Consider the following 57,671-nt stretch of genomic DNA (forward strand, 5'->3'; position numbering starts at 1 on the left):
GATTCACGGCACGTTCATTCTGGGGCTGCCGGGCGAGACGCAGGAAACGATCGAAAAGACGATCGAGTACGCGAAGGAAATCAACCCGCACACGATCCAGGTGTCGCTCGCCGCGCCGTATCCGGGCACGCGGCTCTACGATCAGGCGGTGGAAAACGGCTGGCTGCAGGAAAACAAGGTGATCAACCTGGTGAGCAAGGAAGGGGTGCAGCTGGCGGCGATCGGTTATCCGCACCTGTCGCGTGAGGAGATCTATCACCACGTCGAGAGCTTTTACAAGCGCTTCTATTTCCGGCCGTCGAAGATCTGGGAAATCGTGCGCGAGATGCTGATGAGCTGGGACATGATGATGCGGCGTCTGCGCGAAGGCGTGGAGTTCTTCCGGTTCCTGCGCGCGCACGAAGCGTGATGACGGCGGCGCAAGCGATGGACACGCGGTGCTTGATCTGTCCCGGACACCGCAGCCGCTTCAGCAGGATGCTCCGATGATCAAGCGTGCAGGGTGGCTCGCGTGCCTGATGAGCGCGTTGCTCGTGATCGGCTGGATCGGTTACGAACAAGGGCCGCAGCGCAGCCTGCATCTGTTTGCCGTCACCCTCGCAGGGATCAGTGGCACCGGTGCCGTGCTGGGCATGCTCTATACCTTGCTGGCAGGCGCCCTCGTCACGCGGTTCTTTGCGCGTGCGCCGGCCGAGCCCGCCAGCTTTCCGCCTGTCACTGTCGTCAAGCCGCTCCACGGTGCGGAGCGAACGCTGTTTTGCAATCTGTCGAGCTTCTGTGAGCAGACCTATCCGGGGCCGGTGCAATTCCTGTTCGGCGTACACGATCCCGCAGACCCGGCCTTGCACACCGTCGAGGCATTGCGACACCGCTATCCCGAGGCGCATATCACCGTGGTCGCCGATACGCGGCTCTACGGACCGAATCGCAAGATGAGCAACATCATCAACATGCTGCCCGAAGCGCAGCATGATGTACTGGTGTTCGCAGACAGCGACGTGAGCGTCGGCCCGAACTATTTGCGTCATCTGGTTGGCGAACTGGAAAAGCCCGGTGTCGGGCTCGTCACGTGCGCGTATCGCGGCCAGCCCGATCCCGGATTCTGGCCGCGCCTTTCGGAGGCCACGACCAACTACCAGTTTCTGCCGGGGGTGGTGACCGGGCTCACCTTCGGTCTCGCGCGTCCCTGTTTCGGACCGACGATTGCGATGCGCCGCGCCACGCTCGACAGGATTGGCGGCTTTGGCCGCTTCGTGCATCACCTGGCCGAGGATCACGCGATCGGCGAAGCAGTGCGCAAAATCGGCGAGGAGGTGGTCGTCCCGCCGTTCACCATTGCACACGCATGCGTCGAGGTGGGCCTGGGCGAGCTGATGGCGCACGAATTGCGCTGGAGCCGAACCATCCGCACGATCGACCCGGTGGGCCACCTCGGCTCGGCGCTCATGCACCCGCTGCCGTTCGCGCTGCTGACGGTGATCTTCGCCGGTGCCGCCACGTGGTCATGGGCACTTGCTTTCGCCGCGCTGCTCGCACGGCTGACACTTAAAATGCAGTCGGATCGTGCTTTACGGCAAGCGCATCGGGACCTGTTGTTGCTGGCGTTCTGGGATATCGTGTCGTTTGCGGTCTTCGTGGCGAGCTTCTTCTCGACACGGGTGATCTGGCGCGGCTTCAGTTTCGAGGTGGATGGCAACGGCTTGCTGTCCCCGGTACAGGACGAGTAACGGGCCATGCAGATTTTTTCCCAAAGCGGCGGCGAGGCGCTACAGCGCCGACTCCGCAGGGTGCCGGCATGAACCGGCATCTGGGGCGTGTCGCGGCGCTGCTCGGCCTCGTGGCGTCGCTGTGGCTGGTGTTTCACGACAATCCGGGCGCGGTTCTGGGGTTGATGCGCGCTGCAGGCGCGGGTTTGCTGCTGGCGGGCGTCGTGCACGTGCTGCCCATGTTCGCCAACGCGCGCGACTGGCAGACGCTGATCCGTGGCGCGAACCGCCCGAGCCTGCTGGCAATGCTGCAGATCGTCTGGGTTCGCGAGTCGGTGAACTGCATGCTGCCGGTGGCGCGCATCGGCGGCGAGGTGGTGTCGTTTCGCCTGCTGCGGCGGCGCGGCGTGCGTGCGTCGACGGCGGTGGCGAGCCTCGTGGCCGACATCCAGCTCACGCTGATCAGCCAGTTGATGTTCACGATGGTCGGCATAGGCTTTCTGTTTGCGCACGCGCAATCCGGCACGTTACGGCTAGCGTCTGACCTCGCGTGGGGCATTGTCGCGCTGACGCCGCTGCTGGTGCTGTTTTCGCTGGTGCAGCACGCCAGTCCTTTCGAGCGCCTCACGCGCATGCTCAATCACGCGACCAGCGGCAAGCTGGCGGCGCTCGTTGGACAGTCCGCGCAGATCGATCAGGCCATCAAACTGATCTGGCGCCGCCGTGGCGTGGTGCTGCGCTACCTGTTCTTCTGGCAACCGGTGCAATGTCTCGCGACGGCCCTCGAAATCTGGGTGGCGCTGTATTTCCTCGGCACGCAGGTGAGCTTTACCGAGGCCGTGGTGATCGAGTCGCTGATTCAGGCGGTGAGCAGCGCGGCGTTTTTTGTACCGGGCGGCCTGGGCGTGCAGGAGGGCGGTTTCGTGTTGATCGGCGGTGCGCTGGGACTCGATCCGGCCACCTGTCTCGCGCTGGCGGGCGCGCGCCGGATTCGCGACCTGCTGATCTTCATACCTGGCCTGTTTGCCTGGCAGATCGCCGAGACGGCGGGCAAACCGCGCAGCGGCTGGGTCAGCGCGCTGGCCGGCAACGGACGGGACGCGGACAAGTCCTGAACGTGTGCACCGCGCCAGCGCGTGATCTCAACCTACCGGCGTTTCACCTTCGCCCGGCTTCTTGCCGGGCTTGTCCGCGGGCGACTGCTTGCGCGATTCGTCATGCCGTTCGGGCATTTTGCTTTTCTCATTGTCACTGTGACGGGTGGGATCCGGATGTTCGAGATCCGGGGGCGTGGTCTGTGGCGTTTTGCTCATCACGTACTCCTTGAGTGAGGATCTACCTTCAGTAGCAATGGACGGTCCCGACCGGGCGCAGCCATCCGCCCCGCTCAACCAGACGTCGCCACCCGAAGCCGACAAAACTGCGCAGCTTCGGCGTCGGCCGGCGCTCCTCGGCGAATAGCAGAGACATGGCGCGGACCGGCGACTGATAGCCGGGCAGCCCCTGAACGAGGCGCGCGGCTGCGAAATCGTCGTGACCACGTGGATCCTGAGCTGGCTTAGGCCCACTTGAACTGCCGTGGCCTGTCTAAAGCTGAAGGAGCGCCGCGAGGCTGGCCACCGCGACAACAAGTCCAATGGCGCGGCTTGTGCAGCAGCACGCGTCGTCTATGCTGAAGGAACGCGTGTGTGACCGCGGCATGACGAATCGCCATGCATGCGCTCACGCAGACGTCCGATCTCGTTGGGTTCGCCGGCATGCAGAGCCCACGGAACAGCCAGGCAGGTGTCATGCACATTCATTTCCCGCAAGAAAGCCCGGAATACTGCGGCCGGGATCTCGTCGTCGCCTTCACGGCCATCGTGGATGACGAGCATGTCCAGTGCGCCATCACCGCGGAGGCGCTCGAAGATCACTTCGGCGCGGTCTCGCTGCGGGAAAGCGACCTGATCAGCGCGTTCGATTCGCACCGGCATGCGATCGAACAGGCGGCCCGCGAAATGCTCGCCGAAGTGGGCGCCAGACCGGTGCTGCTGCATAGCGGCTATTTTCGCTTCACCGAATGACCGCGGGCGGCGTGGCAAGCTCGCGCCGCCGGCAATTTGAACGCAGTGCCGTCCTCACCTTTCAGGGGCTGTCATTCAAATGAAATACAAGGACTATTACGCAACCCTCGGGGTGGAGCGGGCCGCGACCCAGGACGATATCAAGCGCTCGTATCGCAAGCTGGCTCGCAAATATCATCCGGATGTCAGCAAACAGGCCGACGCCGAAGAGCGCTTCAAAGATCTCGGCGCGGCGTACGAGGTGCTGAAGGACCCGGAAAAACGCGCTGCCTACGACAGGCTGGGCAGCGAATGGCAAAGCGGTCAGGACTTCCAGCCTCCGCCTGACTGGGACGCAGGCTTCGAATTCCGCGGAGCGGGCGACGGCGGCTTCGGGCAGGGAGCAGGCCACGAGGCGGGCGCTGAGGCCAACCTCGACGATTTCTTCGAAGCGATGTTCGGCCGCGCCCGCGGCGGCCACGCCCGGCACGGCGCGTCGGCCAGCATGGGCGGTCAGGACCATCACGCGAAGGTGCTGATCGACCTGGAGGAGGCCTACCGCGGCGCGCAACGCGCCATCTCGCTGCAGATGCCCACAGTCGACGAACAGGGCCACGTCGCGCTGCAAACCCGCACCTTGAACGTGACCATTCCGAAGGGCGTCAAGGCCGGGCAGCACTTGCGGCTTGCCGGACAAGGCGGCCCGGGCGTCGGTGGCGGACCGGCCGGCGACCTGTTTCTGGAGATCGCGTTTCGCGAGCATCCGCGCTTTCGCCTCGACGGGCGCGACGTTTCGATCGACTTGCCGGTCGCGCCGTGGGAAGCCGCGCTGGGTGCACCGGTCGCCGTGCCGACACCGGACGGCCTGGTCGAGATGACCGTGCCCAAAGGCTCGGCGGGTGGCCGGCGCTTACGCCTCAAAGGCAAAGGCATTCCGGGCAGCGGCGGCAACGCGCCGGCCGGCGATCTCTATGTGGTCTTGAACATCGTCTTGCCCGCTGCCGACACGCCGGGTGCCGAAGCCGCCTACAAGGCGCTGCGGCAGGCGTGCAACTTCGATCCGCGTGCGCATTTTTATGGATGATCGCTCATCATGAAAGAGTCCGTGACGACCTATCTGGAAGGCCAGATTGTCAATGACGAAGTCGAATTCACGCTGGTCGAGCTATGCCGGGCGAGCGGTGCGTCGGAGCAGGAGGTCACCCTGTGGGTCGCCGAGGGCGCGTTCGATCCGCGCGGCGCGAATCCCGACGAGTGGCGCTTTGGCGGCGCGTCGCTGCGGCGCGTGCGGACCGCGCGGCGGCTCGCGCATGATCTCGAGATCAATCCGCCCGGCATTGCGCTGGTGCTCGATCTGCTCGACCAGATCGACGCCTTGCGGGCGAATCCGCGGCGCTCCCGTACTGGATGACTTACAAACGGGCGCGAACTTGCGCGCCATGCGCGTGACCGGGGCCCGGCCAGCAACGGCCCGACGAGGACTGCACCTCAGCCGGCCGGCGGGCCGTGGCTATTCATGCGCCCGCCTTGCACCGTCGAACAATCCGCAATTGCGGCCTTTCTCCCGTTCTTTTCCGCCGATTAGAAGCACTCGATCCCCCTAATAATCCATCCTCGCTGTGTAAGGTGGCGCAAGTCAGAACACGTCCCTGCGCGCGATAAGAAAACCCGGGAGAAAGAATGACAGGCAGCATGCTTCGCGCGGTGGCGGGGGTGATCACGCTAGCCGCCGGCATCCCCGCGCAGGCCGCGCTCGGCGGCGCGCCGAGCTGGCCGGCGAGTCGTGCCAGTGCGGCCACGCGGCTGGTGCAGCACACCAGTTCAGCGGCGGTGGCCTATACGGTCAATGAAACCACGCTTCTATCCGGCACTGTCGTGCGCGAATACATTGCGCAGGGTGGCAGCGTGTTCGCCGTGGTCTGGCAAGGCCCGCAGATGGCGCCGCTCAGCACGCTGCTGGGCAGCTATTTCCCGGCGTATCTGCAGGGCGTGAGCGCGGCACGCGCGACCCAGGGCGGCGGCCACGGGCCCGCCACGGTGCTGCAGACGGGGCTGATCGTGCAGTCCGGCGGACACATGGGCCACTTCAGCGGCCGGGCCTGGTTGCCCGGGGCACTCCCACAAGGTACGAGTCCCGACGACCTGCAATGATCATGATCAAGATGACAAAAAAATTCGCGTGGGCGTTGCTTGCGGCCATTCTGTGCGGTTTCGCCGCGTGCGGCGGTGGCGGCGGCAGTTCGTCGTCCACTTCGACAAGCGGAAATTCGAGCAACGCCCCGTCCAACCCGCCGACCAACGGCCCAGCGGCCACGAACGGCACGATCAGTCCGTCGAATCCGGGTGCGGTGCCGACCGCGCTCGCCGCCAATGCGGTGTCGATCAGCGTGTCGCACACGTCCTTTAACCGGTTCAACCTGCCGATGGTCAGCGTGACCCTCTGCACGGCCGGCAGCGGCGCGGCTGCGAACTGCACGACGATCGACAACGTGCTGCTCGATACCGAGTCGTTCGGCTTGCGCCTGTTCGCCTCGGCCATTCCTGCGACGACGCTGGATACGCTCAACCCGCAGACCCAGACATCGAGCGGGGCCACCATCGCCGAATGCGCGCTGTTCGGCAGCGGCTACTCGTGGGGCACCGTGCGCAACGCCGATCTCAGGCTAGGCGGCGAAGTGGCGCAGAACGTGCCCATTCAGGTGATGTCCGACCCGCTGCTCAACGCTTCCGCACCCGGCGACTGCCAGCAACAGCCGCCGTTTGCGGTGCCGACGGATCTGGGCGCGAATGGCATTCTCGGACTCGGCGTGGCGCCGCAAGACTGCGGCAGCCAGTGCGTGACGAATAGCCCGGCGGGGTTCTACTACGCGTGCACAAGTTCGAACTGCAGCGTGACGAACCAGGCGATCACCCAGCAGGTGAGCAACCCCGTGCAATTCTTCGGGGCGGACAGTAACGGCATCGTGGTGGAGATGCAGCCGCTCGACGCGAGCGGCGCGCAATCGGCAAGCGGTACGCTCGTATTCGGTATCGATACGCAGCCCAACAACACGCTCGCCGGCAGCGGCGCCACCGTGCTGACGACCAGCTCCTGGGGCGACTTCAACGCGAACTACAACGGCACCGCTTACGCCGGCACGGCGTTCTTCGATTCGGGCTCGAACGTGCTGTTCTTCCAGGATGCGAGCATTGGCGTGAACAGCCGCAAGGACTATGTTCCGGGCACGACGCTGGCGCGCTCGGTTTCGATTGCCGGCAACAATCTCACGACGGCCACCATCAACTTCAATGTGGCCAATGCGAACACGTTGCTCAGTTCCGGCAACTACGCGTTCAACGATATCGCCTCGTATATGTCCGGCACCTTCGATATGGGCTTGCCGTTCTTCTTCGGGCGCCACGTCTACTACGGCATGGCGGGTGCGAGCTCGCCAGGCGGCGGCACCGGTCCGTACGTCGCTTTCACTTCCAGCTGAGCGCCTCGCGCGCGTCTTTCGCTTCTACAGGTTCGGCAGATTCCCGCTGCATGCCCGCAAGGGCGCAGCGGGCATGGCGGCTGGACGACCGGTAGGGAGGCGGCGTGCGTGCGGCCCGTTCGATCGCCCGGCTCGATGATGCGAATTGGCATTTTTGTTTAGAATCCGTCGGTCGACAGTAAGCCGGGTTTTGCCAGGGCTGCAGAGACAGAACGAAGTTCAGCCATCGGCGATGGCTTTCCCGGAGCGGTATCGTGTGGCAATTCCCGACAGCTATTCCACCGTCGCTGTGCGCGTGGACCGTGTTCATGAGCGTGCTGATCACGCAACTCGGCATGCCGTTGCCGGCCGCGCCCATGCTGATTCTGGCCGGCACCATGGCCGCCATGGGGCAAGTCTCCTATGCAGGCGTGTTCACGGCCGCGATCTGCGCGACGCTGCTCGCCGACGCGCTCTGGTTCACCGTGGGACGGCTGCGCGGCCGGCGCATGCTCAATTCGCTGGTGCGCTATTCGCTGTCCTTCGACGCCACGGTGCGGGTCGCGCGTCACTTCTTCGAACGCTTCGGCGCGCCGCTTCTCACGGTATCCAAATTCATCCCTGGACTGGGTCTCATCGCGGCGCCGTTGCTCGGCACGACCTCTATCGATCCGCGCATTTTCCTGCTCTGGGATGTGCTCGGTGCATCGCTATGGGCCGGTGCGTGGCTCGTCGGCGGTGCGGCCTTGCATGATGAAATCGCCCAACTGATGCTGCTGGTTCGACACAATCACGGCACGGTGTTCGATATTTTCGGGGTGCTGGGCGCGGCCTTTCTTGCGTACCGGTGGATTCGCCGCGTGCAGTTTCGCCGCTGGCTCGCCAAGGTGCGCATTTCGCCCGAGCAACTGGACGAACTGATGAAGTCGGACGCGCCGCCGCTGATCTTCGATGCACGTCCCAAGGAGGTGCGCGAGAAGGAGGCCTACCGGATTCCCGGCGCCCGCGCGCTGGATCTGGAGTCGCCGGATCAGCTCGAGCCCGCCTTGCTGGCGCGTCCGATCGTCGTCTACTGCGTGTGTCCCAACGAAGCCACCGCCAAGCGCATCGTGACGCAGTTGCATCGCAAGAATATTCATCACGTGCACGCGCTCAAGGGCGGTCTCGATGCCTGGGAGAAGCGCGGTTATCCCGTCGAGCCGCTCTCGGCCGATTTCCATGCGCGAGGAGACGAGGACCACGATTTCGATGCGGTGCTCGACAACGAATACACCGTGCGGGCGCGTTTGACGAAGTGACAATGTGACGAAGTGACGAAGTGATGTAAGCCGCACGCAAGGCTGAGTGGCCGGACACCTGATTTCTGTCCGGGTGCTATGCTTTTTGTCCGGTAATTCACTCGACAGGAACCGTCATGCAGCAACGCAAAATCGGCACATCGGATCTTCAGGTCGCACCGCTCGTGTTCGGCGGCAATGTGTTCGGCTGGACCGCCGACGAACGCACTTCGTTCTCCATTCTCGATGCGTTTGTCGAGCACGGCCTGAATTTCATCGATACCGCTGACGTGTATTCCGCGTGGGTCGACGGCCATCAGGGCGGCGAGTCGGAAACCATCATCGGCAAGTGGTTCAAGCAAAGCGGCAAGCGCGAGAAGATTGTGCTCGCAACCAAAGTAGGTATGTTGAGCACGCGCGCCGGTTTGTCGGCCGCGAACATCCAGGCCGCCGTCGACGATTCGCTGCGTCGCTTGCAGACGGATTACATCGACGTCTATTTCTCGCATCTCGACGACGAAAAGACCCAGTTCGACGAAACGCTCGGCGCCTATCAGAAGCTCATCAAGGCAGGCAAGGTGCGTGTGATCGGCGCGTCGAACTATAGCGGTGCGCGCTTGCAAGCCGCCATGGCGATCGCGAAGGACGAGGACTTGCCGGCCTATCAGATCGTCCAGCCCGAATACAACCTGTACGACCGCGCAGGGTATGAGAACGACATCGAACCGGTTGTCACGGCAAACGGGCTTGCTGTGGTGACGTATTTCAGTCTCGCCAGCGGTTTTCTGAGCGGCAAGTACCGTTCGAAGGAAGATACGACGAACGCCGCGCGCGGCTCGCGCGTCGAAAAGTATCTGAACCCGCGCGGTTTCCGGATTATCGATGCACTGGTCGACGTGGCGAAACGCAACCACACCACGCCGGCCGCCGTCGCGCTGGCATGGGTCATCGCGCGTCCGGGCGTGACCGCGCCGATTGCCAGCGCCACCTCGGTGGAGCAACTGGAAAGTCTCGCGGCCGCGACGCGTCTGACGCTGTCGGCCGAGGACCTGAAGACACTCGATGTGGCTAGCGCGCCGGCAAAGTAAGCGGGCAGTTGGTAACGCGCAATGAGACCTGTCTCATGCGAAACGACCCAGGCGCCCTGCGATCGGCAGGGCGTTTTTTTTAGTGCAGTGACTTTGGTCGTCGCGAGAAATATTCAGTAATAGAGACGCGCGCGTCCCGCAGCGCGGCGCAATGGCAGCAGATTATTCGCGCATTAGCAATGATCGAAATGTCGCAGTAAAGCGCCACTGAGGAAGCGCAAATGTGGTCCTGTCGCCCCATCTGTGTGCACGGTACTCAAAAAGGGATACAGAACTCACGCGGTCGCGGGAGTACAGTTTTATTGAGCCGCGAATACCGGCACTTGTTGATCGACAACGCGATTTGTCGCCCTATCATATGCGCCAGTTTGACGCACCGCCGAGCCCCTGGCGACGGGCGGGAGACCAACCTCTGGAGCAATGATGTACGCAGACAGTATCGACAAATTCGCAAAGACCGGTGCACATAAAGTGTCGGCTATTGTGCGCTCGCCCCTCGCTTTTCTGATTGGCGCGGCCATGGCTGGAGCCTATATCGGCTTCGGCGATATCCTGATGTTCTCAGTCGGCTCGCACGTCGATCCAGCTTACGTTCACCTGATCATGGGCGCTGTGTTTGCGTGCGCGCTCACCATCGTCGTGTTCGCCGGCTCGGACCTGTTCACGGGCACGGCGATGTATATGCCGCTCGCGGTGCTGCGCGGCGAGACGGGTGTTGGCGGCATGGTGCTGGTGTGGATCGTCTGCTGGATCGGCAATCTGATCGGCGCCGTGGTACTGGCTGCGCTCCTGCATGCGGCCGGCGGTGGCGTGCTGCTGACCGACGGTTCGGAAGTGTTCTTCAAGGCGGTGACGGCGAAGATGTCGGCGCCGGGTCTGGCGCTCTTCGCGAAGGGCCTGCTGTGTAACTGGCTCGTGTGCCTCGCCATCTGGATGGCGGCACGCACCAGCAACGACGGCGCAAAGCTGGGCCTGATTTTCTGGCCGGTGTTTGCTTTCGTTGCATGCGGCTTCGAGCACAGTGTCGCGAACATGTTCGTGTTCGCACTCGCGCTGCTTGGCGAGCATCCTGAGAATGTCACGCTGGCTGGCGCGATCCACAACGAAGTTTTCGTGACCCTCGGCAACCTCGCCGGCGGCGGAATCTTCATGGCTCTCGGCTACTGGCTGCAGGAAGGCGGCATGGGCCATCCGTCGAAATCGCGTCTGCCGGCTACGGCTGGCAATGCAGGCACGAACTGATTAGCAGGTTAGGGCAGGTTCGATTGGCACGCGCCTGATACGTCAGGCGCGTGCGCAGTTCAGGCACTCACGGTGCGAAGCAGCGTGCGAAACAGGATGCGAAGCAGGACCTTCAGCCTGGCATCGACACGCTCAGATGGGCGCCCACGGCGCAACCGGTCAGCACGATCAGAAGAACCAGCGCGGTGACCGCGCTAAACCGGTAGTCGCGTCGGTGCAGGAACACCCCAAGCATCAGCGCAAGCCGCAGCACCGGCAGCAGAATAAACAGCCCAATCCCCACTGTGACGATAGACGAGCCCGACAGCGTCAGGCCGCAATAGATGTGCGCGTGTGGCTGGCCGAGCGTCAGCAGCAGACCGGTCGCAATCGTTAGTGATGCGATCCATGTCCCACCCTTGAGCAGTGCAGCGAGCAGGCGTTCGAGCGAAGCGCATGTTGCCGGGATCCCGCCGCTCATGCCTGGCCGCCGAACGGGTGGAGGTGAAACGCCTCGAACAGCATCTGCGCAGCGAGCGCCACCAGCACCACGACAAACAACACCCGCAGCCTCTCGTTGGACACCCGCATCAGCACGCGCGCTCCCAGCACCGCACCGGCGACGGAGCCCAGCGCAACCGGCCCGGCAATTGCACTGACGATATCGCCGCGCAGGAAATACGCGCCTGCGCTGGCCGCGGCCGTCACGCCGATCATGAAGTTGGAGGTCGCCGACGAGACCTTGATCGGAAGGCGCAGTGCCGTATCCATGGCGGGAATCTTCAGTACACCGCTACCGATTCCCAGCAGCGCCGAGACGAGCCCCGCGCCGTACATCAGCAGCATGGCCGCCGGCACTCGCTGCACCTGATAGGCGATCTCGCGGCCCGAGGCGTGGTCCGGATAGCTCGAATCGAGTCCGAGCGACGCGCTCCATCCGCCGGCACCGGCTGCGCGTAGCGCTGTGCCCGGGTCCGCGCGGCGCGCAAGCATTTGCCGCGCCGATACCAGCAGGATCAGCGCAAACAGCAGAAAGAGGGCGGACACCGGCAGCAGGCCGACCAGCAACACGCCGCACAGTGCGCCCAGCGTGGTAGCCGTTTCCAGTACGACCGCCAGCTTTACATGGGTGGTGCGGCCGCGCAGGAACGGCGCCGCGCCGCCGCATGAGCACGCGATCACGGAGACGATACTGGCGCCGATCGCGACGTGGATGTCGAGGTGCCCGAACATGGTCAGGATGGGCACGATAAAGATGCCGCTGGCCATGCCGAGCATGCCGCCCAGCGCGCTTGCGCCAAGCGAGACCGCGAAGAGCCAGAAGGTAAAGCCCACATCCATTGCTGCTGTCCTCGCTAGTCGAACGATCCGCGCGTGGCCGCGCGTCAGGTGCCTTTCATTGCGCGCATTCCGCCGCGCTGGCGGTCAGGATTTCGGGCGCCGGGCGAGGCGCGTCACGAACTGGATCTGATCGCCACGGTAGTAAAGCTTTTCGTAATCGACCGGTTGATGCCCGGCGCAATACGAGGTGCGTTCGATCAGGAAAATCGGGCTACCGGGTTCGACGCCGAGCGCCTCTGCCACCGTTTCGTTTGCGCAGGTGGCTTCGAGCCGGTATTCGGCTTCGACGAGCGGCATGTCGTATTTCTGCTCGAGCAGCGAGAAGATTGGTTCGGTTTCCAGATCGTTGTTGATGATCTTTTCGCCAATCGCTTTGGGTAACCAGGTTTCGTCGAATGACAGCGGCATGCCGTCCGCCAGCCGCACCCGCTGGATGCGCACCACCGGCGTGCCCGCCGGAACCGCGAGCTGGCGCGCGACGGCATCGGTGGCATGCAGCACTTGCTTGTCGACGAGGCGTGCGCTCGGATGACGTCCGAGCGCCTGCATGTCTTCGACGAAACCGCTTAGCTCGGTGAGTTCCTGGGTGATCTTCGGTTGGGTGACGAAGGTCCCTTTGCCGCGGCGAATTTCGATCAGCCCGCGCTCGATCAGGTTGCGCACCGTCTTATGAAGCGTGGTGCGGCTCACGCCGAAGCGTTCGAGCAGCGCGTCTTCATTGGGCAACTGGCTGCCGGGCGGATACGTGCCGTCGGCGATGCTGGCCGCAAGCACTGCTTCGACCTGAGCGTAGAGCGGAATACGGCTGTCGAGATCAATGTCCATAGACGACATAGTGACATCATGACGTCACTATGTCAATGCGGTACACTCGGCCTTTCAGCCTTCAGCCTTGCGGTCCCCAGGACAGGAGCGCGTGCCGTCAGAGCAGCGCGCCGAATCCTTCCTGCACGGCCTGCACGTCCACCGGCCGCACCACCCGCGCGACTTCGGCGCCATCCTTCAGGAAGATCAGGGTTGGCCACAGTTTCACCCGGAACGAACGGCCAAGCGGCCGGCCGGGGCCATCTTCGATCTTCAGGTGACGCACGCCGGGATGCGCTTCGAACGCCTCGCGAATCAGCGGTTGCGCGCCCTGGCAATAGCCGCACCAGTCGGTGCCGAAGTTGAGGACCGTCGCACCGGCGAGCGCATCGACCTCCGTACGCGAAGGCGAAGTGGTCGAATAGGGAACGTCTCGAGAGGCCATTTTTGCTCCGTTGAACGCGGGCGGCTCAGCATGAATTACCTGCCGCCCGTCAGGGAATCGGGTCGTGCAGCAAACCTGAATGTATCGGAAAGCGTCGCGCGTCGCAGAGCGCGAACGCCGTGCGTGCAAGGCGGCTTTGAATCAAACTTTGGCGCGTTCGAACAGCCGTTCTGCATGCGAGAATCGCGTTACGTTCCCTCGTTCGCACAATGTGGCCGAAGTAGTGGCGTCACTTCGTATCCGTCGGCCCAACAAAAATCTGAACAGCCGTGTTGAGGAGATTGGGTTAATGAAGCTGGACCGCTCAACGGCAGACGCATTGCGTGCCAGTTTGACCACGACCTTCCTGGTCGGCGGCGGGGAGATGGGCGCGCTGATCCGCGCTTACGACTGGTCTTCCACCGCGCTCGGTGCGCCGCAGAACTGGCCACCTGGGCTGAAGACCGCGATCCGCATCATGCTGACCTCTCGCCAGCCCATCTGGATCGGCTGGGGCGACGAACTGCTGTTCTTCTACAACGACGCGTACCAATCGATCGTCGGCGGCAAACATCCGGGCGCGCTTGGCCAGCCCACGGCCGTCGTGTGGCATGAAATCTGGAACGAGATCAGTCCGCTGCTCGATACGGCGATGACCGGCGCGGAAGGGATCTTCGTCGAACAGAAGTTCCTCATCATGGAGCGCAACGGTTTTCCTGAGGAGACCTACTACACCTTCTCGTACAGCCCGGTGCCGGACGACGACGGCGCGGCCGGCGGCATCATCTGCGCCAACAGCGACGATACGGCGCGCGTGATCGGCGAACGTCAGCTGGCCTTGCTGCGCGAACTGGCTGCGTCCACCGCGGACGCGCGTTCCTGGCGGGACGTATGCGAGCTCAGCGCGCTGGCGCTGCAAGGCAATCCGCGCGATCTGCCGTTCGCGTTGCTGTATGCCGTGGAACCGGGCGGCGCGAGCGTCTCGCTGGCGGCGGCAAGCGGGATCGCGGCGGGCCATCCGGCTGCGCCCGCATCGATCAGCACTGCGGAGGATGTCACGCCCTGGCCCATCGCCAGAGTGCTCAGTTCGCAAAGCCCGGTGTTCCTGAACGAGCTCGCGGACCGCTTCGACGTGGCGCTGCCGAGCGGCGCATGGAGCCTCGAACCCAGCCAGGCGGTCTTGCTGCCCGTGACGCCCGGCGGTGAGACAGGGCGCGCGTGCGTGCTGATCGTCGCGCTCAATCCGTGCCGTCTGTTCGACGAGGGCTATGGCGCCTTTTTGAAGCTCGTCGCCGGCCAGATCGGTGCGGCGATCGGCTATGCCCAGGCCTATGAGGAGGAGCGCCGGCGTGCCGAAGCGCTAGCCGAAATCGACCGGGCCAAGACCACCTTCTTCTCGAACATCAGCCACGAGTTCCGCACGCCGCTCACGCTGATGCTCGGCCCGCTCGAAGAATTGCTCGCGCGGCCGGCGCCCCTGCACGACGCAAGCGGCGCGGCGAGCCACGCGGACGATCGCCACCTGATCGAGATCACCCATCGCAACGGGCTGCGTCTGCTGAAGCTCGTGAATGCGTTGCTCGATTTTTCGCGCATGGAAGCGGGGCGCTTTCAGATCAATCCGCAACTGACCGACATCGGAGCCTTCACAGCTGAGCTCGTTTCGCTGTTTCGGTCGGCGATCGACGCGGTCGGGTTACAACTGGTGCTCGACTGTCCGTCCCAGCCGCTGATGACGCTGATCGACCGCGAGATGTGGGAACGGGTCGTGATGAACCTGCTGTCGAACGCGTTCAAGTTCACCTTCACGGGCACGATCGCCGTGACGGTGCGGCAGAGCGCGGAGGGCGGCGTCGAGATGCGTGTGGCGGACAGCGGGATCGGCGTTCCGCCGGACGAATTGCCGCGTCTTTTCGAACGTTTTCACCGGGTGGCAGGCGCGGCGGGCCGCTCGGTCGAAGGCAGTGGCATTGGCCTTGCGATGGTGCAGGAACTGGTCAAGCTGCACGGCGGCACGATACGCGCGGACAGCGAGGTGGGGGTGGGCAGCCGCTTCACCGTCGTGCTGCCGCGCCTGCCGGGCGCGGCAACCGACACCCTGACGGACGCGCCGGCCGCGACCAGTCTGCATGCGCGCAGCTATGTCGAGGCCGCACGGCGGTGGATTCCGGTGACTCCCGGGCAGCAGCCGACCGACGCGACGCTCGTCGACGCCGGGCTGGAAGCCGCCGCGTCCGCGCCGCTGGTCGACGACGCATCGTCTGAGAGCCTGTCTGGCGGCCGTGTCACCGGACGCGTGCTGGTGGTCGACGACAACGCCGACTTGCGCGAATACATGCAGCGCATCCTCGCGCAGGCAGGCCACGCAGTCAGTCTCGCGGTCGACGGCGAAGCGGCCCTGCAAGCCGCCCGCGCCAATCCGCCTGATCTGATCGTTTCGGACGTGATGATGCCGCGGCTCGACGGCTTCGGACTGCTGCGCGAACTGCGCGGCGATGAAGTGCTGCGCGACACGCCGGTGCTGCTGCTATCGGCCCGCGCCGGCGAAGAGGCGCGCGTGGGCGGTCTCGAGTCCGGTGCCGACGACTATCTGACCAAGCCGTTTTCCGCCCGCGAACTGCTCGCCCGTGTGGCGGGCAACCTGCAGCTCTCACGGCTGCGGCGCGACACCGAACGCAGCCTGCGCGAAGAGTCGCGCACGCTCGAGATCCTCAACCGCGTCGGTACGGCGGTCGCGGCGGAACTCGATCTGAGCCGCGCGGTGCAGGTCGTGACCGACGCGGCTACCGAACTCACCGGCGCCGCGTTCGGTTCGTTTTTCTACAACGTGCACGACGAAACGCGCGGCAGCTACATGCTTTACTCACTGTCCGGCGCGCCGAAAGAGACATTCGCCAGTCTGCCGATGCCGCGCAACACGGCGGTGTTCGGACCCACCTTTCAGGGCGAGGGCATCGTGCGGCTCGACGACGTCACCGTGGACCCGCGCTACGGTCTGAGCGCGCCGTTTCACGGCATGCCGGCGGGACATCCGCCGGTGCGCAGCTATCTGGCGGCGCCCGTGATTTCGCGTACCGGTGAAGTGCTGGGCGGACTGTTCTTCGGGCATCCCGCGACGGGGGTTTTCACGGCCCGCGCGGAACGGATCGTGAGCGGCATCGCGGCGCAGGCTGCGATCGCGATCGACAATGCGCGTCTTTATCAGGCTGCGCAAACCGAAATTGCCGAACGTGCGAAGGCCGAGCGCGCGCTGCTCGATCTGAACGAGACGCTGGAGCTGCGTGTGAGCGAAGCGCTCGCCGATCGCGACCGGCTGTGGGAACTGAGCGAAGATCTGCTGGCGATCGCGTCCTTCGACGGCACGCTGCTGCGCATCAGTCCGTCGTGGTATCGCACCTTGGGTTATCCGTTGCAGTGGCTGCTATCGCACTCGTTTCTCGAACTGATCCATCCTGACGAGGTCGCCGGCGTCAATGACCGGCTCGAACGATTGCGCCGCACGGGTGTGCCGGTGCGCTACGAGAACCGCCTGAAGCGCAGCGACGGCACGTGGCGCTGGATAGCGTGGACCTTGTCGCTGGATCCCGCGACGGAGCTGTTTCACGGCGTGGGGCGCGACGTCACCACCGACCGCGAAACCACCGAAGCATTGCGCAACACCGAAGAAGCATTGCGCATGGCGCAGAAGATGGAGTCGATCGGCAAGCTGACGGGCGGCGTGGCGCACGATTTCAACAATCTGCTGCAGGTGATCGGCGGCAATCTGCAACTGCTCGCGAGGGACGTGGCGGGCGTCGAGAAGGCCGAACAACGGGTGCGCAATGCGCTTGCGGGCGTAGCGCGCGGCGCGAACCTCGCCGCGCAATTGCTGGCGTTCGGCCGGCGCCAGCCGCTTGCGCCGAAGGTCGTCAATCTGGGGCGCTTCATTCGCGGGCTCGACGATATGTTCCGCCGCGCGCTCGGTGACGGCATCGAGATCGAAACCGTCGTCTCGGGCGGCCTGTGGAATACGCTGGTTGATCCGTTCCAGGTCGAAAACGCGCTGCTCAACCTCGCCATCAACGCGCGCGACGCCATGAAGGGCCACGGCAAGCTGACGATGGAAGCCGGCAACGCGTCGCTCGACGACGCCTACGCGCAGCGCAATGCCGAGGTCACCCCGGGTCAATACGTGATGCTGGCGCTGACCGACACCGGCGGGGGCATGTTGCCCGAGGTGCGTGAGCGCGCCTTCGAGCCGTTCTTCACGACCAAGCCGGAAGGTCAGGGCACCGGTCTCGGACTGAGCATGGTGTACGGCTTCGTGAAGCAGTCGGGCGGGCATGTGAAGATCTATAGCGAGCCGGGTCACGGCACGACGGTGCGAATCTATCTGCCGCGCGTGCGCGAAGAAGAGGATCGCGAAACGCAGGTGGATGCCGGTCCGGCGAGAGGCGGAGCGGAGACCGTGCTGGTGGTGGAGGACGACGAAGACGTGCGCGCCACGGTCGTCGAGATGCTCACCGCGCTCGGCTACAGCGTGCTGAAGGCGAAGGACGCGCAAAGCGCGCTCGCCATTGTCGAAAGCGGTGTGCCGATTCATCTGCTGTTTACCGACGTCGTGATGCCCGGTCCGCTGCGCAGCACCGAGCTCGCGCGCAAGGCGCGCGAGCGGCTGCCGTCGATTGCGGTGCTGTTCACCTCCGGCTATACGGACAACGCCATCGTGCATGCGGGGCGTCTGGACGAGGGTATCGAACTGCTCAGCAAGCCATACACGTACGAGGCGCTCGCACGCAAGGTGCGGCATGTCTTGCGCCATCAGTTTGCGCAGACCTCCGGTGAGGCGCAGTTGCAGACAAAGGGCCCTGTTCCCGCTGTTCCCACTGTTCCCTTCCGCGGCGAAGGCGCAAGGAGCGCCGACGCCGCCGTGAGCCGCCTGCGGATCCTCTATGTCGAAGACGACGAACTGGTGCGCAGCAGTACCGCCGAACTGCTGCGCAGCTTTGGCATCCATGTCGTCGAAGCCGACGGCGAACTCGAGGCGATGCGCGTGCTGCGGGAGGCGCCCGTCGACGTGCTGCTGACCGACGTGGGCCTCGCGGGCCGCTCGGGCGTCGATCTGGCGATCGATGCGCGGCGCGATCATCCGCACTTGCGGGTGATCTTTCTGACCGGCTATGAGCTCGAACTGACGCCTGCGCAGCAGACGGCGTTGCCGGACGCAGTGCCCCTGCGCAAGCCATATGAGCCGCGCGCACTGGTCGATGCGTTGACCCGTTGCATCAGGTGATGATGACGGGGCGGGCGCCTGTGTCATCACGCCTGCCATGGCTAGCCCGCGTCCGCTCGCTTGGGAAACAGGATGCCTTCGCTGATACGGGTACCCGGCTTCACAGCGTCGCCCCACCGCACCTCCCATCCCGGCGCTGGCGCCATGCCGAGCAGCGCGCGCAGCGCCTGCATCTTGCCGGGCATCACGGGCGAGAGCAGATTCGCCACGGCCGATAGCGCTTCGAGCACCGTATAGAGCACCGTGTCGAGCCGCCCAGACGCGTCAGGATCTTTGGCGAGCGTCCACGGCGCGCTGTTCGCCACATACACGTTGAGCTGCGAGACGAACTCCATCACGGATTCGGCCGCGCGGCCAAGCTTCATCTCGTCGACGAGCGCCAGCACGAGCGCAGGCAGCTGGGCGGCCCGCGCGATGAGGGCTTGCTCACGCGCTTCGTAGTCGTGTGGAGCGGGCACGATGCCGCCGCGATATTTCGTCACCATCGCCAGGGTACGTGCCGCCAGGTTGCCCAGATCGTCCGCGAGGTCGCGATTCAGGCGTTGTTCGATCACCGCATGGCTGATGATGCCGTCGAAGCCGAAGCTGACCTCGCGGATCAGCGTATAGCGCAGCGCGTCGACGCCATAGGTCTGCGCGGCCTCGAGCGGATCGACGCCGTTGCCGAGCGACTTGCTCATCTTGCGGCCGTCGGCGCCGAGCAGATGCCCCGACACATGCAAGCGCTGGTACGGCGCAATCCCCAGCGCGTGCGTCATGCTCAGCCAGAAGAGCGTGTGGGTGCGCAAGATGTCCTTGCCGATCACGTGGCGCACCGCCGGCCAGAAGTGCCGATAGGCCGGATCATCCGGATAACCGAGCGGCGAAACATAGCTCAGCAGGGCGTCGAACCAGACGTAGGTGACGTGGCCCGCGTCCCACGGAATCGGGATGCCCCATGACAGCCGGTCCGCGGGCCGCGAGATGCTCAGGTCGCCGATCGGCTCTTCCAGCAGTTTCAGGATTTCGTTGCGGTACTGGACGGGCTGGATCAGCCCGGGCGTGTCCAGCACGAGCTCGCGCATCCATTGCCGATGCGCTTCCATACGGAAAAAGTAATTCGGCTCGCGCCGCAAGACGGGCGGCTCCTTGTCTTCGGCAAGCTTGCCGTCGACCAGCTCCTTCTCGGTGACGAAGCGCTCCTGGCCCACCGAGTAAAGCCCTTCATAGTCGGACAGATAGATTTCGCCCGCCTCGAAGAGCCGCGTAAGACAGTCGGACACGACGCGCGCATGAGCCGGCGCCGTGGTACGCACGAACCGGTCCGGCTCGACCGACAGGCGCCGCCACGCGTCCTCGAAAGTCCTGGCATGCCGTTCGGCAAACGCAGCCGGCGCCTCGCCTGCCTGTTGCGCGGCCCTGGCAATTTTTTCGCCGTGCTCGTCCGCGCCGGTGAGCAGCATCACCTGATGGCCGGCCGCGCGCAGATAGCGCGCCATGATGTCCGCGTGGACGCTGGCATAAGCATGGCCCAGATGCGGCCGGTCGTTCACGTAGTAAATCGGGGTGGTGATGTAGCGGTACGTCATTGCTGCTCCAAAAAAGAAAAGGGACGCCCGAGGCGTCCCTTTTTCAGAAGCAAAAAAGCCCTTAGCGCCTGGGGGGAGAACCTGCCAGGAACATTCGCATCGAGTGAGCGAGGACTTTGATAGCTTGCGATTTCATTGAGAAGAAGTGTAGACCGTCAGACGAGAGACAAGCGGCGGCAAGCCGCGGAATTTGCATCCTGCCAGCAATTCCGGCGAGTGTCCAGCGGCGGCGGCTGCGCGTTGCGCGCACGCGATTTCATCGCACGCCTGATTACCCTTGAACCCCCGTGCGCGGCCGATCGCGCTGACGAATGGCGGCGCACGGCCCGCAAAAGCAGACTTCGGAGCGGCGCTCGTAGATAATGGCGGGCATAGAGCCGTCTACCCGGCACTGGCTGCGCAACTGATGAACGCGCCTGCAGATGCCCGGGGCCACACAGCCGTTCAACCGTGACCGATGAGGAGTATCCGCATGGACCGCCTGCAGGCGATGGAAGTGTTTACGCGCGTGGTCGAGACCAATAGCTTTTCGAAGGCGGCGGAATTGCTCGACTTGCCGCGTGGCTCAGTGAGCAACCTGATTCAGGGCCTGGAGCAGCATGTCGGGGTTCGTTTGTTGAACCGGACCACGCGGCAGGTGAGCGTCACCGAAGACGGCGCGCTGTTTTACGAGCGTTGCGTCAGCATTCTTTCGGAGATCTCGGATGCGGAATCGTCGCTGTCGAACAAGCGGCAAAGCCCCACCGGCACGATTCGCGTCGACACGTCCGGCACGCTCGCCAAGGCGCTGCTGTTGCCGGCGCTCGAAGACTTCTATCGGCTGTATCCGCAGATCGAAGTACGGCTGGGACTCGCCGACCGCAACATCGATCTGATTCAGGACGGCGTGGATTGTGTGATCCGCATGGGCACACTCGAGGAGTCGAGCCTTGTTGCGCGGCGCATCGGCAATTCGCGCATCGTCACGTGCGCGTCGCCTGCCTATCTGGATGAGCACGGCACGCCGGAGACACTCGACGATCTGCAGGAACATCGCGCCGTCAACTATGTGTCGGCGCGCACGGGCAAGACTTTTCCGTTCGAATACGAAGTGGACGGCGAAGTCGTCAAGGTCTCGCTCACAGGCGCACTCGCCGTCAATGACGGCACGGTCTACATCACGGCCGGCGCGCTCGGTTACGGCATCATTCAGCCGTCGCGCTTCATGGTGGCCGATATGATCGAGCGCGGCGAGCTGCGTGAGATCCTCACTTCGTTTGCGGTTCCGTCCACGCCGCTATCCATCGTCTATCCGCACCGGCGCAATCTGAGTTCGCGCGTGCGCGCGTTTACCGAGTGGGTGACGGAACTGGCGAAGCGCCATCCGGATCTGGGTCAGTGAATGCAGGGTCAGGCAAGCATTGTCGAGGCGCATTCGCCAGATCCTTTACCACCCGTTACAAAAGCGATTTTCTTCTCGCACCGCATTTAATGCGTGCCTTCTAGAATGCGTGGCGCCCGCTTCGATTGAAGCTGGCTGCCGCGACACCCTCACACATCCAGCGCGGCGGCACTCGCGGGCTCAGGCTCGTGCTTGCCGGTTTCATCATCGTCATACCAAGGAGAACACATGACTCGCTATCCTCTCGCTTCGCTCATCGGTGCTTGCACGGCCAGTCTGCTACTCGCCACGACCGCGCATGCGCAAACCGCCCAGGCCACGCCGGCCGCCGCGGACGACACGAAACTGCACGCCGCCGATCAGGCGTTCGTGGCTGACGCGACCCAGGCGGTATCGACGCAGCGCGACGCCGCACGGCTCGCCACGTCGCGTTCCACGGATCGTGATGTGAAGGCTTTTGCGCAGCGCGTCTCGGACGATAACGCGAAGCTGTCGGCGGCGCTGCGCGCGGCGAGCCCGCGTGGTGTCGACGTGCCGAACAACGATCCCGATAGCGCCGTGCTCGACAGCATCAAAAACCTGCGTGGCAGCGACTTCGACAAGCTCTACATCCAGCAGGTTGCGCTGGCTGACGAGCGCAAAGCGTTGTCGGTATTTCAGGCGGAAATTGCAGCGGGCCGCAATGAGCAGCTGAAGACGGCGGCACAGAAGGCCCTGCCGACGCTGCAAGCCCACTATGCGGAGGCACAGCAGCTTGCCGGGAGAAAACATCTGAGCGGCAGCGCGCAGTAATGCGCGTGCGCGTTTGGCGCGACAGGTTGTGATATTGCAGCTTCGCAACCGGGTGCGTTGACATCTGCGTAAGGCAAATTCCATTCGCCTTACGCAGGCCTGCTTAACATGCCAGACGGCTGCCCATCGGAAGTCTTAAGCCACGATCATCGCGCCTTAGCAATCGCAATGCCTGCACCTCTCTTGGGTGCACTTTATCAGCGTCGCGGCGATTTATTTTTCGCAACAAAATAATTCAGGCACGCCGTGGAATTTTTTTAAATTGAGCGCGGCCGGCACCGACGATTTTTTTTTACTCCATTGCATCCTATGATGGGCCGAACGCTCGGGGGCATTCCATGTGCGGACTGGTTTTGCCATACGTACACCCACACGGACGATGGCATTCATGGACAAGAGAATTCGCGGCTTCGACGGACTACGCGCAATCGCCGTGCTAATGGTGTTTCTGCAACACCGCGTGCTCAGTGACAGAAACGACACCGGGCATCTCGGCGTGTGGATTTTTTTCGCGCTGAGCGGTTTTCTGATCACCGGCATTCTGACGGCACAGCGCAAGAAAATCGAAGCGGGTGACAGTCAGTTTTTTACCGAATTAAAGCGCTTCCTGTTGCGCCGGACACTGCGCATTTTTCCGGTCTACTACCTCTTGCTGGCGGCGCTGAGCATGCTCATGATGCTGGGTTTCGTCGATCCGCAGCTCAAGAGCGGTATCCCGTTTCATATTTTTTATTTGTCGAATTTCTGGATCGGCGAGGTGCTGCGCTACTGGCCCGGACCGTATTCGCATCTCTGGAGCCTGTCGATCGAGGAGCAGTTTTATCTGTTGTTTGCGCCGCTGCTATTGCTCGCACCGGCGCGCTGGCATCTGCCGATCTGCTATGCGGTCTTCGTGATCGGCGTCGCGTCGACGCTGTTGATGCGCGCCTCGGGCATGCCCGAGATCGTGATCTACACGCACCCGTTGACGAATGTCTGGCTGCTGGCGCTGGGCGGCATCGGCGGGGCGTGGTTGCGTCGTGAAGGCTCGGTGGTCCGGCAGGTTCTGTCGCGCGGGCCCAGCTTTATCGCGTTGCTGTTCGCCGTGACGGTGCTGTGCATCACGGAGCCGGATTGGACCCGCACGGATAGCGCGGTCGTTTATACATCGGCGTGCACGCTCTACGGCACATGCATCGCGGCGCTGGTGTGCGCGCTTGCATGCAGCGGCAGTACCACGCTGGTGACGCTGCTGGAGACGGGCTGGCTCGCGTCGTTCGGCCGGATCAGCTACGGCTTTTATCTGTATCACAACTTCGTGCCGAATCCCGCAAGGCTCACGCGCGTCGAAGCGCTGTTCCATGGGGCAGGCGTGCCGTGGTGGCTGCAGATGACCGGCGTCGCGGTTTCGTTTCTGATCGCGCTGGCGCTGGCGCAGCTGTCATGGCGCTTTATCGAGGAGCCGATTCTGCGGCGCAAGTCGGACTGGACGGCGCGCGTCGTGAATGCCGCGCCGCGTCGGCCTCGCGCGTACGAGAGTTAGCCGGCAAGCGGCAGCGCCGGCTAGGGCGCTTCCTGTTCCGCCGCCTCGGCGACCTCCGGTGAGGGGCGCGCAGAGCCTTTCGGCACGTCACCGTCAATGCTCACATGCAGTCGCCAGCCCTCCAGACGTACACGCAGATTGCGGTATTGCCTGAGGTAGTAGAGGCCGACCAGCGCCGCGGCAAATCCGGAAGCGGCGCCCACGGCCAACGCCCAACGCGGCCCGGCGTGATCCGCCACCCAGCCGACGATAGGCGCGCCCAACGGCGTGCCGCCCAGCGCGATGGCCAGCAGAATTGCCACCACGCGGCCGCGCATGGCGGGCTCGGTGGACAGTTGCACGAGGCTGTTCGTCGACGTGGTGAAGGTCTGGGTACACACGCCGATCACCACCAGGGTGATGCCGAACAGCAGGTAGGTGGGCATCAGCGCGGCAACGGTGCAGCCGAAGCCGAACAGGGCGGCGCTCACCAGCAGCAGCGAGAGCCGTGGCCGCGCGCGCCGCGCCGCGAGCAACGCGCCGGTTACCGAACCAAGCGCCATCGTCGATGACAGCAGCCCGTATTGACTTGCCCCGGCATGAAATGCCGTGACGGACATGGTCGAAATGAAGATCGGAAAATTGAGGCCGAAAGTGCCGATCAGGAACAGCATCAGCAGCAGCGCCACCAGATCGGGGCGTTTCCAGACATAGCGAAAGCCGTCGACAAAACCGCCGCGAGCCCGCTGCGCGTTCGGCCTGAGATGAAACTCGTCGACCCGCAGCATCTTCAACGCCCATAGGACCGCGGCGAACGACGCCGCGTTGAGCAGAAACACCGCGCCGGTGCCGACCGATGCAATCAGCACGCCGGCGACGGCCGGTCCGATCATGCGCCCCGCATTGAACGAAGTGGAGTTGAGCGCCACCGCGTTCGACAGGTCTGCCTCGCCGACCAGTTCGAAGACGAAGGTCTGACGGGCGGGCGAGTCGAACGCGGCGACGCTGCCAAGCAGAAATGCAAACACGTACACGTGCCACAGCTGCACGAGCCCGCTAAGGGTAAGCAGACCGAGCCCGAGCGCCAGGGCGCCCATCGCCGCCTGGGTGACGAAGAGCACCTTGCGCCGCTCCAGATGGTCGGCCACATAACCGGTAAGCGGCAGCAACAGCAGCATGGGGCCGAACTGCAGCGCCATCACGATGCCCACGGCCGTCGCATTGCGGTGGGTCAACTCGGTGAGCACGAGCCAGTCCTGCGCGGTGCGCTGCATCCAGGTGCCCACGTTGGAGACGAGCGCGCCCGCCGCCCACATACGGTAGTTGAAGCCGCTCAGCGAACGGAACGTGCCTCTCACCGGAGCGGCCTCGTGGGCGTGGGCTGGATCATCTGCGTGGCTGTGGTTGGCATGGACTCGTTCGATCTGCGCGATAGATGGCTTGAATGTGCGATCCAGGCGCACCAGTTGCGCGTGCGAAATGCGCGCGTGAAATGCCCGAAGGCGTCTTAAGCGCCGTGCGTCTTGTCGAGCAGTGCGATGACTTCCTGGGTCGTGCCGGTTTCGCCGAGACGCGGGAAGATCCGAGTGATCGAATTTTGATGCGCGTCGGCATTCAGATCCGTCATTGCATCGACGGCGAGCGTGACGTTCAGGCCGAGTTCGGACGCATAGCGTGCCGTCGATTCGACGCCGATACTCGTCGCCACGCCGACGATCACCACTTGCGTCACGCCCTTGCTCTTCAGATGCGCTTCGAGGTCGGTGTTGGTGAACGCGCCCCAGGTCCGCTTGGTGACGAGGTGATCGTCCGGCTGCCGGTTCAGTTCGGGCACGAGGTCGGCCCAGTCCGCGGGGAACTCGCCGGTGTGGCGCGGCTGCTCGTTACGGCCGGGCGCGACGCCCGCCACGTTGACGAGCACGACCGGCAGCTTGTGACGGCGAAACGCGTCGAGCAGCGCGCGGGCTTGCGTGACGATCGGGCCAACGGCGTGCGCCACGGGCAACGCGACAATGCCTTTTTGCAGGTCGACGACGATGAGTGCGGTCTTGGGGTCGAGGGTGGTGAGTGCCATCAGGGTTCTCCTTCGGATGAGAGGGCTGGGACGGGTCGCGCGTGAAGCGGCCAGGAAGCGGCCGCTTGCATGGGCGGACCGGGAAGTCGGTAGAGCAGTGCAGCGGGCGAGCCGCGGACGGAAAAGCAAAATGCCGGCTCGCGGAGCGGCGCGATCAAGGTTCAGGATTCAAGGTTCGACCAGGCGTTTCAGCAGCCCGACGGCAGCGGCAAGCTGTTCCTGCTCGGCCGGCGCGAGCTTGCTGCGAATGGTGTGGAACAGCCAGTCTTCGCGTGCGGCGCGGCCGCTCTTGATGGCTTCCACGCAAGCCGGTGTCAGGGAGAGCACGGTCTGCCTGCCGTCGCTCGGGTCGGGCGCGCCGCAGACGAGTCCGGCCGTCTTCAGCACCGCCACGGTTTCACCCATTGATTGAGGCCGGATGCCTTCGGCGCGTGCCAGCCCGGTGACGGTTGCCGGCCCGTCGCTGTCGAGCCGCGAGAGCACGCGAATCTGGGTCCACGTGAGGTCGCCGAGAAAGGTCTGCTCGCGCAGGCGGCGCTTCAACTGCCCGGCGACGACGCGCAACTCCCCGGCCAACGCCAGCGCGCGCGCAACTTCGGGGTCAACAGGGAGCTCGTTCATAGGCAGGATCCCGGCGAGCCGGGAAATATGAAGGCAACCTGTGAAGGTTACCTTCGCAACTGCCTGAAGTCAAGATGAGACGGTTGTGGTGGCGGCGTCCGGCTCGCTATCGGGGGCTTTTTCCGCGTCGGGTCCGGCTTCGTGGATGGCTGCGTAACCGGCTTTGTAGCTGTCCTTGTAGCTGCCTTCGTGCGCGATCTGGGAATCCGCCCGATAAGCGGCTTCGCAGGCGCCTCGCTGATGCGTCACTTTGTGGCCTGGGTCCGGCAGACCATACGCAGGCGTTTGCTGGCGCGCGTCGAGCAGTTCCTGCAGATCCCGATAGCGCAGCCATGAAGCGTGCGGGCCGGATTTGGCGGCATACATCGCGGCATCGGCGTTCAGGAGCAGGGTTTCGGCGCTGATGCCGTCGCCCGGGTACTGGCTGATGCCAATGCTCGCGCCGACCATCACGGGCTGTCCGTCGATCACCAGCGCCTCGTTGAGCGCGCCGACGATGTCTGCAGCGATGGAAGGCGCTGCATGGGTCGCGCGCGCGCCCTTGACGAGCACGATGAATTCGTCGCCCCCCAGCCGCGCGACCATATCGTCTTTCGCGAGCACGCGTTGCAGACGGCGCGCCACGGCGACCAGCACACGGTCGCCGACCGAATGGCCGAACTGGTCGTTGATCTGCTTGAAGCGGTCCAGGTCGACGAACAGCACCGCCAGATGTTCGCCGTTGGCCGCGGCCTCGTGAATCGCCGCTTCCAGTTTCTGTGTGAAGAGCATCCGGTTGGGCACGCCCGTCAACACATCGTGACTCGCCAGATGCGCGAGCTCATGCTGCTTGCTATGCAGCACGTCGATCTGCACGCGGATCTCGCGGCCCATCCGGTCAAAGCAGCGCGCCAGCACGCCGATTTCGTCGGTGCGCCTGAGCGGCAAGGCGTCCATCGTGTGATCGGCGAAGAAATGTGTCGCGGCGTTCGCGATGATCTGCAGCGGCTGCGTGAGCGCGCGGGCGAACAGGATGGCGAGAAACAACGCGAGCACGCTGGAAACCAGCACCATCCGGACAATCCGGTCGCCGAGCAGATTGGCCCCGGCGAGCACGTCGGCGAGCGGCCGTGCCAGCCCGAGCACGATAAAGCGGTTGCCGTCCGAGCCGCCGAACGGCTTGCGTATGAAGGTGAGCACACGGCCCGCTGCCTGATCGGGCTGCGCCGGTTCGTCGACCAGCACGTCGTTGCCGGTCTGCTCGAACAGCGCACGCGTGAGTGGAAAACTGTCCTGCATGAAAATGCGCCGGCCACGGTCGAAACCGAAGGTCTGCGTGGTGTCCGGATGGATCAGGAAGTCGCCCCACTGATTGGCGAGATACACCTGGTAGCTGCCGGGCAGATCGACCTGCAACAGTTTGAGCAGGCTGGCGAGATCGACGTCGATCACCACCACGCCCACCACGCGGCCCTCGGCGCTGGCAACCGGCGTGCTGAGCCGCAGTGTCGGTTTGCCCTCGGCGGAATGCGCGCCCTGTTCGTGATTGACGGCGATCGGCGAGATGTAGATCGCGCCGGGCGGTAGTGCTAGCGTGTCGAACACGTAGGGGAACTGGCTCTTCTCCTGCAGGCGACTGTCATCGACCTGGACCGCGCTGTGCGCTTGCCGGTCGAAACGGATCAGTTCGAGCCCGTTGTGCTGTCGCGTGATCAGGCGCACCTGCAGATATTCCGGGTGATACGCCATGAAGCGGGAAAACACCTGCGCGAGCCGGGTGCGTGCCTCACTGTCTCCGGCAGCGTCGCCTGCTTCGGCGATCTCTGCGGAAGACGGCAGATTGGCGAGCACGTGCGCGTCGGCGGCGATGTCGTCGATGGCCGAAGAAAAACGCTGGCTGAGCAACTGCGTCGAGGTCAGCAGATTCTGTCCGGCCTGGTCTACCAGCATCGCGCGATTGGCGCGGTACGCGTAGTAGCCGGTCGCCCCGGACGCAATCACGCCGATGCAGGCGAGCAGGAGAGCCAGCTTGAAGGTGAGGCCCGGGCGCATCATCTGAAACTCTCCGGCCGGTCGCCCGAGACGATCTTGCTCCACAAGGCTTCGCGCTGCTGGATATCGTCCACGGGTCTGAGCCAGATCAGGTGCGCATTGGCGTTGTCTTCCGGCGCGGCCGTCAGTGTATTGGCGAGTCCCTGGCGCTGCGTCAGGCGCCCGCTCACGCCTGGTTCGAGCATGGTGTTGATCCAGGCAAGCGCAAGCGGACGATTCGCCGCGCTGCTCGTCATGGCCCAGCAGTCGAGCCACGCGAGCGCGCCTTCATCCGGAATCACATAGCCGACGTCCGCACCCGCGCGGCGCAACTGCGCGACCTGTTGCGTGCCGTAGTTGCCGAACATCAGCGCGACCTTGTGCTGGATAAAGAACGCGGTCGCCTCTTCGGGCAGGTTGTAATAGGTGAGCAGGTTGCGGCGCAACTCCACCAGCTTGAGCGCGATGCCGTGCATCTGGGCGGCACTGAGCTGGAACGGGTCGGGGTAGCCGAGCGCGAGCGCTGCGAACGAGAAGTTGTGTTCCGCGCTGTTGAAGTCGAGCACCTTGCCGCGATAACGCGGGTTCCACAGCTCAGCCATCGAAGTGGGCGCTACGGCGATCTGCTTGCGGTCGTAGATCAATCCCATGGACGAATAGGTGAACGGAATGGCGTAGACCTTGCCGCCCTCCGTCAGGCCGTCGATTGACGCAAGCGCCTGAAAGCGCGGCAGCTGCCGGCGGGTGTTCGGCAGCCGGGCGAGCTCAAGCGGCGCCAGCAGATGCTCGCGGGTGTAGCGGCGAATCTCGACGGGATTGGCGGCGAGCACGTCGAATGGCGGCGCGCCGGCTGCGTGCATCTTGTCCCACAGTGCTTCGTCGGAATCCACCAGCGTGACTTCCACGCGGGCCTTGTAGCGCGCTTCGAAATCCTTGACGACGTCGCGGTCCGCGTAGCCGGGCCACGCCAGCACGCGCAACACGTTTTCCGCGGCGCTGGCCGTGCCGGGCGGCATCAGCATCACCAGCGTGAGCAGCGTCAGGGCCGGCATCGACAGCCGCGATGCGTACACCCTCAGGCGCGGCACCTCGCAGCCGAATGAATATGCGCGTTGCATCTTGCGTGGCGAAATCGCTGTTGTCCTATGGGGCTGGTGAGGCCGCGGCCAGAGGAGGAGGGAGCCCCAGCGCATTTCTTCGGTCCTTTTGCAAGCATGTGCATGAACGTGATACGGGCCGGCGTCATGCGCCTGAATTCGCGCCGTCGCGGCCTCCGTTGCCCGGACGGGATGGCCGATCATGTTGTTGGGACTGCTGACGGCATGACCTCCGTCGGAATGTTCGCGTTTTGCGCAGATCGGCATGGGTGGCACGCGAGTGCGTCGCCGGCGTCGATCGAACGATACTTCGGCTTACGAAAACCGAGTCTGCTGCATGGCTTTATAACGGCTCGAGCGGGGATTTCTTTAGCGGGATCGGGGTCGCGAAAGTGTTCTCTGGAATGACATGGGAAGCCGCGCTGCATCGCATGTGAGGGCGGCCGTAGGGTTCGGCGGCGCATAAAAAATGGCCCCGTGCAAAGAGGGGCCATTCAGTTTTAAAGCGCGCCTGGTGCGGAATTCATGTGGCATCGAAGCAGCTTTGAATCAGCTTTGAAGCGGCTTTAAGGCCGCTTCAAATTCCGTTTATGCCGACATCACCGACACCGCCTTGGTCACCAGGTAAGCTTCCATCGCTTCCGGTCCGCCTTCCGAACCATAGCCGGAATCCTTGACGCCGCCAAACGGCATCTCCGGCGACGGCGTGGCGGGCTGGTTGATCCACAGCATGCCCACTTCCAGTTGCTGCGACAGCAGATGCACGTTGCTGAACGACTTCGTGAACGCGTAGCCGGCGAGCCCATACGGCAGGCGACTCGCTTCGGCAATCGCTTCTTCGAGCGTGTCGAAGCCGCGCACCGCCGCGACCGGGCCGAACGGTTCGTTGTTGAACACGTCGGCTTCGAGCGGGACGTTGGTGAGCACGGTCGGCGCGAAGAAGTTGCCTTCCGAACCGACCCGCTCGCCGCCGGTGGCGACCGTCGCGCCAGTGGCGCGCGCGTTGTCCAGCACCTTTGCCATGGCCGTCAGACGGCGCGCATTGGCGAGCGGCCCAAGCGTGGTGCCTTCGGCAAGGCCGTCGCCGAGTTTGAGACCCTCGGCATGCTTGACGAGCGCCGCGACGAATTCTTCGCGGATGCTGTTGTGCACGAGAAAGCGCGTCGGCGAAATGCAGACCTGTCCTGCGTTACGGAATTTCGCGCCGCCCGAGGCCTTCACGGCGAGCGCGACGTCGGCGTCTTCGGCGACGATGACCGGCGCGTGACCGCCCAGCTCCATGGTGGCGCGCTTCATGTGCGCGCCGGCCAGTGCAGCCAGTTGCTTGCCGACCGGCGTCGAGCCGGTGAACGTGACCTTGCGGATCACCGGATGCGGAATCAGGTAGCTGGAAATTTCAGCCGGATCGCCGAATACGAGGCCCACGGTGCCAGGCGGCACGCCGGCGTCGACGAACGCCTGCAACAGACCCGCCGGCGACGCCGGGGTTTCTTCCGGCGCCTTGACGAGGAACGAGCAGCCGCTCGCGAGCGCCGCGCTCAGCTTGCGCACGATCTGGTTGACCGGAAAATTCCACGGCGTGAAAGCGGCCACGGGACCGATCGGTTCCTTCAGCACGAGTTGCTGCGCAGCGAGGTTGCGCGACGGCACGATGCGACCGTAGACGCGGCGGCCTTCGTCAGCGAACCATTCGATGATGTCGGCGGCGGCCATTACTTCGACGCGCGCTTCCGGGAACGGCTTGCCCTGTTCCTGGGTCATCAGGCGGGCGATGTCGGAGGCGCGTTCGCGCACGAAGCCGGCGGCCTTGCGCATGGTGGCGGCGCGCTCATTGGCCGGGATCTTGCGCCAGGCTTCGAAGCCCTTTTGGGCCGCGGCGAGCGCGCGGTCCAGATCGGCGACGCCTGCGTGCGCGACCTTGCCGATGGGCTTGCCGGTGGCCGGATTGACGACGTCGAGCGTCTTGCCGCTGGCGGCGTCGCACCATTCGTTGTTGATCAGGAGACGGGTATCGGTATAGCTCGATGTGGCCATGCTGGATTCCTCTGTTGGGGGAGCGACTGGCCGCGCGCGTCGCGAGATGCGCGCGGTCGGGAATAAGCTGCTCAGAGGATCAATCTTAACGGATTGTTGAAGATGGCACAGGCGGCGAGGGCGCCCGGCTGCCCGCTCAGCCCGTCATACCGGGCGCGTGCTTACGGCGTCTTCGCTGCGGCACCCTGCGTGGAGGCGTCGCCCGTTTGCACGGGCGCGGCGTGTTGTGCTACCGGATGCCGTGGGTCGTGCAGGTCGCCGGCCGACCAGCCGCCGCCCAGGTCGCCGAACAGAGAAGCCGCATCCAGCAGGCGCGACTCCTGCACGTTCAGCGCGGTCTGCTGACTGCTCAACTGCGTGGCCTGCGCGGTCGCCACCGTCGTGTAGTCCACGGTGCCCGCCTGATACTCGTCAAGGGCAATCTCGGCGCCGCGCGTCGCATCGCGCACGGCATTGTCCAGCACGACCGATTGCTGCGCGAGAATCCGCAGCCCGGACAGATCGTTTTCCACGTCCTGGAAGGCCGTCAGCACCGTGCCGCGGTAATTGGCGACTGCCGAGTCGTAGGCCGCCTTCGCCGCGTCCACGTTGGCGCCGCGCAAGCCGCCGTCGAAGATGGTTTCGGTGGCGCTGCCGCCGAGCGACCACACGTAGTTGGCCACGTGCAGCAGACCGGACAGCGGCGACTGCGTGAAGCCGTCGAGGGCGGAGATCGACACCGCCGGGTAGTACGCCGACACGGCCACGCCGATCGCCGCATTCTGCGCGGCCATCTGGCGCTCAGCCGTGGCGATGTCGGGGCGGCGCTCCAGCAGCGTCGACGGCACCCCGACGGGAACCTCGGGCAACGCGGGCATGGCGGTGCTGTGCGGGATCGACAGCTCTTCCGGGTTCTTGCCCACCAGCACGGCAATCGCATGGGCGTCTTGTGCACGCGCCACGCCGAGCGCGATCAGGCTGGATTGCGCCGCTTCGAGCTGGGTGCGTGCGCTGACCAGGTTGGACGGCGGAATGGTGCCGGCCTTGTCCTGATCGGAAATCACGTCGAGAAAGTGCTGATACTGCACGACCGTTTTCTGCAGCAGATCGATATTGGCGTCGCTCGTGCGCAGTTCGATGATCGCGGTGGCGAGCGCAACCTGTTCGGCAAGGGTCGCGTTGGCGAGGGTGGCCTCGCTCGCCTGGGCGGTGGCGGAGTTCTCCTCGATCGTGCGGCGCACCTGGCCCCACAGGTCCGGTGCCCAGTCGATATTGCCCTCGAGCGAGCCCGAGTTGAAGATGCGGGCCGAGCCGCTGCTGAAATTGCCGGTCGTGCCGCCCGTGCTGAACGAGCCGGTGTTGGCCCGCTCCCTGGTGGCCGATCCGGTCACGCCGATGGTCGGGAACAGACCGGCGCGCGCCACGCGCACTTCGGCCAGCGCTTCCTGATAGTTCGCGTAGTCCTGGCGCACGGTCTGGTTGGAGACCGACACCAGCGGCTCGAGTTCGTCGATCAGCGGATCGTTGAAGCTGGTCCACCACTGGCCTTTCGGTCCGGCCGCGTCCGGTTGCGCCTGAGTCCAGCCCGGCAACTCCGCGTAGGTCGCGGGCACGTTGACTTGCGGCCGGTGGTAGTCGGGTCCGACCATGCAGCCGCTGAAGAGCAGCGCGAGCGCCGCGACGGCCAGCGGCCGCAGCGGCCCAAGCCTGCCGAACCGGCGCGCTGCGCCTTGCCGGCTGGCTTGATGAGTGGCCGCTCGGGTAGTCTTCAGGGTGCCGGCAACCCCAGCGCGTGTAGAGGAAATCTTCATGGTCATGCCTTCGTATCCGGTTGTCCGGGTTGCTCCGCGTCCCGATTCCATGGCAGGCCTGCGGACCACCTGACCAGCTTGCCCCGCAGGCGGTCGAGGTAGAGGTAGATCACCGGTGTCGTGTACAGCGTAAAGACCTGGCTCAGGATCAGGCCGCCCATCACCGTGATACCGAGTGGCTGACGCAACGACGCGCCCTGGCCGATGCCGATCGCAAGCGGCACCGCACCGAGCACCGCCGCGAACGTGGTCATCATGATCGGCCGCAGCCGCACCACCGCCGCGGCGTGGATCGCCTCCTTGGCGGGCATGTTTTCGCTGCGCTGCATCTGGATAGCCACGTCCACCATCATGATGCCGTTCTTTTTGACGATACCGATCAGCAAGATGATGCCGATCAGCGCGATCACCGAGAAGGGCGTGCCAAAAATCAGCAAGGCCAGCGTCGCGCCGATGCCGGCCGACGGCAGCGTCGACAGAATGGTGAGCGGGTGGATCGAGCTTTCGTACAGCACGCCGAGCACGATATACACCACGCCGAGCGCCGCCAGGATCAGCAACGGGATCGTGCCCATCGACTGCGAGAAGGCCGCCGCGGCGCCGGCAAACGAGCCGTGCACGCTGGCCGGCATGCCGATGTCGCGGATCGTCTCGTCAATCGCCTGGCCCGCCTGGCTGAGCGATCCGCCCGGCGGCAGGTTGAACGAGATCGTCGCGGCCACGAGGCCGCTCTGGTGGTTCACCTGAGTCGCCGTATGGCTGTTCGCAAACGACGCGAGCGCCGAAAGCGGCACCATGGTTTCCGCCGAGGTGCTGTCCGCGCTGCCGGTCGAACTGCCGCCCTTGCTGTTGGAGATGCTATTGGTGGTCGCATTCGCCTGGGCGTTCGAGTTGAGCGAGTTGGTGTTCGACGTACTGCTGGGCGAGCTTTCGGCAAGCGTGGGCTTGACGCCCGACACCGTGCCGCCCGGCATCTGCGTGCCCGCCGTGCCGGTAGCATTACCCGCCGCCGTGCTCAGGTATATCTGCTGGAGCGTCTGCGGATACTGCCAGTACTGCGGCGCCACCTCCATCACCACGAAGTACTGGTTGAGCGGGTTGTAGATGGTCGACACGCTGCGCTGACCAAATGCGTCGTACAGCACGTTGTCGATCTGGTTCGGCGCAAAGCCATAGCGCGCCGCGGTCGCACGGTTATATGTGACATAGGTCTGCAGACCGTTTTGCTGCAGGTCCGAGTTCACGTCCTGCAATTGCCCGCGGTCTTTATTGAGCGCCGCCACCAGCAGCGGCGTCCACTTGAAGAGGGCGGCCGAATCGTCGCTGGTGAGCGTGTACTGATACTCGGCGGCCGACTGCCGTCCGCCGATGCGCAGGTCCTGCTGTGCCTGGATGAACAGGCGCGCGCCCGAGACCTGGTTGAGCTTGGGCCGCAGACGGTTGACGACCTCGGTGGCGGTGACGTGGCGCTCGGCGAGCGGCTTCAGTTCAATGAAGACGTTCGCCGTATTCAGCGCGCGGCCGCCGGTAAAGCCCGCCACCGAAAGAACCGCCGGATCCTTCTGCACGATCTCCTGCAACTGCTCGAGCTTCTTTTCCATGGCCGGGAACGAAATGCTCTGGTCGGCGATGATCTGACCAATCAGGATGCCGGTGTCCTGCTCCGGAAAGAAGGTGGCCGGCAGCAGCTTGAACAGGAACACGTTGCCGATCAGCAGCCCGAACAGCACCAGGATCACCAGCAGCGAGTGATCGAGCACCGCCGCGAGCGAACGCGAATAGGCGTCCTTGAAACGGTCGAATAGCGACTCCACCCAGCGCGCCCAGCGGGCTTTCGAATGCCCCGAGTTGTCGCGGCTCAGCACGTAGGCACACATGGCCGGGGTGACCGTGAGCGAGATCACGAGCGAAATCAGGATCGCGATAGAGAGCGTGACGGCGAACTCATGGAACAGCAGGCCGACCACGCCCGGCATCAGCATGATGGGCAGGAACACGGCGATCAGCGAAATGCTCATCGAGATCACCGTGAAGCCCACCTCGCCGCTGCCTTTGAGCGCGGCCTCCCTGGGACTCATCCCCGCCTCCATGTGGCGCACGATGTTCTCGAGCACCACCACCGCGTCGTCGACCACGAAGCCGGTGCCGATGGTGAGCGCCATCAGCGAGAGGTTGTCGATGCTGTAGCCGAGCAGGTACATCGGCCCGAAGGTGCCCACGATCGACAGCGGCAGCGCGACCGCCGGCACCAGCGTGGCGCGCGGCGACTGCAGGAAGATGAACACCACGCCCACCACCAGCAGCACCGCGATGAACAGCGTGCGTTCGGTATCGCCCACCGACGAGCGGACCGACTCCGAGCGGTCGATCGCGACGCGCACATGGACGCTGCTCGGCAGCGTCGCTTCGATCGCCGGCAGCACGTTTCTGATCTGCGCGACCGTGCTCACGACGTTGCTGCCGGGCATCGGATAGACGATCACCAGCACGGCCGACTTGCCGTTGTAGAGCCCCGCGTTGCGGATATTTTCGTTGGAATCGCGCACCTGCGCGATATCGCGCAGCACGACCGGCGCGCCGTTCCGGTAGGCGACCACCAGATCGCGGTAGGGCGCCGCTTTCGTGATCTGGTCATTGGAGGTGACGACGTAGCGCTGGCTGCCCACGTCGAGGTGGCCCTTGGCGCTATCCGCGTTGGCCGCGGCGATCGCCGCGCGCACGTCCTCGAGGCCGAGCCCGTAGCTGTTCACCTTGTCCGGCTGCAATTCGACCCGCACCGACGGCAACGCGCCGCCGCCCAGCGTGATCTGGCCGACGCCCTGGACCTGCGAGAGCTGCTGCTGGATCACCGAGTCCGCCGAGTCGTAAAGCTGGGCCTTGGTGAGCGTGTCCGAGGTCAGCGCCAGCACCATGATCGGCGAGTCCGCCGGGTTGTACTGGCGGTAGGTCGGGTTGCTGCGCAGCGTGGTCGGCAGGTCGGCGCGGGCCGCCTGGATGGCCGCCTCGACGTCGCGAGCGGCGCCGTTGATATCGCGGTTCAGTCCGAACTCGACCACGATCATCGAAGTGCCGACCGTGTTCACCGAGGTCAGCTCTTCGACATCGGCGATCGTGCCGAGCCGCCTTTCGAGCGGTTCGGCCACCGTGGATGCCATGATGTCCGGGCTCGCACCGGCCATCTGCGCCTGCACCACGATCACCGGAAAGGCAATGTTGGGCAGCGGCGCAACCGGCAGCCGGAAATAGGCGAGCGCCCCGGAGATCAGGATCGCGATCGCCAGAAGCGTGGTCGCGACCGGGCGCCGGATGAATAACGCCGAGATGTTCAAGGCGCGTCCTCCGCCGCATCGCCAGGTGGAGTGGACGGTGCATTGCGCTTGCGCCAGCGGCTAAAACGCAGCGCCATGCGGTCGAAGAACAGGTAGATCACTGGCGTGGTGAAGAGCGTGAGCATCTGGCTCAAGGTCAGACCGCCGATGATCGCGAGGCCGAGCGGCCGGCGCAGTTCCGAGCCGGTGCCGGTGCCGAGCAGCATCGGCAGGGCGCCCAGCATGGCGGCGAGCGTCGTCATCAGGATTGGCCGGAAGCGCAGCAGCGAGGCTTCGAAGATCGCCTCGCGCGGCGGCTTGCCGTGGTTGCGTTCGGCGTCGAGCGCGAAGTCCACCATCATGATGGCGTTCTTCTTGACGATACCGATCAGCAGCACGATGCCGATGATGCCGATCACATCCAGGTCGCTGCCGGCGATCATCAGCGCAAGCAGCGCGCCGATCCCCGCCGAAGGCAGCGTGGAGAGAATCGTCACCGGGTGGATGAAGCTCTCGTACAGCACGCCCAGCACGATATACACGGCGACCAGCGCGGCGATCAGCAGATACACCTCGCTCGACAGCGAATCCTGGAATGCCTGGGCCGCGCCCTGCAGCGACGAGGTAATGGACGGCGGCAGGTTCACCGCCTGTTCGGCCGCCTTGACGTCCTTGACCGCCGTGCTGAGCGAGGCGCCCTTCGCGAGGTTGAACGAAATCGTGACCGACGGGAACTGCGCCAGATGGCTGATCACCAGCGGCGACTTGGTGATCTGGATATCGGCGATGCCCGACAGCGGCACCTGGCCCGTGCTGCTCGTCTGGCTCGGCAGATACAGATCGCCGAGCGACTTGACGGTGGGCAGCGACTCGGGCTTGGCGACCAGAATCACCCGGTACTGCGCGGACTGCTCGAAGATGGTCGAGACGATCCGCTGGCCGAGTGCGTCATACAGCGCGTTGTCGATGGTCGCCGGCGTAATGCCGAAGCGCGCGGCCAGTTGCCGGTTGACCTGGACGTTCACGCTCAGGCCGTCGGTATTCATGTCGCTTTGCACGTCGGCGAGCGAGGGAATCTGCTTCAGGCGTGCCACCAGTTCCGGCACATACTTCTGGAACGCCTGCTGGCTCGGGCCGCGCAGCACGAAGCTGTACTGGTTCGGCGAAACCGTGGTGTCGAGCGTCAGATCCTGTTCGGGCTGCATGTAGAGCCGCACGCCCGGCACCTCGGCGACCTCCTGCTGCAGACGCCGGGCAATCTCCTGCGCGGTATCGGAGCGCTTGTCGCGATCGCGCAGATTGATCAGGAAGCGGCCGTTGTTCAGCGTCGAGTTGGTGCCGTCGATCCCCACGTAGGAGGTGAGGGAGGTCACATCCGGATCTTTCAGGATCGCGTCGGCGAGCGCGCTCTGGCGATTCACCATGGCCGAATACGAGACCGAGTTGTCGGCGACGCTGATGCCCTCGATCACGCCGACGTCCTGCACCGGGAAGAGCCCCTTCGGAATCACGATGTACAGCACGGCGGTGAGCACGACGGTGCCGACCGCCACCATCAGCGTGAGCACCTGGTGGTCCAGCACCCAGCGCAGTCCGCGCTCGTAGGCATTGAGCGTCTTGTCGAACAGGCCTTCGCTGATCCGCTCGAAACGGCTCGGATGGCGCTCGGCCTGGGCTCGCAGCATGCGCGCGCAGAGCATCGGCACCACGGTCAGTGAGACGACGGCCGAAATCACGATGGTCACCGCGAGCGTCACGGCGAATTCGCTGAACAGACGCCCGATGACGCCGCCCATGAAGAGCAGCGGAATCAGCACGGCTATCAGCGAAATGGTCAGCGACAGAATCGTGAAGCCGATCTGCCCGGCGCCTTCCAGCGCGGCCTCGAGCGGCGTCTTGCCTTCCTCCAGATAACGCACGATGTTCTCGATCATCACGATCGAGTCGTCGACCACGAAGCCGGTGGCGATAATCAGCGCCATCAGCGAGAGGTTGTCGATCGAGTAGTTCATCTGGTACATCACGGCCAGCGTGCCGATCAACGAAACCGGTACGGACACGCTCGGAATCAGCGTGGCCGGCACGTTGCGCAGGAACACGAAGATCACCGCGATCACCAGCACGATGGCGAGGATCAGCTCGAACGCCGCGTCGTGGACCGACGCGCGGATCACGCCGGTACTGTCCGACACCACCGTGACCTTCATGCCGGCCGGCAGCGTCGATTCGAGCTGCGGCAACTGCTTCATGATCTGGTTGACGGTGGCGATCACGTTCGCGCCAGGCTGGCGCTGCACGTTGAGGACGATGGCGGGCGTGCCGTTGTACCAGGCGCCGCGTTCGACGTCCTGGGCGGCCTGGCTCACCCGCGCGACGTCGCGCAGGAACACCGGCGCGCCGTTCTGGTAGGCGATCACCGTGTCCAGGTAATCTTTCGGGTCGCTGATCTGGTCGTTGCCGTTGATGGTGTAGTCGAGTTCCGGGCCGTCGAAATTGCCCTTCGGCTGACTGACGTTGACGTAACTGAGCAGCGTGCGCAGATCGTCGATATTCAGGCCGTAGGCGGCCAGCTTGTGCGGGTCCGCTTCGACGCGGATGGCCGGCACGTTGCCGCCGCTGGTGGTCACGACCCCCACGCCCGAGACTTCGGAGATTTTGGTGCCGAGCCGGTTGTTGGCGACGTCCTCGAGCTGCGTGAGCGACATCGACTTCGAGGTCACGGCGAGCGTCAGGATCGGCTGGTCGGCCGGATTCACCTTCGCGTAGGTCGGCGGACCCGGCAGACCCGACGGCAAGAAGCTGTTGGCGGCGTTGATGGCCTGCTGGACGTTCTGCTCGGCGACGTCGAGATTCAGCGACAGGTCGAACTGCAGCGTGATGACCGACGCACCGTCCGAGCTGTACGAGGTCATCTGCTGCAGACCGGGAATCTCGCCCAACTGCACTTCGAGCGGCGCGGTCACGGTGGTGGCCATCACGTCCGGACTTGCGCCCGGATAGAAGGTCTGCACCTGAATGGTCGGATAGTCGACGTTGGGCAGGGACGAGACCGGCAACACCCGCATGGCGACGAGGCCCACCAGCACGAGGGCGATCATCAGCAGCAGCGTCGCTACCGGTCGAAGAATAAACAGACGGGAAATATTCATCGGCGCGAGGGTCTGCGGCTACGAAGCAGCATCGACCGACGCCGCGGATGCCGCAGCGGGCCCCGAAGCACCGTGGCCATGCCTGTGCTGGCCGTGCGCGGCGGACCCGCCGGCGCCGGCTGCCGCACCCGAGGCACCCGAAGCGCCGCCGGCTGCAGCCGAAGCACCCGAAGCGCCGCCGGCCGCCGCCGCGCGGGAGCGCGGCCTGATCTTGGCACCGTCGTTCAGGCGGTCCGTGCCGTCCGTCACGACCACGTTGCCTGCCGACAGGCCGGACAGGATGACGGTGTTCCTGCCGTCGCTCGGGCCGAGCGTGACCTTGTGCACGGACACCGAATTGTCCGCGTTGACGAGGTACACATAGTCGCCGGGTGCGCCGCTTTGCACGGCGGGCGTGGGCACCAGCACCGCATTTTCCATGGTGTCGACCAGCAGCTTGATGTTGACGAACTCGTTGGGGAACAGCGCCTCGTCGTCGTTGGCGAAAGTGGCGCGTAAGGTGACCGTGCCGGTACTCGTCGCCATCTGGTTGCTCACGGCATACAGCGTGCCGGTGGCGATCTGCTTGCTGTTGTCGCTGCTATACGCGGTGACGGGCAAGGTGGCGCCGGCGTTCAGGCGCTGCACCACCGAGGCGAGCGCATCCTGCGGCACCGTGAATTGCACCGTAGTCGGCTTCACGGTGGTGATGACGACGATGCCGGTGGTCGACGAGGCCGTCACGTAGTTGCCCGGGTCGACGAGGCGCAGGCCGACCTTGCCGGCCACCGGCGCGGTGATGCGGCAGTAGGCCAGATCGAGGTCGAACTGGGCAATATTGGCGAGATCCACCTTGACCGCTGCCTCGTCCTGCTGGACGAGGAACTGCTGGTCCGTGAAGGTCTGCTCGGCGATCGACTTGCGCTCGTTCAACTGGGTGAAGCGGGCGAGGTCCGAGCGGGCCTGGGCGAGCGAGGCGCGGTCCTTGGCGAGGGTCGCCTCGGCCTGCTGCTTGTCGATCTCATACTGGCGCGGATCGATCTGCGCAAGGAATTGCCCCTTCTTGACTTCCTCGCCTTCGTGATAGCCCACTTCCGTCAGGTAGCCGCTCAGTTGCGGCAGCACGGTGACGGTGGCGACCGGCGTGACCGTGCCGAGTTCGCTCAGGGTGACCGGCATCGAGCCGAGGGTTGCGCTCGCAACGGTGACGACGAGGGGCGCGGCGCCGCGCGCGGGCTTCTTCTGGGTCAACAGGTGGACAACGACAAGCGCGATCAGCGCCAGCACGATAACCACAAACAGGATGAGCCCGCGTCGGGAGCGCTTTGGCTGCTTGGACACGGCTTCGCTCATAGGTATCTCCGAAAACAGATGCTGCCGTTGATGAGTGGGCGGGGAGTGATCCTCAGCCAGGACTGCGGAAAAGTGCCACGATTCCCACGCGTTGTCACCATTGATCGAGCCCTTTGATAGTGTGTTATGAAGTTGTAAGCCACTCTGGACTAATGGAGGATGGGAATAATGAAAGAGTGAAAGAATGAATCGCGACAATGTACCTGCCTCGCGCGAGACTTGAGTTACACGAGTGCAACATTGTCGAGCCCTGAAATACACCGGCGCAGGTTTTTCGGCGTCGGGTTCGCGCCAACCGGCGGCTGGACGCGGGGCCCGCCATTGGAATCCGGTCGCAACGAACTGTAATACAGGTCGAAAGCCCGGTGAAGTATGCGGGACATTGAATTGACTTTTGAACTGCGCAACCGGGTGAATTCGCGGGCTGTGGGTCCGCATGGCAAGCGTGAACTGCGGACCGGGCGGCATCTCCGGGTGGTTTCGCGTTTATTTCAGACTGCTTTCATTGTGTCGTCGGGCCATTGCATTGAATACCTGCCAGGCCCGACCGCGCGAACAACCCAGCCGGGTACGACTTCCGCTCAGTTCATGCACGCCTTCATCAGCAGACGGAACGGCAATGCGAGCAGCATCGCACCGGCCACGCCGGCGCACCATAGGGTGACGAACCAGAACACCCGTTTCAGGCGGGACGGCGCGTCACCCTGCATTGATGTGGATGACGGGCTCGCCGGGTGCGGCCTGTGCATCAGCGAAAATGGAAAGACCCGCATGACAGTGCTCCTTGTGCTGCGTGTTCGTGCACGGCTAGTGATACTTCGCGCCCGGCACGGACTTGCCTCTGAAGACGCGATACCCCACCGTCGTATAGATGAGGATGATGGGCAAAATGATCACCGCGCCCACCAGTGTGAACAACTGGCTCGCACGCGGCGCGGCCGCCTCGTCGAGCGTGATGACGTTCGGTATCGCGTACGGCCAGATACTCACCAGCAAGCCGATATAGCCGAGCAGGACCAGCAGCAGCGCCAGCACGAACGGCGCGTTGTCGTGATGGCGGCGCACCGCGCGCAGCATGAACAGCGCGACGACGGCAACGAGGAACGGCACCGGCAACAGCCGATACAGGAGCGGCGTGTCGAACCAGCGCCGCGCGATCTGCGCGTCGGTGAGCGGGGTCCAGATCGACACGAGCACCATGAAGCCGAGCAGCACGAATGTGAGCGGACGAATCACTTCGTGCAGACGGTGCTGGAGACTGCCGGTGGTTTTCATCACCAGCCAGCATGCGCCGAGCAGCGCGTAGGTCGCCATGAGTCCAAAGCCGGTGAGCAGGCTAAACGGTGTGAGCCAGAAGAATGACGGCCCGGCGAAACCGTTGTTCGCGACCGGCACGCCCTGCAGATAGGCCCCCAGGATGACGCCCTGAAAAAACGTGGCGCCTGCCGAGCCGGCAATGAACGCGAGGTTCCACAGATTCTTCGTACGGGTCGCCTTTTCGCGGATCTCGAACGACACGCCGCGAAAGATCAGGCAGACCAGCATGGTGACGATGGGCAGATACAGCGCGGACAGCACGATCGCGTACACGTCCGGAAACACCGCGAACAGCGCGGCGCCGCCCAGCACGAGCCAGGTTTCGTTGCCGTCCCAGACGGGCGCGATCGTGCTGATCATCAGGTCGCGCTCTTCGTCGTCTGGAAAGAACGGAAAGATCAGGCCGATGCCGAGATCGAAGCCGTCGAGAGCAACGTACATGAACAACCCTAACGCAATGATCGCGGCCCAGATAGTCGTCACGTCCATACCACGCTCCGCTTCAGATGATGGCTCGTTGATCCGCTCGTCGACGCACTGGTTGACGTCCTTACTCCACCGCGGCAAGCGGCCGGCGGCCGCTGCTGTTCACGCTGGCGCCCGGCACCGGCTGGGGGGCGCTGTCGTCGTGCGGCGGTCCCAGCCGCAACAGCTTCAGGATGTAGTAGATGCCCGTGCAAAACACCAGGAAGTAGACAATCACGAAGATCATCAGCGACACGCTGACGTCCTGCTGGGTCACGGGTGACACCGCCTGTGCCGTGCGCATCACGTTGTACACCACCCAGGGCTGGCGTCCCGCTTCGGTGGTGATCCAGCCGGCCAGCAGCGTGATGAAACCGGCCGGTCCCATGGCGAGCATGCAGCGCTGGAACAGCCGGTTTTCATAGACACGGCCGCCGCGCCGCAATGCGAGGCCAATCAGCGCGAGCAGGATCATCAGCATGCCGAGGCCCGCCATGATGCGAAAGGTCCAGAAGATAAGCGACGAATTCGGCCGGTTCTCTTTCGGAAATTCCTTCAGGCCTTGAATTTCGCCGTCCCATGTATGCGTGAGGATCACGCTGCCCAGATGGGGAATCCTGATCGCATAGCGCGTGACTTCGGCCTGCATGTCGGGAAAGCCGATCAGGTTCAGCGCGGTGCCGCCTTTTTCGGTTTCCCACAGACCTTCGATGGCCGCAATCTTCGCGGGCTGGTATTTGCGCGTGTTCAGACCGTGCTGATCGCCCACCACGGCCTGCACCGGCGCGAGCACGAGCAGCAGCCACAGGGCCATCGAAAACATGGTCTTCACAGCCGGATCGCGGCGCCCGCGCAACAGATGCCAGGCGCCCGCCGCCGCGACCACCAGCGCGCCGACGATAAACGCGGCAATCGCCATGTGCGCGAGCCGGAACGGGAACGACGGATTGAAAATGACCTTGAACCAGTCGACCGGTACGACGTGCCCGTGCTCGACGATGAATCCCTGCGGCGTCTGCATCCAGCTATTCGACGCGAGAATCCAGAAGGTCGAGATCAGGGTGCCGAGCGCGACCAGCAGCGTCGCGCCGAAATGCGCATGACGCCCTACGCGATCCCAGCCGAATAGCATGATGCCGAGAAAGCCGGCCTCGAGAAAGAAGGCCGTCATGACTTCATAGGTGAGCAGCGGTCCGGTGATCGGGCCGGCGAATTTTGAAAAGCCGGCCCAGTTGGTGCCGAACTGGTAGGCCATCACGACGCCCGACACCACACCCATGCCGAAGCCGATCGCGAAGACCTTCGACCAGAACAGGCACAGATCCTTATAGTGCTGCTTGCCGGTTTTCAGCCACGCGCCTTCGAGCACCGCCAGAAAACTGGCGAGGCCGATACTCATGGCCGGAAAGATAATGTGAAACGAGACGGTGAAAGCAAACTGCAATCGCGAGAGATCCAGTGCACTGAGATTCATCATCGTTCGCTCCAGTGGACGAGGGCCGTCTGGCTCGTAGCGGCGACCGCGCTGTCGACTGCCTGCGCGTGTGCAACTTATAGCATCTTATGCAGAAGCCTGCATTTCGGCGCTGCTCCGGTCCCTCTGGTACAGGTGTCGCGCGCTGCGTCGCGGCCCTTGAGGGGTGCGGTGTGTCAGGCCTGCCCGAGCCGTGCGCGCACGAAGCCGACATGTTCGCGCAACACGTACATCGCGTCGGCATACGCGAGCGGCATGCGCAGCTCGTTCAGCGATGCTTCGATATGATCGAGTTCGGCGAACAGCGCCTCGCGTTCGTCAGCCGACGGATTCTTCAACGCATCGCGTTCGATCGCGATCAGCGAACCGTAGTACCGGTAGATGCGCGAGCGCACGCGCCAGCGGTACAGCGCCGGAATCAGCCGCAGCGCGGGAAACAGCAGCACGGCCATCGGCACCAGCAGCACGAGGGTGCGGTCGCCGACGCTCGCAAGCCAGAACGGCAGTGTGCGGTACAGAAAACTTTTGCCGGTTTTGTAGTAGCGCTGCGCGTCTTCGCTGATCTGATATTCCCGCGCGACCGGACTCGGAAACTGTCCTGCCCGTTGCAGCAGGTTGGCCGTGCTGTGCACTTCCTGGGCGGCCTCGATCAGCAGATCGGAGATAGCCGGATGCAGACTGGTCCGGGCGACGAGTTCGACCGTGGGACTGATCAGATGCACGGTGAAGGGCGGGATCTTGCGTTTGAGATCGAGCACGCCGGGCGGCAGGTCGATCTCGTCGAGGTAGGGGAAAAGCCGCGTATAGGCGGCAGCTTCCGCGAAGTCCATCACGGAGATGCCGGGTACCCTCAAGAGGCGCAGCATCAACATGCGGGTTGCCGAATCGCCATTGAGGAGGGCGGCGTCGACCTGGCCGGAGACGAGTGCGGTGGCGGCCTGCAGACCGTCGTACGGCAACAGCGACGTGTCGCCGCCCGGGGTGATGCCGTTTGCCTGCAGCAGATCGAGCGAGAGCACGCGGGTGCCGCTGCCTTCGCGGCCCACCGCGATTCTTTTACCTTCGAGCTGCGACAGACCGGTGATGCCCGTACCGCGGTAGAAGACCACCACAGGGGCGTAGAACATGCTGCCGAGCGACATCAGGGAAGAGGTGTCGAGGCCGTCCGTCACACCGCCTTGCACAAAGGCGATATCGACGTGCTGTTTGGGGTCCAGCAGCCGCTGCAGGTTTTGCATCGAGCCGTCGGACTCCAGCACGTTCAACTTGACGCCGTTGCGCGCGAGCAGTTTTTTGTATTCCTCGGCGGCCACCCAGAAGGTACTGTCGCGCGGTCCGGCGCTCATCGTGATGGTCTTCGGCGGCGCGGGGTCGACCAGCCACACGACCAGCGTGACCGCGACCACCACCAGCAGCGCGATGGGCGCGAACGTCAGGGTCAGGTCGCGCAGGTCCGCGTGTGAATGGTCGCCCGGAAAACCTGGTGGACGCTGACGCTGGTGTTTCAATCGGCAATACGCTTATCCGCCAGCGCGCGCTGACAGTCGGTCAACACCTGCACGACCAGTCGCGCCTGGAAATTGAGGTCGTCCGTATCGAGGATTTCTTCGACGGCGTCTCGCGCCCATGCGGCGTCGACAAAGCACGCGTGCTGCTGGGCGATGTCCTGGGCGAGGGCGGAGAGCTTGGCGATGCTGAGCCAGTCAGCCTCGCGCGAGTGCCGGTCCAGCCATTTGTGGGCAGCCTGCACCTGGAAGGCGGCTTCCGGCCAGGACTCATTCAGATAATAGGCACCGAGGTTCCCGCAGGTGAGCCAGCAAAGCAGCTCCACGCGGTCACGTGGGCTCAGATGAAGGCGTACATCACTCATGGCGACGCTCGCTACGGTGAGTTGCGTTCGGTTCGCGACGGCGCACGAACCGTCCTGTGATGCTTACTATGTTTGATGCGACTCAACAATATCATGCAGTCGCCAGAAGCTGAAATACCTTCTTGCCATGAGTGGCAATAATCGTGCAGGTCGGCGCCTGTGTCCGTGAAAACCCTTGCCCGCTGGGCGTTTCAAGCAGGTGTCACGGCGCGTCGAGCGCGCCTCCCGGGGGGCAGGACGATCCTTCGCGCGCATGCGATGAAATCTGATTGTCAGGTTGGCGAGGCGCGCGAGCGTCATCGCCGCTCAAGCGGCGACTGACGTTCAGAAGTTGTACTGCAGATAGACTTCGCTGAAATTCGCGCCCGGATTCGGATGCTCGATGCCGGCATTCGAAATGTGCTGGAAGCGGAAGCCGGCCTGATATTGCTGATGGCCGCCGAACTGCGCGCCGACGCCCACCACGTCCGCAAACTGGAACGACGACGAGAAGGTCCGGTCGTCGGTCTCGCGTACATGGGACAACAGGCGTACGCCGACGCCGGCTTCGAAATACGGCCGGAACCAGCCCGCACTTTTGATGAAGCGGAATATCGGCGTGAGCCCGAACTCCCAGATGTTCGGATGCGCGGCGTGGTCTTCCTGGATGTCCCAATAGGCTACATGCGCTTCGCCGACCAGGCTGAAATGGAATCCCGCAATCTCCCACCAGTTCAAGCCGGGGTCCCAGACGAAGCCGAGGTCCGCTTTCTTGATGTCGTGATCGGCGACGCCGCCGGCAATCTGAACGCCGAACTGATCGGCATGGGCGGACGCTGCGCCGGCTGTGATTGCACAAACAGCAAGGGCGCGGATAAGTTTTCCCTGTGGAGACGTTTTTGTTCGCATGAGTTTTTCTCACAACTTTAGTGTTTATTAGAAAAGTTGCTTTGCAACCAGACCTGGCGCAAGAGGTATGCAGCCTCCACGCGTCTGCGCGCTTTCACGTCGGTTGCCACAAAAGCGTAACCGCATGTCGCAAAGTCTGCACGCCACGTGCTCAAGATATTGTTTAGATTGCCTTGTGCAATGTTTGCGCTTCAGTTCGATGCGGACCCGCCGGCTTTGCGTCCTGGGGCATGCTTAGCCGTATGCCTTGCGCTACCGCGGATCTCACTCGACTGGGTCTTAAGTATGAAGAACGGGCGAATTTTTCGAGCGGGGCGGCTCAGAGAAATCGTCAGGCCAGGGCAATGACCGTGTATAAGATTGCAAGGTTCGCAGGGGTACGTAGCCTGCGCGCAGGGGCACCGCCTGGTTTGACACAGCGTCCTGGTGCGGCTGTGGGTGTGGTTATGGTTGCGGTTGCCGCAAACCACAAGGAGCAGCATGTGGACGCATGAGGTCCGGAGCACCTGAGGTGCGCGGGCATCTTCGGACGCGATCGGATAGCGCGCTCCGGTCAATTAATACGGCATCCTGATGGACTGTGCCGGCGCGCGGTCTTCTGCCGGTTTTGCCGCGCGTACGTCACGTGGCCAGAGCAAATTAGCGCAATCGCGATTCGATGCGCATACAGTCAATAGTATTCAGGCGTTCTTGCATACGTTGACGCGTCAATAGCGTTGACGACCTTTTGATTTGACAGTAAGGTCAGCGGTTACACGCTCTGGTAATGAGTGGGTGCGGTAGTTACGGTTTCATTTGCAGTCAGGATGTCCAGCGTCGAGACAGAGCGCCCGGTACGGGCCAATCCACGAGATGGCACACGCAAAAAATGAGACTCCATAAAAAGCTCTCCGTTGCTTTACTACTGGCAAGTCCACTCGCTCATGCACAATCCACCGTCATCCTGTACGGCCGGCTCGACGCCGGGGTGCAATATCTGAATCACATTGCCAACGGCAATGGCGGCACCAACAGTCTATGGAGCGCCGAGGGCGGCGATTGGGGCACCAGCATGCTGGGCTTCAAGGGCAATGAGGACCTGGGGGGCGGCCTCAATGCCATCTTCACTCTGGAAACGGCACTGCAAATTCTCAACGGCACGACGGGCGGTGGCCGGCTATTTTCGCGGCGTGCGTTCGCTGGTTTGAAGAGCGATGACTACGGCACGCTGCAGGCCGGCCGCAATCTGTTCATCGACAGTGACGGCGTATGGGAATTCGACCCGTTCGTGCAGCAGGCGTTTTCATCGGCGTCGCTGGTGCGCGGCCGCAACTGGCAACAGACCAGCAATAACGTCGAGTATCACAGCCCGGTGATCCACGGCTTCGACGTGCAAACCCAGTTTGCCTTCGGTAATCAGGCCAACGGTTTCAACACGGGCGCGCCGGGCGAGTTCGGCCGCTCGGATGGAGTGATGGTCTCGTATCACTCCAAACTCCTGGACCTGCGTGGCATCTACGACGAACTGCGTGACGCCAACGGACAGATGACAAGTATCTTCACCAGTTCGCGCGAGTTTTTCCTCGGCGCGAATGTGCGCGTCGACAACTTCAAGATCCAGGGGGCCTATACGCACCTGGCCGCGCCGGACACGCCGCAAGGACTGGCCGACAGCGCCAATTACTACTGGCTTGGTGCAACGTATACGTTCAATCCCGCATGGGCGGTTACTGCGGCGGGCTTTTATGTGAACGTGGGCAGCGGTGCGGGCGATGCGCTGCACGATCCGTCCAGTCACGCCACGATGTACACGCTCGGCGCCACCTATAACTTCACCAAGCGCACCTTCCTCTATGGGACGGTGGCGTACGTCGATAACAGCAAACAGGCGAATTTCTCCCTGCTGGCGAATCCGCGTGAAGGGAGCTCGAGCACGAGTCCGCTGCAAGGCGAATCGCAGACGGGTGCCTATCTCGGGATCATGCATCTGTTCTGATAGGCCGCGAACCTCCGGGGCGAACGGAGGGTTATTGCGTCGTCATGCCGCGACGAAACGTTTCCCCTGTATTCATAGCCTGGTTCAGCGCGATTTTCCGCTTCGAGGTAGTCTCGCGTTAAATCGCATAGGACACAACCGGCACGACCATGAGCAGACAGTGGAACGTAGACGATATTGCCGCGCAGACCGGCAAACGAATTCTCATCACCGGTGCTAACAGCGGCATTGGCTATCATGCCGCCCGCGTATTGGCGAGCAAAGGTGCACAGGTCGTGCTCGCTTGCCGCGACGCACTGCGAGGCGAAGCGGCCTTGGCCCGCCTTAAGGCGGACGTGCCGGAGGCGCGAGCCGAACTGGCTCTGTTCGATCTTGCGTCCCTCGCGTCCGTTCGCTGGTTCGCGCAGAGCGAACTCGCAAGGCAACGCCCGCTGCATATGCTGATCAACAATGCCGGCGTGATGGCGCCGCCCAAACGTCTCGAAACGGCGGATGGCTTCGAGCAGCAGTTCGGCGTCAACCTGCTCGGCCATTTCGCGCTGACTGGGTTGTTGATGCCGGCGCTTGAACGCGCCGCTGACGCAGCGGGCAGCACAGGTGACAGGCCGCGTGTGGTGACCATCGCATCGATCGCGCACAAGACAGGGCAGCTCGACTTTGCCGACCTGCAGTCGGCGAAAAGCTATTCACCGATGCGCGCCTACCGGCAGTCGAAACTTGCCGATCTGATGTTCGCCTTCGAACTCGATCGTCGTCTGCGCGCTGCTGATTCGCGGGTGATGTCGGTGGCGGCTCATCCGGGCGTCGCACACACCAACCTGTTTGTCGCGGGCGAGCATCCTGCGATTGAAGTGGCGTTTCGCAATCTGGCAAGCCGACTGATCGGCGTCATGCTGAACAGCGCTTACGCGGGCGCGTTGCCGACGCTGTATGCCGCCACTTCCGCTGGCGTTCGCGACGGCGGCTACTACGGTCCGCAAGGTTTTCTGGAGGCGCGAGGGTACACGGTAGGCGACGCAAAAGTCGCTCCGCAGGCGCGTGATCCGCGAGCCGCGCAGCGGTTGTGGCAAGTGTGCGAAGAACTCACGGCAATCAGGTACTGATGCCGGCCGGATCACGGCATGCCAATCCGTCACGCATGCGGTGCGTTGAACACACCGTTACTCCAGAACGCCTCAGTGCGAGATGCCCGTGCTGCTCGCGGACGCTGGATTCGTCATGGCGATCCTGATAGCCGGCACGAGGATCACCGAGACGACGGCGAACGCGCAGATCACGAGTATCGACACGAAAGTCAGATGTAGCGATTGATGCAGCGCGAGCCGTACGGCCGCGCTGCCTGCCGTACTGCCGGACGCCGAATCTAGAATTTGCCGCAACTGGTCGGCCGTCACCGCGGCAATCCCTGACGAATGCGCGAGACCGTAGTTCAGCACCGCGCCGAACATCGCGGCGCCAAGCGTACTGCCCAGATTCCGCGAGAACAGATTGGACGCGGTGGCGCTGCCGCGCTCCGAAGGCTTGACGATCTCCTGGATCAGAATCAGCGAACTGACGCTGACAATGCCCATGCCGAGACCCATCACCAGAGAGCCGACCCCCGCAAATGCGGGCGAGCTGTCCGGGTTCAGCGTCGCAAAGAAAATCGCGCCCAGCGGTAAAAACACACTGCCGCCGATCAAGGTACGGCGCAATCCGAACCGGTGAAACGAGCGTGCCGCGAAGGTGGCGCCCGACGGCCAGCCCACCATGATCATCGTCAGGGCGAGGCCGGCCACGACCGGCGAGCGGCCCAGCACGCCCTGCACATACATGGGCAGAAAACTGGTGAGTCCCATCAGCGCCATTCCGGAGAGCACCGTTGCCGCATTGCACGCGGCGATGGGTCGATGGCCCCACAGCGCAAACGAAATCATCGGGTCGGCCGCGCGCCGCTCCTGCAGCACGAACAGCACCCCACTGACGACGAACAGCGCGAACTCGAATAACACCAGCGCGTTGCTCGAACTGCCGGCGTCGGTGAGTCCCATCATCAGCGCACCGATGGAAATCGTGAAGAGCGTGGCGCCGGCCAGATCAATGGAAGGGCGCGCGTGATGCTCATGTTCATGCAGAAACGCAATGAAGCCCGCTGCCGAGGCAATCCCGATCGGCACGTTGATCCAGAAGATCCACGCCCATGAGAGGTCGCGGATCAACAGGCCGCCGGCCATGGGGCCGATCACGGCGGCGATCGCCCAAACGCTCGCCAGATAGCCCTGGATCTTGCCGCGTTCGCGGGCCGGATACAGATCGCCCACGATCGTCAGCGTGACCGGCTGGATCGCACCGGCGCCCACCCCCTGTATCAGGCGAAACACGATCATGGCCGGCATGGACCATGCAAAGCCCGCCAGCACCGAACCCACCAGAAAAATGCCGATGCCCACCAGCACGACCGGCTTGCGTCCATAGAGATCGGCGAGCTTGCCGAACACCACGGTCATCGCGGTCTGGGCGAGCAGGAACGAAGAAAAAACCCAGCTATAGAGACGCAGGCCGCCAAGTTGCGTGACGATCTGCGGCATGGCCGTGGACACAATGGTTGCCTCGATGGCGACCATTGCCATGGAGGCCATGACCGCCGCGATCACGAGCGGTCGATTTGTCTTGGGGTGTTGTGACATGCCGTTTTGTAGAGAAAGTGTCCGCACGCCTTAGCAAGGCCGGATGCGGTGCAGGGGGCAATTGCGGGGCTAGCATCGGCGTGATGAAGGAAGGGCATGCGGCTACTTCGTCTCCGTCAATACGATGACGCTATTGTTGTGTTCGCTCCTGCGAGAATGAGAATGTTACCGCGTCATGCAATAGCTTGCTGGCGCGCTGACGCAAATATCGCAGTAGATGAGCGGTTAAAAATGCGGCGACCGGTACCGTCGCAATCTGCCAATGACCGCGCAAAGGCCTGTTTGACCGGGGTTTCACGCCAGTCGGAATAGACAGGCGAGAACCTATGCGCCGCGCGGTTCGGTATGAATCACCAGTTCCGGATAACCGGTGCCTGCATCGGGTTCGCGCGCAAACGTATGGTCAGGCAATAACACCAGCAGGATCTCTGCGGTCGTGCGCACGATACAGCCGCGCGTCACGTGCCCGCCATAGACCCTGCCGCTCGCGTCGGCCACCGACATATGCAGATGCGCGCCATCGGGCGAAACGGAACCGGCTAGCGTGAGGATTTCCAGATCGCCGCGCAGCTCGCTCGGATCGTCTGCGCCGGCATAACGCAGGTGCGCGACGTTCAGACTGCCGATGCCCTGAATCACGAAGGCTGCGTGCTCCTCCAACGTGTGCAATGCGGCTTCGAGTGTGACGCGCAGGTCGTCGCCGGGAGAAAGGCGCAACGGATGAGCTTGCATCGCTTGGCTCCGGGTGGAGGACGCGGGGACCGCTATGCCAGGTATTGTGCCATCGATACGCCAGCGGACCGTGTGGTCGCGGTGGCGTGTGAGCCTCGCACTATCGTACTGGTGTGCCGTTTCCCGCGCACGCCGATAGTGCAATGCACCATTGTTTTGCACCAGGGCGATTCTCGTACTGATTACTTCGGTGCGTGTTCAGGCCGGCACCGCGGGGCTCCGTGAGTCGCTTTTCAAGGCGTCCATGCAACTTCATGAAAGTTCTCTGCAAGGGCGCCAGGCCGCGTCGGCTGGTGCATGGCGGGAAACGCGCGCGTGCCTTCAGGTCTTCTTCCAGCGCCGCCTTGTTCAACGATGGCACAGCCCTTGCAATACATCGCCGCGAGGTCAATGGCGGCCTTCGAGTACTGAATTCTGAACTGGCGTCCTGAAGCTTGGGGACGTCGTCAGGGACAACGGCGTCCCGGCACGCGCTTCACGCTGAACGAGCAATCGGTCTGTGTGGACGCGTCCGGGACGCTTTTTTTTGCGCCGACGAAAGGTTGCAGCGACCCATCCCTTCGCCTCCGGGAGAGACCCATGAACACCTTGATCAAATCGTTGAAGAGCGGCAATTGGCGCGCGTTGCTCGCGTGCTTTCTGTACTTTGACACCGGCTTTACCGTATGGGTCATGTTCGGCCCGCTCGCACCGTTCATCCATAAGGACATCTCGATGTCGCCCGCCGAGCTGGGCTTCCTCGTTGCGGTGCCGGTGCTGGGCGCGGCCATCCTGCGCGTGACGCTCGGCAATCTCTATCAGGCTTACGACGGCCGGCGCATCGCGTTGCTGGGGGTGGCGCTCTCGGCGATTCCGTCGGTGGTGCTGCTGCTTTCGCCAACGGCGCCGTCATACACGATGCTGCTGGTGCTTGGCGTGCTGCTAGGCGTCGGCGGTGCGAGCTTCGCCGTGGCGCTGCCGATGGCGGGCAGCAACTACGCGCCGAAGGTGCAGGGTCTCGTGCTGGGTCTCGCTGCGGCCGGCAACATCGGTGCCGTGCTCGACGGCTTCATGTTTCCGGGCCTCGCCGATCACTTCGGCTGGGCCAAGGCAGCCGGCGCCGCGCTGCCGTTGCTCGCGCTCGCAGCGCTCGCGCTGTTCTTCTGGGCGAAGGATCAGGGTGTGAAATCGGGCAGTGCGTCGAAGGCATTCCGCAGTTTCGCCATCACGCTGGCCGGCTTGATCGCACTGGTGCTGCTGGTGCATGCCGGCGCGTTCGGGGCGGGCAAAACGGGCGTGCTGCTGCTGCCCGTGCTGGGTGCGTTGCTGGCCATCGCCGTGTTGCCGAAGCACTACCGCGGCGTGCTGACGGAAAGCGATACGTGGGTCGTGATGCTCGTGTACAGCATCACGTTTGGCGGGTTTGTCGGGATGTCGTCGTATGTGACGACCCTGCTGATTTCGCTGTATCAGTTGCCAAAGCTCGAAGCAGGCCTGTTCATGTCGCTGCTCGCGTTCACGGGGGCACTGGTGCGTCCGGTTGGCGGCCTGATCGCCGATCGCATCTCCGGCGTGCGCGCGCTGGTCCTGCTGCTGGCGGGCATTTCGCTATGCGATTTCGCGTTCGCCGCGTGGATGCCGCCACTGCCGGCCGGTATCGCGCTGCTGGTCGCCACCTATCTGTGCTTCGGCCTCGGCAATGGCGCGACCTTCCAGCTCGTGCCGCAACGCTGGAAGGGCAAGACCGGTTTGATGTCGGGCATCATCGGCGCCGCGGGCGGGATCGGCGGTTTCTATCTGCCGGTGATCATGGGGATGGCCAAGGAGAACACCGGCAGCTACCAGATGGGCTTTGCGACTTTTGGAGTGATCTCGGCGATCGCCTTCGCGCTCGTCGTACTGCATCGGACGCGCTGGCTGGAATGGGCGCTGCCGCGGGAAAGCCATGCCGTCGCGGAGCCGCTTCAGGTGGCGGGCGTGCGAGCCGACAGCGGGGCGTGAGCGACGCATCGTGTACGACGCGCCGCGTGGTTCGCGGCGCGCACGTCGCATGATTGAAGTTAAGCGCGCCGCAAAGCCGACCCTTGCTCGAACGCTTCCGGCATCACGGAAAGCACCGCTTCACCAATTGCATTGCCGACCAGAATCACCGCCGGGCTGCCCAAGCCCGCTTCCAGCGCGATGCTCGCGATTCGCTCCAGGCTCGCTATCACGCTGCGTTCTTCGGCCGTGCCCGCGGCCTGCACCACCGCTGCGGGCGTCGACGCGGGCAGCACGCCCATCAATGCTGCGCAGAGGTTTTCGATCCGGCTCATTCCCATATAGATAGCGAGCGTCGTGCCGGTGGCGGCGAGTGCGGCCCAATCCGGTTCGCTGTGATCGCGCAGATGCGCGGTCACGAAAGTCACGCCCTGGCAATGATCGCGATGGGTGAGTGAAATGCCGAGACCCGCTGCCGCGGCGAATCCGGATGACACGCCATTCAGAATCTCGCACGGAATCCGTGCCTGCCGCAGCGCGGCGAGTTCTTCGCCGGCACGGCCAAACATCAGCGCGTCGCCGCCTTTGACGCGCACCACATGCTGACCCGCTTTCGCATAACGCAGCATGAGGCGCTGAATGAAGGCTTGCGGCGTCGACTTGCAACCGCCGCGTTTGCCCACGCGAATCACGCGCGCCTGCGGTGCAAGCGCCACGATCCCGGGATTGACGAGGTCGTCGAGCAGCACGACGTCGGCACTGGCGAGTCGCTTCGCGGCACGGATCGTCAGCAGGTCCAGGTCGCCGGGGCCTGCGCTGAGCAGAGTGACTTTGCCGGTTGTCATCGAGAGGTTCCTTGTCATGCGTCATGCGTCAGGGTCAACGCGCGTCACGCCGAACGCAAACGGCGTCCGCTCGTCGTGTTGAACGAGGGGACGCCGTTGTCCTGATGCTCACTATAGTCGACTGCAATTCGAATTGTCGTGCACGGGCATCGTTGCCGCATGCGGACCGAAAAGCGAACGCAATAAGTGAGCCAGAAGGTCGCTGCAAGCAAGCCGGAAACTCGGGGCGCGCTTCTTCGCGCCGGTTACGTCATGACGAGCGCACGGGTGGGGACGATGTGCACCGTGAACGCCCCTTCGCGACACCCGGATGCACAACCGTCCTGCACGCTCGCTGTGCTGCGTCGCACCAACGCTGTGCTATCGCGCATCGAAATGAATTGTTCGAGATGAGCCTTACGATTGCAGCATTTTCTCGTGAGGCCCTGTCAACCAGGGCTTTTCGCGAAACGCACTAGATGGCACGGCCTTTGCATAATGCTTCAGCGCGGGCCAATGGCGGTTCGCACTGAATGCAGCAAAAGTCAGCTTCGTATCACGGGCTTTTGGACAACGGCGTCCCCCGAATCCGGTCTCTTACGACCGGATTTCGCGGGACGCCATTTTTATTTTGCCGGGCAAAAAACGATGTCGCGAATCCAACCTGAATCGAACGAGGCCACTGTCATGAACGTTATCGTCATCGGCCACGGCATGGTCGGCCACAAGCTCCTCGAGTGTCTGGCCGAGGACGGCGCACAGGCGCTCCATGTCACCGTGCTGTGCGAAGAACCCCGGCCTGCGTACGATCGCGTGCATCTGTCCGAGTTCTTTTCCGGCAAGTCGGCCGAAGACCTCTCGCTGGTCGCGCCGGGCTTCTTCGATCGCGACAACGTACTGCTGCGGCTGAACGCGAAGGCCACTGCGATCGACCGCGCCGCGCGCACCGTGACGATCTCGACCGGCGAAACGCTGAGCTACGACAAGCTGGTGCTCGCGACCGGTTCGACCCCGTTCGTACCGCCGATGGCAGGCAGCACGCGCAGCGACTGCTTCGTGTACCGCACGATCGAAGACCTCGAAGCAATGCGGGCCTGCGGCGCGCGTTCGAAGACAGGAGTAGTGGTGGGCGGCGGCCTGCTCGGACTCGAATGCGCGAAGGCGCTGCGCGACATGGGGCTCGAAGCGCACGTGGTCGAGTTCGCAGCGCGTCTGATGACGGTGCAGATCGACGATGGCGGCGGCCGTGTCTTGCGCAGCAAGATTGAGGAACTCGGCGTGCAGGTTCATACGGGCAAGCACACGCTGTCGATCGTCGACGGCGAAGCGGGCACGCACCGCATGCAATTCGCCGACGGCACGCATCTCGACACGGACATGATCGTGTTTTCCGCCGGTATCCGTCCGCGCGACGACATCGCGCGCGCCTGCGGCCTCGAACTGGGACCGCGCGGCGGCATCGCCATTGACGACACCTGCCGCACCAGCGACGAGCACATCTACGCCATCGGCGAATGCGCCGCATGGAACGGCCAGACCTTTGGTCTCGTCGCACCGGGTTATGACATGGCGCGCGTCACCGCAAAGCAGTTGCTTGGCATTGAAGCGTGTTTTAGCGGCGCCGACATGAGCACCAGACTGAAGCTGATGGGCGTGGACGTGGCGAGCCTCGGCGACGCGCACGGCAACACCAGCGGCAGCCGGTCATATCAGTTCGCCGACGAGCGCAAGCAGGTCTACAAGAAACTGGTGGTGTCCGATTGCGGCAAGTTCCTGCTCGGCGCGGTGATGGTTGGCGACGCAACCGAATACGGCATGTTGCTGCAGATGATGCTCAATCGCATTGAATTGCCGCAAGCGCCCGAATTCCTGATCCTGCCGCAAGCAGACGGCAACGCAAAGCCGGGCCTCGGCGTCGATGCGTTGCCCGACGCCGCGCAGATCTGCTCGTGCAACAACGTATCGAAAGGGCGCATCTGCGCGTCGGTGGGCGCGGGCGCAACCAGCATCGGCGCGCTGAAGACCGCCACCGGCGCGGGCACCACCTGCGGCGGCTGCGTGCCGCTCGTCACGCAGGTCATGAAGGCCGAGATGAAGAAGCAGGGCCTCGCGGTCAACAACCATCTGTGTGAACACCTGCCGTTCTCGCGTCAGGAGCTGTATCACATCGTGCGCGTCGAGCAGATCAAGACCTTCGGCGAACTGCTATCG

At 63.8% G+C, this 57,671-nt stretch carries 43 protein-coding genes and 1 pseudogene (1 of these 44 running past the window's edge); 19 read left to right on the top strand and 25 right to left on the bottom strand.

What is annotated here, in order from left to right; translation table 11 throughout:
* The 3 genes and pseudogenes from VGH41_RS05985 to VGH41_RS05995 all read left to right on the top strand — a co-directional run.
* Positions 1–409, top strand: a pseudogene (locus VGH41_RS05985) (hopanoid biosynthesis associated radical SAM protein HpnJ); the annotation flags it as partial.
* Between the two features lie 109 nt (positions 410–518).
* Positions 519–1,727: a bacteriohopanetetrol glucosamine biosynthesis glycosyltransferase HpnI gene (hpnI, locus tag VGH41_RS05990; RefSeq protein ID WP_331596508.1), complete on the top strand. Its 1,209-nt coding sequence runs from the start codon at positions 519–521 to the stop codon at positions 1,725–1,727.
* A gap of 68 nt (positions 1,728–1,795) precedes the next feature.
* Entirely contained in the window at positions 1,796–2,821 is a 1,026-nt protein-coding gene (locus tag VGH41_RS05995; protein ID WP_331596431.1) for a lysylphosphatidylglycerol synthase domain-containing protein, read from the top strand.
* 27 nt (positions 2,822–2,848) lie between these two features.
* Here the strand turns inward: VGH41_RS05995 and VGH41_RS06000 are convergent, their stop codons facing one another.
* Positions 2,849–3,019 (bottom strand): hypothetical protein, encoded by a 171-nt coding sequence (locus VGH41_RS06000; RefSeq protein WP_331596432.1) that lies wholly within the window; start codon positions 3,017–3,019, stop codon positions 2,849–2,851.
* A 477-nt stretch (positions 3,020–3,496) separates the two neighbouring features.
* On the opposite strand from VGH41_RS06000, the gene VGH41_RS06005 reads away from it, so the two are divergent.
* The 8 genes from VGH41_RS06005 to VGH41_RS06040 all read left to right on the top strand — a co-directional run bounded on the left by VGH41_RS06005 (position 3,497) and on the right by VGH41_RS06040 (position 10,813).
* Positions 3,497–3,772 carry a DUF1488 domain-containing protein gene (locus VGH41_RS06005; protein ID WP_331596433.1) on the top strand — a complete coding sequence of 92 codons (276 nt, stop codon included), beginning with the start codon at positions 3,497–3,499 and terminating at the stop codon, positions 3,770–3,772.
* Positions 3,773–3,851: 79 nt separating this feature from the next.
* Positions 3,852–4,835, top strand: coding sequence for a DnaJ C-terminal domain-containing protein (locus VGH41_RS06010; RefSeq protein WP_331596434.1), 984 nt, complete (start codon positions 3,852–3,854; stop codon positions 4,833–4,835).
* Positions 4,836–4,844: 9 nt separating this feature from the next.
* The gene (locus VGH41_RS06015) at positions 4,845–5,162 is read left to right on the top strand and encodes a chaperone modulator CbpM (RefSeq protein WP_331596435.1); all 318 of its coding nucleotides are present in this window, start codon (positions 4,845–4,847) and stop codon (positions 5,160–5,162) included.
* A gap of 269 nt (positions 5,163–5,431) precedes the next feature.
* The gene (locus VGH41_RS06020) at positions 5,432–5,902 is read left to right on the top strand and encodes a DUF2844 domain-containing protein (RefSeq protein WP_331596436.1); all 471 of its coding nucleotides are present in this window, start codon (positions 5,432–5,434) and stop codon (positions 5,900–5,902) included.
* A gap of 11 nt (positions 5,903–5,913) precedes the next feature.
* Positions 5,914–7,227, top strand: coding sequence for a DUF3443 family protein (locus VGH41_RS06025; protein ID WP_331596437.1), 1,314 nt, complete (start codon positions 5,914–5,916; stop codon positions 7,225–7,227).
* A gap of 254 nt (positions 7,228–7,481) precedes the next feature.
* Complete coding sequence (locus VGH41_RS06030) at positions 7,482–8,504, top strand: VTT domain-containing protein (RefSeq protein WP_331596438.1); 1,023 nt, start codon at positions 7,482–7,484, stop codon at positions 8,502–8,504.
* Between the two features lie 116 nt (positions 8,505–8,620).
* A complete protein-coding gene (locus VGH41_RS06035) occupies positions 8,621–9,571 on the top strand; it encodes an aldo/keto reductase (RefSeq protein WP_331596439.1) in 951 nt (316 codons plus the stop codon).
* Positions 9,572–9,991: 420 nt separating this feature from the next.
* Positions 9,992–10,813, top strand: a complete 822-nt coding sequence (locus VGH41_RS06040) for a formate/nitrite transporter family protein (RefSeq protein WP_331596440.1) — start codon at positions 9,992–9,994, stop codon at positions 10,811–10,813.
* Positions 10,814–10,925: 112 nt separating this feature from the next.
* On the opposite strand, the gene VGH41_RS06045 is transcribed toward VGH41_RS06040, so the two are convergent.
* The 4 genes from VGH41_RS06045 to VGH41_RS06060 form a co-directional block, all read right to left on the bottom strand.
* Positions 10,926–11,273, bottom strand: coding sequence for a DUF1634 domain-containing protein (locus tag VGH41_RS06045; RefSeq protein WP_331596441.1), 348 nt, complete (start codon positions 11,271–11,273; stop codon positions 10,926–10,928).
* Positions 11,270–12,133 carry a sulfite exporter TauE/SafE family protein gene (locus VGH41_RS06050; RefSeq protein ID WP_331596442.1) on the bottom strand — a complete coding sequence of 288 codons (864 nt, stop codon included), beginning with the start codon at positions 12,131–12,133 and terminating at the stop codon, positions 11,270–11,272. The genes VGH41_RS06045 and VGH41_RS06050 overlap by 4 nt, the downstream gene beginning before the upstream one ends.
* Before the next feature lie 84 nt (positions 12,134–12,217).
* Positions 12,218–12,967, bottom strand: a complete 750-nt coding sequence (locus tag VGH41_RS06055) for a GntR family transcriptional regulator (RefSeq protein ID WP_331596443.1) — start codon at positions 12,965–12,967, stop codon at positions 12,218–12,220.
* Positions 12,968–13,055: 88 nt separating this feature from the next.
* On the bottom strand, positions 13,056–13,382 hold the full coding sequence (locus VGH41_RS06060) for a thioredoxin family protein (protein WP_331596444.1): 327 nt from the start codon (positions 13,380–13,382) through the stop codon (positions 13,056–13,058).
* Between the two features lie 289 nt (positions 13,383–13,671).
* Between VGH41_RS06060 and VGH41_RS06065 the strand changes: the two genes are divergently transcribed.
* Entirely contained in the window at positions 13,672–18,633 is a 4,962-nt protein-coding gene (locus VGH41_RS06065) for a response regulator (protein ID WP_331596445.1), read from the top strand.
* A gap of 41 nt (positions 18,634–18,674) precedes the next feature.
* Here VGH41_RS06065 and metG read toward each other — a convergent pair whose 3' ends face one another.
* Positions 18,675–20,201 (bottom strand): methionine--tRNA ligase, encoded by a 1,527-nt coding sequence (metG, locus tag VGH41_RS06070; RefSeq protein ID WP_331596446.1) that lies wholly within the window; start codon positions 20,199–20,201, stop codon positions 18,675–18,677.
* Positions 20,202–20,673: 472 nt separating this feature from the next.
* Here metG and VGH41_RS06075 point away from each other — a divergent pair, with 472 nt between their 5' ends.
* The 3 genes from VGH41_RS06075 (at position 20,674) to VGH41_RS06085 (ending at position 23,896) form a co-directional block, all read left to right on the top strand.
* Positions 20,674–21,582 (top strand): LysR family transcriptional regulator, encoded by a 909-nt coding sequence (locus VGH41_RS06075; protein WP_331596447.1) that lies wholly within the window; start codon positions 20,674–20,676, stop codon positions 21,580–21,582.
* A gap of 228 nt (positions 21,583–21,810) precedes the next feature.
* Positions 21,811–22,374 (top strand): DUF4142 domain-containing protein, encoded by a 564-nt coding sequence (locus VGH41_RS06080; RefSeq protein ID WP_331596448.1) that lies wholly within the window; start codon positions 21,811–21,813, stop codon positions 22,372–22,374.
* A gap of 388 nt (positions 22,375–22,762) precedes the next feature.
* The gene (locus VGH41_RS06085) at positions 22,763–23,896 is read left to right on the top strand and encodes an acyltransferase (protein WP_331596449.1); all 1,134 of its coding nucleotides are present in this window, start codon (positions 22,763–22,765) and stop codon (positions 23,894–23,896) included.
* 20 nt (positions 23,897–23,916) lie between these two features.
* Here VGH41_RS06085 and VGH41_RS06090 read toward each other — a convergent pair whose 3' ends face one another.
* The 16 genes from VGH41_RS06090 to VGH41_RS06165 form a co-directional block, all read right to left on the bottom strand.
* Positions 23,917–25,233, bottom strand: coding sequence for an MFS transporter (locus VGH41_RS06090; RefSeq protein WP_331596450.1), 1,317 nt, complete (start codon positions 25,231–25,233; stop codon positions 23,917–23,919).
* 149 nt (positions 25,234–25,382) lie between these two features.
* Complete coding sequence (locus VGH41_RS06095; RefSeq protein ID WP_331596451.1) at positions 25,383–25,949, bottom strand: isochorismatase family protein; 567 nt, start codon at positions 25,947–25,949, stop codon at positions 25,383–25,385.
* Positions 25,950–26,117: 168 nt separating this feature from the next.
* Entirely contained in the window at positions 26,118–26,570 is a 453-nt protein-coding gene (locus VGH41_RS06100) for a MarR family winged helix-turn-helix transcriptional regulator (RefSeq protein WP_331596452.1), read from the bottom strand.
* Positions 26,571–26,639: 69 nt separating this feature from the next.
* Positions 26,640–28,604 carry a diguanylate cyclase domain-containing protein gene (locus VGH41_RS06105; RefSeq protein ID WP_331596453.1) on the bottom strand — a complete coding sequence of 655 codons (1,965 nt, stop codon included), beginning with the start codon at positions 28,602–28,604 and terminating at the stop codon, positions 26,640–26,642.
* Positions 28,601–29,602: an extracellular solute-binding protein gene (locus VGH41_RS06110; protein WP_414696611.1), complete on the bottom strand. Its 1,002-nt coding sequence runs from the start codon at positions 29,600–29,602 to the stop codon at positions 28,601–28,603. The genes VGH41_RS06105 and VGH41_RS06110 overlap by 4 nt, the downstream gene beginning before the upstream one ends.
* Positions 29,603–30,265: 663 nt before the next feature.
* Positions 30,266–31,711: an NAD-dependent succinate-semialdehyde dehydrogenase gene (locus VGH41_RS06115; protein ID WP_331596455.1), complete on the bottom strand. Its 1,446-nt coding sequence runs from the start codon at positions 31,709–31,711 to the stop codon at positions 30,266–30,268.
* A 161-nt stretch (positions 31,712–31,872) separates the two neighbouring features.
* Entirely contained in the window at positions 31,873–33,507 is a 1,635-nt protein-coding gene (locus VGH41_RS06120) for an efflux transporter outer membrane subunit (protein WP_331596456.1), read from the bottom strand.
* Positions 33,504–36,830 carry an efflux RND transporter permease subunit gene (locus tag VGH41_RS06125; protein WP_331596457.1) on the bottom strand — a complete coding sequence of 1,109 codons (3,327 nt, stop codon included), beginning with the start codon at positions 36,828–36,830 and terminating at the stop codon, positions 33,504–33,506. Before VGH41_RS06125 ends, VGH41_RS06120 begins: the two co-directional genes overlap by 4 nt.
* Complete coding sequence (locus VGH41_RS06130; protein ID WP_331596458.1) at positions 36,827–39,958, bottom strand: efflux RND transporter permease subunit; 3,132 nt, start codon at positions 39,956–39,958, stop codon at positions 36,827–36,829. Before VGH41_RS06130 ends, VGH41_RS06125 begins: the two co-directional genes overlap by 4 nt.
* 18 nt (positions 39,959–39,976) lie before the next feature.
* A complete protein-coding gene (locus VGH41_RS06135) occupies positions 39,977–41,290 on the bottom strand; it encodes an efflux RND transporter periplasmic adaptor subunit (protein ID WP_331596459.1) in 1,314 nt (437 codons plus the stop codon).
* A 581-nt stretch (positions 41,291–41,871) separates the two neighbouring features.
* On the bottom strand, positions 41,872–42,063 hold the full coding sequence (locus VGH41_RS06140; protein ID WP_331596460.1) for a hypothetical protein: 192 nt from the start codon (positions 42,061–42,063) through the stop codon (positions 41,872–41,874).
* A gap of 34 nt (positions 42,064–42,097) precedes the next feature.
* On the bottom strand, positions 42,098–43,096 hold the full coding sequence (cydB, locus tag VGH41_RS06145) for a cytochrome d ubiquinol oxidase subunit II (protein WP_331596461.1): 999 nt from the start codon (positions 43,094–43,096) through the stop codon (positions 42,098–42,100).
* A 61-nt stretch (positions 43,097–43,157) separates the two neighbouring features.
* A complete protein-coding gene (locus VGH41_RS06150) occupies positions 43,158–44,546 on the bottom strand; it encodes a cytochrome ubiquinol oxidase subunit I (protein WP_331596509.1) in 1,389 nt (462 codons plus the stop codon).
* Between the two features lie 176 nt (positions 44,547–44,722).
* Entirely contained in the window at positions 44,723–46,054 is a 1,332-nt protein-coding gene (locus VGH41_RS06155) for a TAXI family TRAP transporter solute-binding subunit (protein WP_331596462.1), read from the bottom strand.
* Positions 46,051–46,416, bottom strand: coding sequence for a hypothetical protein (locus tag VGH41_RS06160; protein WP_331596463.1), 366 nt, complete (start codon positions 46,414–46,416; stop codon positions 46,051–46,053). Before VGH41_RS06160 ends, VGH41_RS06155 begins: the two co-directional genes overlap by 4 nt.
* A 324-nt stretch (positions 46,417–46,740) precedes the next feature.
* Positions 46,741–47,304, bottom strand: a complete 564-nt coding sequence (locus VGH41_RS06165) for an acyloxyacyl hydrolase (RefSeq protein WP_331596464.1) — start codon at positions 47,302–47,304, stop codon at positions 46,741–46,743.
* Positions 47,305–48,172: 868 nt separating this feature from the next.
* Here VGH41_RS06165 and VGH41_RS06170 point away from each other — a divergent pair.
* A complete protein-coding gene (locus VGH41_RS06170; protein ID WP_331596465.1) occupies positions 48,173–49,279 on the top strand; it encodes a porin in 1,107 nt (368 codons plus the stop codon).
* A gap of 149 nt (positions 49,280–49,428) precedes the next feature.
* Entirely contained in the window at positions 49,429–50,382 is a 954-nt protein-coding gene (locus VGH41_RS06175; protein WP_331596466.1) for an oxidoreductase, read from the top strand.
* A 72-nt stretch (positions 50,383–50,454) separates the two neighbouring features.
* Here VGH41_RS06175 and VGH41_RS06180 read toward each other — a convergent pair whose 3' ends face one another.
* Positions 50,455–51,945, bottom strand: coding sequence for an MDR family MFS transporter (locus VGH41_RS06180; RefSeq protein ID WP_331596467.1), 1,491 nt, complete (start codon positions 51,943–51,945; stop codon positions 50,455–50,457).
* A gap of 324 nt (positions 51,946–52,269) precedes the next feature.
* Positions 52,270–52,677, bottom strand: a complete 408-nt coding sequence (locus VGH41_RS06185; protein ID WP_331596468.1) for a PPC domain-containing DNA-binding protein — start codon at positions 52,675–52,677, stop codon at positions 52,270–52,272.
* A gap of 579 nt (positions 52,678–53,256) precedes the next feature.
* Between VGH41_RS06185 and VGH41_RS06190 the strand changes: the two genes are divergently transcribed.
* Positions 53,257–54,657 (top strand): MFS transporter, encoded by a 1,401-nt coding sequence (locus VGH41_RS06190; RefSeq protein WP_331596469.1) that lies wholly within the window; start codon positions 53,257–53,259, stop codon positions 54,655–54,657.
* 59 nt (positions 54,658–54,716) lie between these two features.
* Here the strand turns inward: VGH41_RS06190 and cobA are convergent, their stop codons facing one another.
* Positions 54,717–55,481, bottom strand: a complete 765-nt coding sequence (cobA, locus tag VGH41_RS06195) for a uroporphyrinogen-III C-methyltransferase (RefSeq protein ID WP_331596470.1) — start codon at positions 55,479–55,481, stop codon at positions 54,717–54,719.
* 666 nt (positions 55,482–56,147) lie between these two features.
* Here cobA and nirB point away from each other — a divergent pair.
* Positions 56,148–57,671: the 5' portion of a nitrite reductase large subunit NirB gene (gene nirB, locus VGH41_RS06200; RefSeq protein WP_331596471.1), read on the top strand. 1,026 nt of this gene lie beyond the right edge of the window; 1,524 of the gene's 2,550 nt are visible here — the first part of the coding sequence; the start codon lies at positions 56,148–56,150; the stop codon falls past the right edge of the window.

Source organism: Paraburkholderia sp. (assembly GCF_036488795.1).
In the GTDB taxonomy this organism is placed as follows: domain Bacteria; phylum Pseudomonadota; class Gammaproteobacteria; order Burkholderiales; family Burkholderiaceae; genus Paraburkholderia.

Bases quoted from the DNA above. Each gene is read 5' to 3' on its own strand.
- hpnI (WP_331596508.1), top strand. From the start codon at position 519: ATGAGCGCGTTGCTCGTGATCGGCTGGATCGGTTACGAACAAGGGCCG.
- VGH41_RS05995 (WP_331596431.1), top strand. From the start codon at position 1,796: ATGAACCGGCATCTGGGGCGTGTCGCGGCGCTGCTCGGCCTCGTGGCG.
- VGH41_RS06000 (WP_331596432.1), bottom strand. From the start codon at position 3,019: ATGAGCAAAACGCCACAGACCACGCCCCCGGATCTCGAACATCCGGAT.
- VGH41_RS06005 (WP_331596433.1), top strand. From the start codon at position 3,497: ATGCACATTCATTTCCCGCAAGAAAGCCCGGAATACTGCGGCCGGGAT.
- VGH41_RS06010 (WP_331596434.1), top strand. From the start codon at position 3,852: ATGAAATACAAGGACTATTACGCAACCCTCGGGGTGGAGCGGGCCGCG.
- VGH41_RS06015 (WP_331596435.1), top strand. From the start codon at position 4,845: ATGAAAGAGTCCGTGACGACCTATCTGGAAGGCCAGATTGTCAATGAC.
- VGH41_RS06020 (WP_331596436.1), top strand. From the start codon at position 5,432: ATGACAGGCAGCATGCTTCGCGCGGTGGCGGGGGTGATCACGCTAGCC.
- VGH41_RS06025 (WP_331596437.1), top strand. From the start codon at position 5,914: ATGACAAAAAAATTCGCGTGGGCGTTGCTTGCGGCCATTCTGTGCGGT.
- VGH41_RS06035 (WP_331596439.1), top strand. From the start codon at position 8,621: ATGCAGCAACGCAAAATCGGCACATCGGATCTTCAGGTCGCACCGCTC.
- VGH41_RS06040 (WP_331596440.1), top strand. From the start codon at position 9,992: ATGATGTACGCAGACAGTATCGACAAATTCGCAAAGACCGGTGCACAT.
- VGH41_RS06045 (WP_331596441.1), bottom strand. From the start codon at position 11,273: ATGAGCGGCGGGATCCCGGCAACATGCGCTTCGCTCGAACGCCTGCTC.
- VGH41_RS06050 (WP_331596442.1), bottom strand. From the start codon at position 12,133: ATGGATGTGGGCTTTACCTTCTGGCTCTTCGCGGTCTCGCTTGGCGCA.
- VGH41_RS06055 (WP_331596443.1), bottom strand. From the start codon at position 12,967: ATGTCGTCTATGGACATTGATCTCGACAGCCGTATTCCGCTCTACGCT.
- VGH41_RS06060 (WP_331596444.1), bottom strand. From the start codon at position 13,382: ATGGCCTCTCGAGACGTTCCCTATTCGACCACTTCGCCTTCGCGTACG.
- VGH41_RS06065 (WP_331596445.1), top strand. From the start codon at position 13,672: ATGAAGCTGGACCGCTCAACGGCAGACGCATTGCGTGCCAGTTTGACC.
- metG (WP_331596446.1), bottom strand. From the start codon at position 20,201: ATGACGTACCGCTACATCACCACCCCGATTTACTACGTGAACGACCGG.
- VGH41_RS06075 (WP_331596447.1), top strand. From the start codon at position 20,674: ATGGACCGCCTGCAGGCGATGGAAGTGTTTACGCGCGTGGTCGAGACC.
- VGH41_RS06080 (WP_331596448.1), top strand. From the start codon at position 21,811: ATGACTCGCTATCCTCTCGCTTCGCTCATCGGTGCTTGCACGGCCAGT.
- VGH41_RS06085 (WP_331596449.1), top strand. From the start codon at position 22,763: ATGGACAAGAGAATTCGCGGCTTCGACGGACTACGCGCAATCGCCGTG.
- VGH41_RS06095 (WP_331596451.1), bottom strand. From the start codon at position 25,949: ATGGCACTCACCACCCTCGACCCCAAGACCGCACTCATCGTCGTCGAC.
- VGH41_RS06100 (WP_331596452.1), bottom strand. From the start codon at position 26,570: ATGAACGAGCTCCCTGTTGACCCCGAAGTTGCGCGCGCGCTGGCGTTG.
- VGH41_RS06105 (WP_331596453.1), bottom strand. From the start codon at position 28,604: ATGATGCGCCCGGGCCTCACCTTCAAGCTGGCTCTCCTGCTCGCCTGC.
- VGH41_RS06110 (WP_414696611.1), bottom strand. From the start codon at position 29,602: ATGCTGATGCCGCCCGGCACGGCCAGCGCCGCGGAAAACGTGTTGCGC.
- VGH41_RS06115 (WP_331596455.1), bottom strand. From the start codon at position 31,711: ATGGCCACATCGAGCTATACCGATACCCGTCTCCTGATCAACAACGAA.
- VGH41_RS06120 (WP_331596456.1), bottom strand. From the start codon at position 33,507: ATGACCATGAAGATTTCCTCTACACGCGCTGGGGTTGCCGGCACCCTG.
- VGH41_RS06130 (WP_331596458.1), bottom strand. From the start codon at position 39,958: ATGAATATTTCCCGTCTGTTTATTCTTCGACCGGTAGCGACGCTGCTG.
- VGH41_RS06135 (WP_331596459.1), bottom strand. From the start codon at position 41,290: ATGAGCGAAGCCGTGTCCAAGCAGCCAAAGCGCTCCCGACGCGGGCTC.
- VGH41_RS06140 (WP_331596460.1), bottom strand. From the start codon at position 42,063: ATGCGGGTCTTTCCATTTTCGCTGATGCACAGGCCGCACCCGGCGAGC.
- cydB (WP_331596461.1), bottom strand. From the start codon at position 43,096: ATGGACGTGACGACTATCTGGGCCGCGATCATTGCGTTAGGGTTGTTC.
- VGH41_RS06150 (WP_331596509.1), bottom strand. From the start codon at position 44,546: ATGAATCTCAGTGCACTGGATCTCTCGCGATTGCAGTTTGCTTTCACC.
- VGH41_RS06160 (WP_331596463.1), bottom strand. From the start codon at position 46,416: ATGAGTGATGTACGCCTTCATCTGAGCCCACGTGACCGCGTGGAGCTG.
- VGH41_RS06165 (WP_331596464.1), bottom strand. From the start codon at position 47,304: ATGCGAACAAAAACGTCTCCACAGGGAAAACTTATCCGCGCCCTTGCT.
- VGH41_RS06170 (WP_331596465.1), top strand. From the start codon at position 48,173: ATGAGACTCCATAAAAAGCTCTCCGTTGCTTTACTACTGGCAAGTCCA.
- VGH41_RS06175 (WP_331596466.1), top strand. From the start codon at position 49,429: ATGAGCAGACAGTGGAACGTAGACGATATTGCCGCGCAGACCGGCAAA.
- VGH41_RS06180 (WP_331596467.1), bottom strand. From the start codon at position 51,945: ATGTCACAACACCCCAAGACAAATCGACCGCTCGTGATCGCGGCGGTC.
- VGH41_RS06185 (WP_331596468.1), bottom strand. From the start codon at position 52,677: ATGCAAGCTCATCCGTTGCGCCTTTCTCCCGGCGACGACCTGCGCGTC.
- VGH41_RS06190 (WP_331596469.1), top strand. From the start codon at position 53,257: ATGAACACCTTGATCAAATCGTTGAAGAGCGGCAATTGGCGCGCGTTG.
- cobA (WP_331596470.1), bottom strand. From the start codon at position 55,481: ATGACAACCGGCAAAGTCACTCTGCTCAGCGCAGGCCCCGGCGACCTG.